Consider the following 53,028-nt stretch of genomic DNA (forward strand, 5'->3'; position numbering starts at 1 on the left):
GGGAAGCAGCCCTGCCCGCGCCGCCCCAGCAAAAAGGCCGCTGGCCTTTTCCCGTGACGGATGACCAGCCCGCCGGCGAAGCCACAAGCCGGGACGAGGATTCACCGCAAAAACCGGCGCGCCCGGGCAAGTCCAACGCCTGACAACCGGAGCGGCCCTTTTGGGCCGTGAACAGCGTCTAGGAAGGCCGCCGCAAGCGCTTGATCGCGCTGACAGCCAGCAGCACCAGCGCGCCCGCCGCCAGTCCCACCACCGCGTCCATCAGCAGCGGCGTGAGCCCGGCCAGAAAAGCACCCGCGCCATCCGCCACCCGCTGTGTGACCATTTCAATCAAGTGATGCAAGGGCGCGAAGCCGTGCGTGAGGATGCCGCCGCCCACCAGGAACATCGCGATGGTGCCCGCCACCGACAAGCCCTTCATGAGCCAGGGCGCGGCCCACAGGATGGCCAGCCCCAGGCTGCGCTGCAGGCGCGGCCACGCGTCCTCACCCGCGCGTTGGCTCAGGTACAAGCCGCCGTCATCCAGCTTCACGATGCCGGCCACCAGGCCGTACACGCCCACCGTCATCAGCAGCGCAATGCCGCACAGCACGGTGAGCTGCGTCACGAAAGGGCTGCCCTGCACCGTGCCCAGGGTGATCGCGATGATCTCGGCCGACAAAATAAAGTCCGTGCGCACCGCGCCCTTGATCTTGTCTTTTTCCACCGCGACCAGGTCCACCGCGGGGTTGGACAAGGCCGTCGTCAGCGCCTCGTGCTCGGCCGCCTGCTCGTGTGCGCTGTGCATGAATTTGTGCGCGAGTTTTTCAAAACCTTCGTAGCAGAGGAAAGCGCCGCCCACCATCAGCAGCGGCGTCACCGCCCAGGGCGCGAACGCGCTGATGGCCAGCGCCGCCGGCACCAGGATGGCCTTGTTGATGAAAGAACCACGCGCCACGGCCCAGACCACCGGCAGCTCGCGGTCTGCCTTGACGCCGGAGACCTGCTGGGCGTTCAGCGCCAGGTCGTCACCGAGCACGCCGGCGGTTTTTTTGGCCGCCACCTTGGAAAGCAGCGCCACGTCGTCCAGCACGGTGGCGATGTCGTCGATCAATGCAAGCAGGCTGCTGGCCATAGGGGTTCTTTTCGTGAATGCCGCGGCGAATGGGCCGTGGTGGTGTGGAACAGGCATCCGGCGCATGTTGTTGTATTTATGGCGCGCCGAGGAAGAGCCGCCTACTGTACCCAAATTCCATGGCGCCAAAAGCAAAGCCGCCCGCAGGCGGCTTTTTGCCGGATGAGGCGCAGGCTCAGCGCGCGGTCAGCCGCCCCAGGATAAATCCGATGGCCAGCGCCGCGCCCACGGCTTCCAGCGGCTTTTCCTGCACCCAGGATTTGGACGCTTCCAGCGCGTGCGCGGGTGCTTCAGTGATGCGGCGCGTCTGGTCGGCGAACCGGTCGGCCACACCGCTGGCGGTGCCGGCCAGCTTGTCGATACCCTGGTGCGCCGCGGAGGATGCGCGCTCCACCGCGCTGCGCGCCGGGTCCGCGACTTTGTCGATGCCGCTGTGGAGCGCGGCGCCGGCGGTTTCCACACCGCGCTGGATAGGGTTGTCGTTGGCAGGTGATGCTGTGGTTTTGTCCATGATGCTTCTTTCAAAAAAATTCCACAAAATAGCGGCAGGCGCTGCCGCTCAATGTGTCGGTGAATGAGGTGTACCTGTTGTACTGTAGGCAGCCATGCGGCGACGGTATGTGCGTCGCCGGGCAGGCCGGATGTAGGACAAGAGAGGGTTGCGAAAGCCCGGAGCTTGTCGGCCTGCACTGACAGTGAAACAGCCGCTTGGCTTGGCGGCCCCCATTGCCCGCTCGCGCATCATCAAGCCTTGTCCACAAGGAGAAGACCATGCCCAGGATAGCCAGCAGACCCGCCCTGCGAACCGGCGCAGCCGATAACGGCCAGCCGCGCAACGGCCCACCCGAAGAATCGCCGGATGACGACGATGCGCTGGAGTTGCCGGTGGAGCCGGATGAAGGAACGCCGCTGATTCCTGATGATGAGCGGGTGATTAATGTGCCGTCTTGAGGCGATGGCCCTGCGCGGCCTTACCCTGTCAGCGTCTTGAACATCACAAACGCGTCCACCAGCCCCAATCGCTGATGCCGGAAAGCCCCCGGCAAAGTCGCGACCACATCAAACCCCAGCCTGCGCCACAAGCTGACGGCACGTTCGTTGGTCGAGACGACGAGGTTGAACTGCATCGCCAGAAATCCCATGGCCAGCGCCTCGCGCTGCGAGTGTTCGCACATCGCCGACGCCAGGCCCCGGCCCTGCGCTTCAGGCGCCACCACGTAGCCGCAGTTGCAGACGTGTGAGCCCAGGCCAGGCTGGTTGGGTTTGATGAAATAAGTGCCCAGCACCGGCCCGTCCCCTTCCCGCACCACATAAGTAGCCCGAGGAACCTCCATCCAGGCGGCGTGGATTTCGGCTTCCGTGCTGTTGGGCGAAAAGGCGTAGGTATCGCCCGCCTCAAACGTGGTGCGCAGCAGCGGCCAGACGGCCGGCCAGTCGGCCTCCTCGCAGCGGTGTATCTGTGCCTGCGTCATGACTGGGGCGCGTCCACCACTTCGGCGGCGCTGCGGAACGCCTCCACCGCGGCGGGCAAGCCGCAGTAAATGCTCGCGTGCAGCAACACTTCCTGCAATTGTTCGGGCGTCACGCCGTTGTTAAGCGCGCCGCGCACATGGCCCTTGAGTTCATGCTGCTTGCCCATGGCCGCCAGCATGGCGACCGTGATCATGCTGCGCGTCTTCAGGTCCAGCCCCGGCCGCTGCCATACGTCACCCCAGGCATTGCGGGTGATGTACTGCTGGATGGGCATGGAAAAGTCGCTCGCCTTGCCGAAGGCGTTGGCCACAAAATCCTCGCCCATCACCTGCTTGCGGGTGGCGAGGCCTTTGTCGAAATCCTTGGGTGCTTGCGAGTCGGTGGGTGGGATCACGGTGTGCTCCGAAAAATCCCGAGGATAGTGCAAAAAGCAGCTGAGCCGGGCCTTGTCCCGCGCGTCCGGCTTGCGGTCGTGCAGCCGGCTAGCTCTGCGCCAGTTGCTGCCTTTGCTCCAACGGTGCCGCGAACTGCCACGCCTTCTCCAGCAACGCGTCCACCGCGGCCAGCGCGCTGCGGCAGCGCGCATCGGGACTTCCTTCGACTTCCAGCCAGGGCACGCCTTGTTCGCGCAGCACGGCCCGAAAGCGCTCGGTCATCCAGCCGCGCAGGTGTTCGCCGTCGCGCAAACCGTCGTCTTCGAAAGGAACGCCCGTGTCGCTCGTCAACAGGTACAAGGCACGTGGCGGCATGGCAGCGGCCAGGCGCGCGACCTGCGGGGAGGGCTGGCCCATGTAGCGCTCATGCCAGATGCAGGTGGCGAAGGCATCGGTATCGCAGACCAGAACCGGGCTGCCATGGCGCGCGGCTTCCTCTTCCTGCCGGCATTGCTCGGCCGCGATGACCGTGAAATCGGCGGACTGCCAGCTGATGTCGGCCGCCGTGGCGTCGGGCTTGAAGGCCCGCGCCAGGGCCAGCAGGTTGAGGCTGTGTTCGCGGCCGTACTCCGCGACCCAGGCGGTGCCGGCCCAGGTTCCGCCGCGCCGGCGCAAGGCATCGGCCAGGTCTCGCGCGAGCGTGGTGGTTCCCGTGGATTCGGCCCCCAGCACGACCACACGCAGGGCCAGCCCCGCCCGCACGGCCGGAGGCAACAGGTCCCACTGCGAGACCGGGTGGGCGCGGGCGGCGGTGCCCGATACCGGGTACAGCGTGCGCGCGTTGTCCAGGCACACGTGGGCGGCGCCAAAATGGCGCGCCAGTTCGCCGCCGTAGTGTTCCGACGTGAAGACCGCGTCAACTGCCGGAGCCTTGCCGTATTCGTGGTCCGCGGCCTGCACGGCTTTGCGCATGATCGCGACGTGGGAGGCCCAGGCGGCGGGGCTGTTGTAGTCAACCGGCACGTCGTCAAGCTCGCCGACGATGCGCACGTGGCGCTCGGTGGAAAAAATGTCGCGCAGCCATGCGACGCGGCGCGCGATGGAAATCGATTCGACGCTGGAACCCAGCACGCCCACCGTCACCGAGCGGCAATGCCGGGCCGCCGTGCGGATGAGGTACTCATGCCCGCGGTGCGGTGGGTAAAACTTGCCGATCACCAGCCCGTGCGCGTAGTCGACACGCTTCATGAAAGGGCTTTCGCCGCGGCGTAGTGTCCCGGGAGCACCGGCATCGGCAACTTGCCGAGTTGCCGCCAGTGCCACCAGCCCCTGATGCAGATCAGCAAAAACACGAAAGACAGGCCGGAGATAAGCGGCAAATCGCGGCTCCAGTACAGCGGAATGGACACCAGGTCGACCGCGATCCACCAGCCCCAGCTGGATATCTGCCGCCGGTTGAGCTGCCACTGCGCGCACAGGCTGAGCGCGGTGACCAGGGCGTCCACGGGCGGGGCGTTCCCCTTCAGCCTGAGCAGCACTTCCCACAACACCAGCGTCAGGACGCCGGCCACGACGAGCAGGACCAGCTGTTCACGCAGGCTGGTGCCGGACACCTGGCCGCCTCCCGCGGCGGGCTTGCGGCGCCGCCACATGATCCAGCCTTGGGCCGACAGCACGATAAAAACAATTTGCAGGGAGGCATCGGCAAAGAGCCGCTGCTGCAGGAACACCAGCCCCAGCACGGCACTGCTGAGGATGCCGGCGGGAAAATTCCAGATGCTGGCGCGCGCCGTCAACCAGACGCACAGCACGCCGGTGAGAAAGCCGAACATGTCGCCGAACGACATGGGCATGCCCCCCGCAAAAAACAGCGCTTGTGTCAGGGGGGCAAGAAAGTCCATGGGGATGAATGCGGGAGTTGGGGGGTCCTGCATGGTATGCCAGCCCGGGATACGCACTCCCGTCATACGGGCCCGGCAACATTGCCTATCGGTGCCGTGAAAAATTACTATCGCCGGATGCTTGCACTCGCAATAGTCTTTGGCCACAATCAATTCACTCTCAATAGCTTTGGCCTATTGATTAAGTGCAGTAACCGGGAATCCAGAACAACACGCCGGTCCAGATCATTCACTTCAGCCACTTTGACCCAAAGGAACCCCAGCCATGAGCAAACTCACCACCGCCGCCGGCGCACCGGTCGTCGACAACCAGAACACACAAACCGCGGGCCCGCGCGGCCCGGTGCTGCTGCAGGACGTCTGGCACCTGGAAAAGCTGGCGCACTTCGCGCGCGAAGTCATCCCCGAGCGGCGCATGCACGCCAAAGGCTCGGCCGCCTACGGCACCTTCACCGTCACGCACGACATCACGAAGTACACCAAAGCCAAAATCTTCTCGCAGGTCGGCAAGAAGACCGACCTGGTGCTGCGCTTTTCCACCGTGGCGGGTGAGCGCGGCGCGGCCGATGCCGAGCGCGACATCCGCGGCTTTGCGATCAAGTTCTACACCGAGGAAGGCAACTGGGACCTGGTGGGAAACAACACGCCGGTGTTCTTCCTGCGCGACCCGCTGAAGTTCCCCGACCTGAACCGCGCCGTCAAGCGCGACCCGCGCACCAACATGCGCAGCGCCGAAAACAACTGGGACTTCTGGACCCTGCTGCCCGAGGCCCTGCACCAGGTCACCATCGTGATGAGCGACCGCGGCCTTCCGAAGTCCTACCGCCACATGCACGGCTTCGGCAGCCACACCTTCAGTTTCCTCAATGCGCAGAACGAGCGCTTCTGGGTCAAGTTCCACTTCGTCACGCAACAAGGCATCCAGAATCTGACCGATGCGGAAGCCACCGAACTCGTGGGCCGGGACCGTGAAAGCGCCCAGGCCGATCTGTTGAACGCCATCGACAACAAGGACTTCCCGCGCTGGAACCTGAAGATCCAGGTCATGCCCGAAAAAGACGCCGCCACCTACCACCTGAACCCGTTCGACCTGACCAAGGTCTGGCCGCACAAAGACTACCCGCTGATCGACGTGGGCGTGATGGAACTCAACCGCAACCCCGAAAACTATTTCGCCGAAGTCGAGCAACTGGCGTTCTCCCCGGCCAACGTCGTACCCGGCATCAGCTTCTCGCCCGACAAGATGCTGCAGTCGCGCCTCTTCAGCTACGGCGACGCGCAGCGCTACCGCCTGGGCGTGAACCACCACCAGATCCCGGTGAACGCGCCCAGGTGCCCGGTGCACAGCTATCACCGCGACGGCAGCATGCGCGTGGACGACAACAAGGGCGCGGAAATCGGCTACGAGCCCAACAGCAAGGGCTCCTGGCAGGAACAACCCGATTTCGCCGAGCCGCCGCTGTCGATTGAAGGCGCGGCGGGCCACTGGAACCACCGCGTCGACGAGGACTATTACTCGCAACCCGGCGCCCTGTTCCGCCTGATGACGCCGGCGCAGCAACAGGTGCTGTTCGAGAACACCGCGCGCTCGGTGGGGGGTGCTTCCAGGGCCATTCAGGAACGGCACATTGCCAATTGCAGCAAAGCCGATCCGGCTTATGGCGCGGGGGTGGCGAAGGCTTTGGCGAAGGGGGTTAGTAGCCCTTCGCCCAATCCCGTGGTTTAGTTTTGTTTTGCTCCGGCGGCGCGCCTGCGCCCCTTGCTGAGGGTGGCTGGCCGGGAGTGGCCCGGCAGCCAGTAACTTTCTTTTGCTTCGCCAAAAGAAAGTCACCAAAGAAAAGGCGACCCTGGCTCCTGCGTCCCCTGCGCTGCGCTCCGGGGCAACCTGCGGTGCTCGGTTCAGGCGGGGTCTCGCTAAACTCGCTCCGCTGCGCTTCGCTCAAACAACGCGATCCCTGATCCGCCTGAACCTGCGCTCCTCGGCGCATCCACAAGGGGCAATCGGGAACGGGAACCGAATACCGAAATACCAAGAAAACAAATACCAACGAGGACTCGCCATGGCGAGTCCTCGTTTCTTCAGGTATTCGGGGTTTTGCCTTCGGCTGTTGGCTGTTCGATATTTCTTCTCTCCGCTCCCACCCCTTGTGGATGCACCGAGGAGCGGAGGGCCAGACGGATCAGGGCAAAAACTTGTTTGAGCCGCAGGCGAGTTGTTTTTGACCCCGTCTGGACCGAGCACCGCAGGTTTCCCCGGAGCGAAGCGCAGGGGACGCAGCAACTAGGGTCGCCTTTCTTTTGCTTACTTTTCTTTGGCGAAGCAAAGAAAAGTGAGTTGCCGCCGGGCAACCCCCGGCCAGCAAGCCTATGCAAAAAGCGCGATGGCCGGAGCAAGACCCGGCCTCAGTCCACCGCGCGTTTGAGCCGGATCTCTTCCAGCTTGACAGCACCAAACGAAACCGTCTTGAGCGAAGGCATCTCCCGCTTGAAGCCCGCGGCTTGTTCGTAAAAGCGCAGCGCACGCTCATTGCGCAAGAGAACCCACAGCGTGACCTGGGTGCAGCCCTCTTCCTTGAGGCCTTCGCGCGCGCCGTCCCAGAGGGCCAGGCCCGCGCCTTTGCCCCAGTGCTCGGGCGATACGTAGAGGGCCCAGATTTCGCCGACGGTGGATTTGGTGCCGGCGTCGCGTGAACGGTCGAAACCGACAAAGCCGACGATCTGGTCGCCGTCGGTCGCCACCAGCAGTTGCGGTTCGCTGAATTCGATGGCTTCGCGCCAGTAGGCCTGGCGTTTTTCCACGGTGATCTTGGCGAGGTAGTCCTCGGGCATGAAGTCTTTGTAGGCGGCTTGCCAGGTGGCGACATGGATTTCGGCGATGGCTTTGGCATCGCGGGACGTGGCGTGGCGGACGGAATAGCTGGACATGAAAAATCGCTTGTGAATCAGTACGGGAAATGTTCGGAGGGGAGCAGGATTGTCGCGCAAATCGCGGCCTGCGCCGCCGATCAACAGCCGCCGGCGGCTTCTGCGGTAAATTCAGCCTTCCTTTCGCCGTCTTTTCATATCCCAGACCCCCACCACCCATGCCCGCCAGCGGCCCAGCAGCAGCGTCCCCCCAGCCGCTTTCAGCAGAAGAAAAGGAAGAAAGCCCGGTGTTCCGCGCGCGCATGGCGCCGGACGGCCCTGCTTTTGACGCGCCGGCCGCTCTGCCCTTGCTCAAGGCGGCCGAACTGGCGGGGCTGAACCTGGCGAGTTCCTGCCGCAACGGCACCTGCCGCACCTGCATCCGCCGGCTCGCCAGCGGCGAAGTGCAATACCGCATCGAGTGGCCCGGCCTGAGCGCCGAGGAAAAACAGGCGGGCTACGTCCTGCCGTGTGTGGCGTACCCGTTGTCGGATGTGGTAATCGCGCCGGCGGACTGAGCGGTCGGCGGCAAGCCCCCGGGCGATGCCGCGCCGTCGCCGAGCGCGCGCTGCATGAGCACCGTGTCCACCCACTCGCCGAACTTGTAGCCGACACAGCCCAGCGTGCCGACACGCGCAAAACCCTGCGCCTCATGCACCCGCAGCGAGCCGGTGTTGGCGCTGTTGCCGACCACGGCCACCATTTGCCGGAAGCCGCGTTGTTCGCATTGCCGGATCAATTCGCGCAGCAAGGCACCGCCGACACCGGCCTGGCGCATGCCGGGCGCGACGTAAATCGAGTCTTCCACGGTATGCCGGTAGGCAGGCCGCGAGCGCCAGGCGCTGCCGTAAGCATAGCCCGCCACCTCCCCATCGCGCCGTGCCACCAGGTAGGGATAGCCGCCGCGCAGGATGTCGGCGCGGCGCGACAACATCTGCGGCACGCCGGGCGGCTCAAGCTCAAAGGTCGCCAGGTTGGTGGCGACATAGTGCGCGTAGATGGCCTGGATCGCCGCGACGTCGCTTTCGGCGCAGGGATGGATGGACAAGGCGCCCGCCGTTCGGGGAGCGTGGGAAGGAGGTGGAGTTTGTGAAAGAAGCTGCATGCCGCCATGGTTGCGCAAGGTAATGCATAAGTAAATATGTCAAATCTTATGATTCTGATTAGAATTTCTTTGCATGCTCAACCTGGACCACTTGCGCACCTACGCGCTCATCATCGAAACCGGCAGTTTTTCGGGCGCAGCCGAAAGGCTGGGCCTGTCGCAGCCGGCGGTGAGCCTGCAGATCCGGCAACTGGAGCAGCGCCTGGGCCTGCGCCTGGTCGAGCGCGTGGCGCGCCGCGCGACACCTACGCCCGCCGGGCTGGACCTGCTCGAAGGCATACAGCAGGTCAACACGGCGGTGGACGGCGTGATGGCCGCCATGGCTTCGCACTCGTCCAACGTCGAGGGCCGGGTGACGCTGGGCACCGGCGCCACCGCCTGCCTCTACCTGCTGCCGCAAATCCTGCGTTCGCTGCGCATCCGCTTTCCCAAGCTCAGCGTGGTGGTCAGCACCGGCAACACGGCCGATTTCGTGAAGGCGGTGGAGGGCAACACGCTGGACCTCGCGCTGGTGACCCTGCCGGTCAAGCGCCGCGCGCTGGTCGCGACGCCGCTGCTCAACGATGAATTCGTGGCGATCGCCTCCAAACGCGAGGCGCCGCTGCCGGCCAAAATCACGCCGGCCTTCCTCGCCAAACGCGAGCTCGTGCTGTTCGAGCCGGCGGCCAACACCCGCGTGATCATCGACCAGTGGTTTCGCGATGCGGGCCACGCCCCCAAGCCCGTCATGGAGCTGGGCAGCGTCGAAGCCATCAAGGAAATGGTGGCCGCGGGTCTGGGTTGCAGCATCCTGCCGGCGATGGCCGTCACCGGCCCGGGCCAGCATCCTGAACTCGTAGTGCACCCGCTGTACCCGAAATTGCAGAGAACGCTGGCGCTGGTGATGCGCGGCGACAAGCCGGTCAACAAGGCCATGCGCCAGGTGATCACGGCGATTGAGCAGCGAACTAAAAACTAAACGCCTTGCCCTGCCTTAAGCCGTTTTCGCTACCGAACCCACATTCGACACAAAAAACCTGCGCGCCATGTAGCAGGCCGTCAAACAACTGTGCCAGCATTGCGAGGATGGAAATTCCGCAACCGACGACCGCACAAAGCCCGCTCAACCTGCACAGCCCCTACAGCCTGACACCGGCGCGCGATGCGGCCGCGAGTTTCCCGGAGCTGGAGGAGCTCAAGGCGATCCTGCTGGCCGGCGGCGGGCATTTTGATGTGGACGTCGTGGCCGAGGCGCATACGGCCGGGCCCTCGTTTCCACTCTACACCGCCAGCATCGGCTCGCGCGACCCGCTGGCGCCGGCCGTCGGTTTTTTCGGCGGCATCCACGGGCTGGAGCGCATAGGCACGCAGCTGATCCTGCACTACCTGCGCGCGTTGCTGTTTCGCCTGGAATGGGACGAGCTGCTGCACCGCCAGCTTGAAAAAATCCGGCTGGTCTTCATGCCCATCGTGAACCCCGGCGGCATGTGGGCGCACAAGCGCGCCAACCCGCAGGGCGTGGACCTGATGCGCAACGCGCCGCAGCGCGCCGAGGGCCATGTGCCCTTCCTCGCGGGCGGGCAGACCATCAGCTCTTCGCTGCCCTGGTATTGCGGCCGGCCCGGCACGCCCATGCAGGCCGAAAGCGCCGCGTTGCTGCGCGTGGTGCACGAGCAGCTCGCCAGCCGCCCGTTCAGCCTGGCGCTGGACTGCCATTCGGGCTACGGCTTTGACGACAGCCTGTGGTTTCCCTATGCCAAGACGCGCCGGCTGATGCCGCACCTGCCCGAGATGTTCGCGCTGCGAACCATGCTGGCGCAGTCGCACCCGCACCATGCCTACAGCTTCGAGCCGCAGAGCAACCAGTACCTCTTGCATGGCGACCTCTGGGACCATGCCTATGACCATGCGCCGGCGCGCAATGTCTTCCTGCCGATGACGCTGGAGCTCGGATCGTGGCTGTGGATACGCAAGAACCCGCGCCAGCTGTTTTCGCGGCACGGCATCTTCAACCCCATGAAGGCGCACCGCACCAAGCGCGTGCTGCGCCGCCATGCGGACTTGCTGGACTTCCTCACGCGCGCCGCATTCGCCGCGCCGAACTGGTTGCCCCTGGGCGAGCGGCGCGCGCAACTCACGCGGCTGGCCACGGCGCACTGGCGGCCCAGGCGGGTGGTGGCCGGATGAGCTGGGTGCTGCTCAGGGGCCTCACGCGCGAGGCGCGGCATTGGGGCGACTTCGCCGAGCGGCTGGCGCGCAGCCTGCCGGGCCCGGCCGACGCGGCCACGGAGGTCCTGGCGCTGGACTTGCCGGGCAACGGCGTGTTCTGCCGCGAAGAATCGCCGGCCACGGTGCGCGCGATTGCGGACTTCGCGCGCGCGCAGCTGCAGGCGCGCGGCGTGCCCCCGCCCTACAAGCTGGTGGCGATGTCGCTGGGCGGCATGGTGGCCGCGGACTGGGCGCTGCGGCATCCGCAAGAGATAGAACGGCTGGTGCTCATCAACACCAGCATGCGCCCGCTGGGCCGTGCCATCGACCGGCTGCGGCCGGCCAACTGGCTGCCGCTGGCCTTGGTGGCCGCGCGCTGGGGGCGCGCCGGCCATGCAGAGCAGGCCGAACGCGTGATCCACCGCATCACCTGCAACCGCGCGGCCTCGCTGGAGCAGGACCTCGCCGCGTGGACACACATCCGCCAGGACGCGCCCGTGAGCGCCGCCAATGCCTGGCGCCAGCTCAAAGCCGCGGCGGCGTTCAGGGTGGCCGCACCGCCCGCCTGCCCGGTCCTGGTGCTGTCGTCCGCCGCCGACCAGCTGGTGCACCCGCGCTGCTCTGCCCGCCTGGCCCGGGCCTGGCAGGCGACTTACCACGAGCACCCGTGGGCCGGCCACGACCTGCCGCATGACGACGCGGGCTGGGTTTGCCGGCGCATAGGCCGCTGGGCAGGCGGCAGTTGAGGTTTTCTTTAAAGCGTTTTCCCTTGGCGGCAAGCCGGTTTTTGGCGCCCTGGCCGACGCGGCAGGCCGTCTGAGGCAAAATCGCTCTTGTCTATACAAGACACGCCCGCCATGAAGACACCCTCTCAACCCGAATCCCAGCCCGCCGGCCTGCCGCCGGCCGATGGCGAGCAGGCCGCGGCTGCGCCCATGCGCAACAAGCGCCTGTGGGTGCTGGCGCTGGGCACGGCGGCGCTGTGGAACCTGGACCCGGCCTTCGGCGAAATGGCCGAAATGATAGGCATGATCGCCTGCGCCGGAAACAAGACGCTGGCCAAGGACGCCATCGCCCAGATGCGCCACAAGGCCGACAGCCTGCGCACCCAGATCCCGCCCCTGCCCGCCAGCGCCCTGACCAAAGTCGTGCGGCGCGCCGAGGCGGCCTGCGGTGCCGTGCTGGACAAGGGCGTGCGCGTCAAGGAAGTGCAGGCCAGCTGGGACCACTTCGTCGCCTGCGTGCGGGCCCTGCCCGACAGGCACAAGTAGGCACGGCCGCCGCTCAGCGCGGTGCCTTGCCGTAAGGACTCTGCTGCCGCGCCAGCATGCCCAAAGCGTGCATCGCCGCTTCAAACCGCTCGCTCCAGGGGTGGCCGTAATTGAGCCGGATGCAGTGCCGGAAATGGCGGCGCGCCGAGAACACCGGCCCCGGCGCCACGCTGATGCCGTGCTCCAGCGCCGCCTGGTGCAGGGCCAGCGCGTCAAAGCCTTCGGCGAATTCGACCCACACAAAATAGCCGCCCGCGGGGCGCGAGACGCGCACGTCCGCCGGAAAGTGGCGGGCAATGGCGGCCAGCAGGCTGGACATCTGCGATTCCAGCGCATGCCGCAGCTTGCGCAGGTGCTTGTCGTAGCCGCCGTACTGCAGATAGTCGGCAATCGCCAGTTGCGCGGGCAGGCTGGCCGACAGCGTGGTCATGAGCCTGAGCCGTTCTATCTGCTGGCCGAAGCGCCCGGGCGAAACCCATCCCACGCGGTAGCCGGGGGCCAGTGTCTTGCTGAAGGAGCTGCAGTGCATCACCAGGCCCTTGCGGTCAAAAGCCTTGGCCGGCAAAAAACCGCGATGGCCGAAGTAGAGCTCGGCGTACACGTCGTCCTCAATCAACGGAATGTCGCGGGCGGCCAGCAGGGCGACCAGCGCCTTCTTTTTCTCCAGCGGCAGGCTGGCGCCGGTGGGGTTCTGGAAGGAGGTCATGAACCAGCAGGCCTTGACCGGGTGGCGCTGCAGCGCGTCGGCCAGCGCGGCCAGGTCCAGGCCGTCCTGCGGATGCACCGGGATTTCCAGCGCTTTCATCTTGAGCCGCTCCAGCGCCTGCAGGCCGGCGTAAAAACCGGGCGATTCCACCGCGACCAGGTCGCCGGGCTGGGCCACCGCCGTCAGGCACAGGTTGAGCGCTTCCAGCGCGCCGTGGGTGACGATGATGTCTTCGGCCGGCTGCGCCATGCCCATGGCCAGGTAGCGCAGCGCGATCTGGCGGCGCAGCCCTTCGTCGCCGCGCGGCAGGCTGGCCACGGTATCGGGCGCCTGGATGAAGCGCGAACTGCGGGCCAGCGACTTGCCAAGGCGCTGCAACGGGAACAGCCCAGGCGCCGCGAAGGCCGAGCCCAGCGGAACGATGGCCGGATCCTGCGCCGCGCCCAGCACGGCGAAGACCAGTTCGCTGACGTCGAGGCGGGGCGCCACCCGGGCTGCCTTGCCGGCTTTCCCGGCCTTGCCGTCGGCGGCGCCGCGCGCAGGCGCGGCCAGTTGCTGCATGGCCGAGGCCGTCACGTAGTAGCCCGAACGAGGCTGCGCGCGCACCAGGCCTTTTTCCTCAAGCCGGTAATAGGCCTTGAAGGCGGTGGAAGCGCTCAGCCCATGCTGCGCCGTGACCGTGCGTATCGACGGCAGCCGCGTGCCGGGCGCCAGGCGGCCGTTGCGGATGTCGGCGGCCAGCAGTTCGACCAGTTGTTCGTAGCGTTTCATGGGATATGCGTGGACTGCGGCATTGACCGGCGCGGTGCACCAATCTGATACCGTTATTTTCCGCTGTTTTTCATCTGATACGCTTTTTTTGTCGGCAACTGATGCTTACGCCGCCGGCCCAGGTGGGGCATGATGGGCCCATGGAACAGACCTTTTTGGGACGCTTATTGACGTGCCTGCCTCGCCTGCTGGCCCGCTTCGCATGGCTGGCCGCTTTTGCCTGGGCCGGCGCCGCAAGCGCCGCCACGCCGCCTTTTGAAGACACCATCGCCCAGCGTGCCATGGCCTGCACCGCCTGCCACGGACAGCAGGGCCGCGCCGCGCCCGACGGCTATTACCCGCGCCTGGCGGGCAAGCCGGCCGGCTACCTCTACAACCAGCTGCTCAACTTTCGCGACGGGCGCCGCCACTACGGCCTGATGACGCAGCTGATCGCGCCGCTCAGCGACGCCTACCTGATGGAGATCGCCACGTATTTCTCGCAGCTGGAAGTGCCCTACCCGGCCCCGCTGCCCGCCGCCGCCGCGCCCGAGGTGCTGCGCCACGGCCGGCAGCTTGTGCTCGAAGGCGATGCGGCGCGCCAGTTGCCGGCCTGCGTGCAATGCCACGGCCAGGCCATGACCGGCGTGGCGCCCGGCATCCCGGGCTTGCTGGGCCTGCCGCGCGATTACCTCAATGCGCAGCTGGGCGCCTGGAAGGCCGGCACGCGCCGCGCGCACGCGCCCGACTGCATGAAAGAGGTGGTGGCCCGCCTGACGCTGGAAGACATCAACGCCGTGGCCAGCTGGGCGGCCGCTCAACCCTTGCCCGCCAGCACCAAGCCGGCCACCAGCCTGCCGCCGCTGGCACCCGGCGCGACCGCCATCACCTGCGGCAGTGCGCCAGCGCCAGCGGCGCCCTCCCCAGCCCCCGTGAAGGCGCAGAAATGAGAACAAGTTTTAAATTCGCCATCGCCCTGGCGGTGCTCGCCGTGGGCGGCAGCGCGCTGGTCTGGGCGCTCAACGTGCGCGACGAGATCGACGTGAAAGCGCCGGTGGCCAACGCCGCTCCCAGCGAGGGCCTGATCGCGCGCGGCGCCTACCTGGCGCGCGCCGGCAACTGCCAGACCTGCCACACCGCGCAAGGCGGGCAAGCCTATGCGGGCGGGCGCGGCATTGCCACGCCCTTCGGCACGGTGTTCACCTCCAACCTCACGCCCGACGACAAGACCGGCCTGGGCACCTGGTCGTCGGCGCACTTCTGGCGCGCCATGCACAACGGCCGCTCCAAAAGCGGCCGGCTGCTCTACCCCGCCTTCCCCTACACCAGCTACACCCAGGTCACGCGCGAGGATTCGGACGCGCTGTTCGCCTACCTGGGCAGCCTGCCGCCCGTGGTCGCGCCCAACCTGCCGCACGCGCTGCGCTTTCCCTACCAGTCGCAAGCGGCGCTGGCCGTGTGGCGCGCGCTGTACTTCAGCCCCGGCGTCTACGAACCAGACGCCGCGCGCGGCGCCGAGTGGAACCGCGGCGCTTACCTGGCCAAGGGCCTGGGCCACTGCGCGGCCTGCCACACCGCGCGCAATGCACTGGGCGCCACCGACCAGGGCCTGGACCTGGCCGGCGGCCTGATCCCCATGCAGAACTGGTACGCGCCCTCGCTGACTTCGCCCTATGAAGCGGGCGTGAGCGACTGGGACCGCCAGCACATCGTGAGCCTGCTGAAAGACGGCGTCTCGCCGCGCGCCTCGGTCACCGGCCCGATGGCCGAAGTGGTCCAGCAGAGCACGCAATACTTGAGCGACCAGGACCTGGGCGCGATGGCGCAATTCCTCAAGGAACTGCCGGGCACGCGCGCCGAGCCGCCCGTACCGGCCGCCGTCATCACACAAGGCGATTCAGCGGTGCGCGGCGCCAAGCTCTACGAGCAGCATTGCGCGCAGTGCCACGGCGGCAAGGGCGAGGGCATCCCCAACGCCTACCCGGCGCTGGCCGGCAACCGCGCCGTGACCATGGGCCAGGCCGTCAACCTCGTGCAGATCGTCCTCAACGGCGGCTACGCGCCCGCCACCGCCGGCAACCCGCGACCGTTCGGCATGCCGCCCTTTGTGCTGGTGCTCAATGACGCGGACATGGGGCTGGTGCTGACGCACATCCGGCAGTCGTGGGGGAACCGCGCGAGCGAGATCACGCCGCTGGAAGTGAACAGGATTCGGGCGAGTTCGAAGCAGTAGGCATGGCCAAACGCGTGGCGGCTATTTGGTCACCATGCGGTCGCGGCGGGACAAGGAGGGGAACATCTTGAACCACGCTGCGGCCACCAGCAGCGTGCCCACGCCCCCGGCCACGACCGAGCCCACCGGCCCCAGCAGCGCCGCCGTGGCCCCCGACTCAAACTCGCCAAGCTGGTTGGAAGCACCAATGAACACCGAATTCACGGCGCTGACGCGGCCGCGCATCTCGTTGGGGGTCTCGATCTGCACCAGGGTCTGGCGCACCACCACGCTGACCATGTCGGCGCCGCCCGAAATGGCCAGCACGATGAGCGACAGCACAAAGCTGGTCGACAGGCCGAACACCACCATGCAGACACCGTAGAGCGCCACCGCCGCCAGCATGGTCGGCCCGACGCGGCGCTCCAGCGGCCAGCGCGTGAGCACCGCCGACATCAGCAAGGCGCCGGCCGCCGGCGCGCCGCGCAGCAGGCCCAGGCCCCAGGGCCCGACGTGCAGGATGTCTTTGGCGAACATGGGCAGCAGCGCCGTGGCGCCGCCCAGCAGCACGGCAAACAGGTCCAGCGACACGGCGCCCAGCAGGGCTTTGCGCTGCCAGACGAATTCCACGCCGGCCAGCAGCGTGCGCAAGGTCACGGGCTCGCGCGGCGGCGGCGCGTGGTCGTAGCGCAGCACCGCGATCAGCACGCAGCCGGTGGCGAACAGGAAAGCGCAGGTGGCATACACGGCGGTGGCGCCGGCCACAAAAATCACGCCGCCCAGCGCCGGCCCGCCTATCACGGCCGCCTGCATGCCGGCCGAGCTGAAGGCCATGGCGCGCGGCAGCATGGCCGGCGGCACCAGCACCGGGGTGAGCGCCTGCTGCGCGGGCATCTGGAAAGCGCGGGCCACGCCCAGCATGACCGACACCGCCAGCAGCAGCTCGCGCGAGGCCCAGCTGTGGGACGCGCCCCAGCCCTGCGTGGCCGCCACCAGGATCATCGCCACCGTGGCCTGGGTGACCAGGCAGGCGGCGATGATGCGGCCGCGGTGCACGCGGTCCGCCACATGCCCCGCCACCAGCGTGAGCAGCAGCGCCGGCATGAACTGGTACAGCCCCACCAGGCCCAGGTCCCAGGCGCTGCCCGTCAGGTCGTACATCTGCCAGCCCACCGCCACCATCAGCATCTGGTTGCCTGTGGTGCCGAAAATCCGGGCGAACCACATGCGCATGTAGGCGCGCTGGTGGGTAAGTTCTTTAAACGTGTGAGTCGACATGCGGGCGCCAAGCTTAACAGTGCCGTGTCAACGCGGTGCCCGCTGGGGTATTGGCGCGCGGACCCGCCGTTAACATGGAAGATTCAGGAGTTGCCCATGACACCGTTTTCATCGCTGGCTTGTTGCCTCAGCGCCGTCTTCGCCCTGCTCGGCCTGATGCATGTGTACTGGGCGCTGGGCGGGCGCCTTGGCCTGCAGGCCACGCTGCCGCAACTGCCTGTGCCGCCCGGGCAGCGCCAGCCCGGCGAGCCGGCGCAGCGCAATGCCTTCACCCCCTCCCCCGCGGCCACGCTGGCCGTCGCGGCGGCGCTGCTGGGTGTGGCCCTGCTTGTTGCCCTGCGCGGCGGCTTGTTCGGCGTGTCGGCGCAGCATGCCGCCTTGCGGCTGGCATTGGGCGCGGTGGCACTGGCCCTTTTTGCGCGCGCCGTGGGCGACTTCCGGCTGGTGGGATTTTTCAAGCGGGTCAAGGGCTCGACATTCGCGCGCATGGACAGCCGGCTGTATTCGCCGCTGTGCGTTCTGCTTGGCGCGGGGGTCGGCTGGCTGGCCCTGTCCTGAATCCGCCAGTTAACATGGCGGCATAACAACAGCAACACACCCAGGAGGTCGTTTATGCATCGTATCGTCATCGTTGGAGGAGGCGCCGGAGGGCTGGCGCTGGCTACGCAGCTGGGCAAGCGCCTGGGCAAAAAAGGCCTGGCCGAAATCACCCTGGTCGACGCCGCCCGCACCCATGTCTGGAAGCCGCTGCTGCACCAGTTGGCCGCCGGCAGCTTTGACACGCACGCCGAGGAAATCGAGTACCTGGCGCAGGCGCGCTGGAACCATTTCAAGTTCCGCCTGGGCAGCCTCACCGGCGTGGACCGGCAGAACAAGACGGTGCAGCTGGCCGCCAGCCACGACGAGGCCGGCCGCGAGATCACGCCGGCCCAGCAACTGGGCTACGACACGCTGGTGATCGCCGTGGGCAGCCAGACCAACGATTTCGGCACGCCCGGCGCGGCCGAGCACACCATCAAGCTGGACAGCCCGCAGGCGGCCAAGCGCTTTAACGACCGGCTGATCAACGCCTGCATACGCGCGCAGACCGTGCCGCGCATGGCCGGTAGCGGGCGCCTGACGGTGGCCATCGTGGGCGGCGGCGCCACCGGCGTCGAGCTGGCCGCCGAGCTGCACGCCGCGGCGCGCGTGCTGGCCAACTACGGCTTCGACCACATCCACCCCGAGAAAGACCTGCAGATCGTGCTGGTGGAAGCCTCGCCGCGCCTGCTGGCCCAGTTGCCCGAGCGCCTGAGCGAATCGGCCATGCGGGAGCTGCGCAAGCTGGCCATCGAGGTGCACACCAATGAAAAAGTGGTCGAAGTCACCGCCGACGGCCTGAAGATGGCCAGCGGCAAGGTGGTCTCGTCCAGCATCACGGTGTGGGCCGCCGGCGTGAAAGCGGCGGATTTTTTACGCACGCTGGGCGGCACGCCCGAAGGCGGCGAGGTGCTGGAGACCAGCAAGCTCAACCAGCTGCTGGTCAACGGCAACCTGCAGACGACGCGCGACGCGAGCATTTACGCCTTCGGCGACTGCGCCGCCTGCCAGCAGCCCGACGGCACCTGGGTGCCGCCGCGCGCGCAGGCCGCCTACCAGCAGGCCATGTACCTGGCGCGTTCGCTGCCCGAGCTGATCGCCGGCAAGCCGGTCGCGCCCTTTGTGTTCAAGGACCAGGGCTCGCTGGTCTCGCTGTCCGAGTATTCCTCGGTAGGCAGCCTGATGGGAAGCCTCACCAAGGGCAGTTTTTTCATTGAGGGCCAGCTGGCCAAGATGATGTACTGGGGCCTGCACAAGCAGCACCAGCTGGCGCTGGGCGGCTTCAAGAAAACCGCGCTGATCACCTTGTCTGAAATGCTGGACCGCACCTATCGCCCGCGCATCAAGTTGCACTGATAATCAGGCATCCCCCTTTATCAATCCACAGGAGAAAACCATGGCAAAAGGTCAGCAGAACAACAAGATGGTCAAGAAACCCAAGAAGGACACCTCGCCGCCCAAGACGGTGTCGCCCGACGCGGTGCGCCCGACCGTCGTGACCCAGGTGCCGCTGCGCGGCAAGCTGAAGAACAAATAAGCCTTGATGGCCGGCACGGGCGACCCGTCTGCGAACACCCCGGCTGCCGCTACGGCTCAGCCGGGTAATCCGCTGCACGGCGTCACCCTGGAAGCCATTGTCACGGCCCTGGCGGAGCACTACGGCTGGGAAGAACTGGGGCAGCGCATCAACATCCGCTGCTTCACCAGCGAACCCAGCGTGCCGTCCAGCCTGAAGTTTTTGCGCAAGACGCCCTGGGCGCGCGAGAAGGTCGAAAGCCTGTATCTCTTCATGCTGCGCGAAGTCAAACGCGGCAGCCCGCCGGTGCACAATTTCCCGCCGCCCAAGCCGCGTCCTTAATGCGCCCTATAACGGGTTGGCAAACAAGAGCATCATGGCGATGCCCACCCCGATCAGGAAGTTGGCATCGATCAGCCCGGCCAGCAAAAACATCTTGACCTGCAGCGGCTCCATCATTTCGGGCTGGCGCACGGCCCCTTCCAGGAAGCGCCCGCCCATCGCGCCTATGCCCAGGCAGGCGCCTATGGCGCCCAGGCCGATGATCAATCCACATGCAATGGCAATGGCACCTGCGTCAGTCATGGTTTTTTCTCCTTGGTTTAAAACTTTGTTGATGACTGAATCATGAAGGCCAGTGCGCCGCGGAACAATGACCTCCCAGGTAATGGCGCCGCGGCCCATGGTTTTGGCTTAGTGCATGCGGACCTCAGCCTGCTGGTGCTGGACAAGCCCGCGGGCCTGCTCGCGGTGCCCGGGCGCGGCGAAGACAAACAGGACTGCCTGAGCGCGCGCGTGCAGGCGGCCTGGCCCGACGCACTGGTGGTGCACCGGCTGGACCAGGCGACCTCGGGCCTGATGCTCATGGCGCGCGGCGCGGCCATGCAGCGGGCGCTGAGCCATTCCTTCGAAAGCCGCGAGGTCGGCAAACGTTATGTGGCCGTGGTGGAGGGGCGCCTGCCCTCGCCCGCCGACGTACAGGCCTGGAGCCTGATTGACCTGCCCATCATCGTGGACTGGCCGCGCCGGCCGCTGCGCATCATCGATGCCGAACGCGGCAAGCCCAGCCAGACCCGCTGGCGCGTGCTGGCCTTTGATGCGGCGGCGAACACCACGCGGGTGGAACTCGAACCCGTCACCGGCCGCTCGCACCAGCTGCGTGTGCACCTGCAAGCGCTGGGCCATCCCATCCTGGGCGATGCGCTGTACGCGCCCGCTGAGGTGCAGGCGAAGTCGCCGCGGCTGCTGCTGCATGCCGCGGCTTTGCAATTCAAGCACCCGGCGAGCGGCGAGCCACTGTCATTTGAAAGCAGCCCCGACTTTTAAGGCCGCAAGCGCCACGGTCGCGCCGGCGCTACCATGGGGCCATGAAACACCTCACACTCCTCACAGGCGCATCGCGCGGCATGGGCTTGTCCATGGCGCGCCAACTGCTCAGCGCCGGCCACACGGTGCTTTGCATCTCCCGCACTTCAGTGCCTGAACTGGACGCGCATGCCAGGCATGTGGGCGCCACGGTTCTGCAATGGGCGCACGACCTGGCGGACAGCGGCTCCTTGAACGGCAAGCTCGAAGGCTGGCTCAAGGATTCGCAGGCTGAGGCCCCCTGGGCCAGCGCCACGCTGATCAACAACGCGGGCGTGATCCCGCAGATCGCCCCGCTGAGCGAGATTGCGGCGGACGACCTGGCCCGCGCGCTGCGCGTCGGCCTGGAGGCGCCCATGCAGGTCACCGCCGCCTTCCTGCGCGCCACGGAGGGCTGGAAAGCGCCGCGCAAGGTGCTCAATATTTCCTCGGGACTGGGCCGCAAGGCCATGGCCTCACAGGCCGCCTATTGCGCCGCCAAAGCCGGCATGGACCACTTCACGCGCAGCCTGGCGCTGGACGAGGCTTTGAAGCCCCAGGGCGCCAAGGTCTGCTCGCTCGCACCCGGCGTGATCGACACCGGCATGCAGGAGCAACTGCGTGCGGCGCCGGCCGAGGCCTTTCCCGACAAGGCCTCGTTTGTGGGCCTGAAGACGGGCGGCTCGTTAACCTCGCCGGACGATGCGGCGGCACGCATCATCGCTTTCCTGGCACGGCCAGATTTTGGAGCCAACCCGGTCGCAGACGTGCGGGATTAACAACGACCAGCAGGGGCCGAGGGTCCGGCTTCGCCGGCCCCAGGCGCCGCCCCCTGCAAGGGGGGAACAGGCTACACGAAGTGAGCCTGGACGGGGGTGTTAGTAAACCTCAGGAACGACGATGTCCTGCGGAACAGGATTGCGCACGTAATCCTCGTGGCGCACCCGTTCCGGCAGCACGATGGCCGGGTGTTCGGTTTCCTGGTAGGGCATTTGCTGCAGCAGGTGGTGTATGCAGTTCAGGCGCGCTTTCTTCTTGTCGACCGCCTGCACCACCCACCACGGCGCTTCGGGGATGTGCGTGCGCTCCAGCATGATTTCCTTGGCCTTGGTGTATTCCTCCCAGCGCCGGCGGGACTCCAGGTCCATGGGGCTGAGCTTCCACTGCTTGAGCGGGTCGTGGATGCGGCCCAGGAAGCGCAAGTGCTGCTCTTCGTCGGAGATGGAGAACCAGTATTTGATGAGCTGTATGCCCGAGCGGCCCAGCATCTTTTCAAACTCGGGAACGGTACGGAAAAATTCCTCGTACTGCTCGTCGGTGCAAAAGCCCATGACGCGCTCCACGCCGGCGCGGTTGTACCAGCTGCGGTCGAACAGCACGATCTCGCCGGCCGCCGGCAGGTGCGAGATGTAACGCTGGAAGTACCACTGGGTGCGTTCACGGTCGTTGGGCGCCGGCAGCGCCGCCACACGGCACACGCGCGGGTTCAGGCGCTGGGTGATGCGCTTGATGACGCCGCCCTTGCCGGCGGCATCGCGCCCTTCAAACAAAATAACGACCTTGTGGCCGGTGGCGACCACCCAGTCCTGCAGCTTCACCAGTTCGGCCTGCAGGCGGAACAGCTCGCGGAAATACTGGCGGCGGTATTCCTTGTCCTTGAGCACGTCCTGCGGGTTGCGGCCATCGTCTTCGCCGGTCAGTTCGGCGACGCTGCGGTCTTCGAGTTCCATCTCCAGCTCTTCGTCGTAGCTGTCGATCAGGTCATTGCGGATACGCCGCATCAATTCTTCGTCGCTTGAATCCAAGGGTTTCTCCCGCAAAAACCGAAAACCGGTCACCCTCCAGCGTACCGGACTCACATGGCAGTTTGATGAAAAACCTCCCGCGGAACTCCGGCGGATGGGATGGATCAGGATTTCTTGAGGATCTGGTAGATCTCGTCCTTGACCTTGAGCCGCCGTTTCTTCAGGTCTTCCAGCGCCTCGTCGGTGATGGCGCCCACGCCCTGTTCGTAGCGGGCGATGGCGTGGTTGTCGGCGTCGTACTGGGCAAAGAGGCTGGCGAAGTGCGGGTCGGAGCCCTTCAGGCTGCGCATCTTGGGCAGGTACTCCGGAAACTCATGCGCCAGGTCGTGATTCAGCAAGTCCATGGAAAGCTCCTTGTGTGGCCGGTCCGCCGCGAGAATTCCGCGGGGAAAACCGGCAGATTAGTCCCTGACCACCAGCACCGGCAAGTGGGCATGCGACAGCACCTGGGCCGTGACGCTGCCCAGCACCAGCTTTTCCAGCCCGCGCCGGCCGTGCGATCCCATGACGATGAGGTCGGCGTTGATGGACTCGGCGGTGTCCAGGATGCCGCGGTAAATCGCGTGGCCTTCGACGACCGAGCCGGTCGCGGTGATGCCTATGCCTTCGAAAGCCTGCTTGGCGGCCTTGATGGCCAGGTTGGCCTCGGCGGTGGCGGCGCTCAGGTATTCGGCCTGGCCGTAGGCGAAGTCGGTGCCCACCCCGGTAAAAGCATAAGGGTCTATGACGTAGATGACCGTCACTTCCGTCTTGAAGGCCTGTGCAACGGCCAGCGCATTGCCTATGGCCTTTTGCGAGGTCTCCGAGCCGTCCACGGGAACCAGAATGTGCTTGTACATGACGGAATCTCCTTGAAGCGCTGGACAGATTCTCAGGCAACCGACCCTCAAGGGTCAATGCCGGCGGGTGCCGGCGCGTGCCTGCCATGGCCGGCTCGATGAGAGCCTGCCTTGCATCATTTATAAATCATGGTGGTTCCCGCAGCCGTCAGACAAGGCGCCGAAACCGGCCGGCACGCGCGGCGAGGCACGCGTGCGGCTTGGAAAGGCTTTATTCAGCCTTGATGTTGGCCGATTTGGCCAGCTGCGCGTAGCGCACGAGGTCGGTCTTGATCAGCTTGGTCAGTGCCGCGCCATTGCCGGACAGCGGCTCGACACCGGCGCCCGAAAGGTTTTCTTTCACGGCAGGTTCGGCCAGTACCTTTTGCACGTCGGCGTAAATCTTGGCGACCACTTCAGGCTTCATCTTGGCCGGGCCCATGAGCGCGTACCAGATGGAAAAATCCAGCGGCTTGAGGCCCTGCTCTTCAAACGTCGGCACCTGCGGCATCAGCTGGTAGCGCGTGGCGGTCGACACGCCGATGGCGTTGAGCTTGCCGGTCTTCAGGTGGGGCGCGGCAAGGTTGGCGCTCAGGATCGCCAGTTGCACCTGGCCGCCGACCACGTCGGTCAGCGCCGGGGCGCAGCCCTTGTAGCCCACGTTTGTAGCGGCGACGCCGGACTTCTGCTTGACCAGTTCCATCACGAAATGCTGGGGCGTGCCCACGCCGCAGGAACCGTAGTTCAGCGCGTTCGGGTTGGCCTTGGAATAGGCGACCAGTTCCTTGAGCGTCTTGATGTTGGTGCTCTGGTGCGAGACCAGCGCGATCGGCGTGAGGCCCAGCAGCATGATGGGCGTCAGGTCTTTTTCGGGGTCGTAGTTGAGCTTGCCGTTGACGGCCGGGTTGACCACCATAGTGCTGTTCTGCAGCAGCAGCGTGTAGCCGTCAGGCTGCGCGTGCACCACGGCCTCGGTGCCGATGTTGCCGGAGGCGCCCGCGCGATTGTCCACCGCAACGCCCTGGCCCCACATGGCCTGCAGGCGCGCGCCGATCTGGCGCGCCAGGATGTCCGATCCGCCGCCCGTGCCGTAGGGCACGATGAGGCGCACGGCGCGCGAGGGGTAGTCTTGCGCCAGCGCCTGGGTAGCGCCCAGGCAGCTCAGGGACATCACGGCGGCGAGCGCCAGCAGTCTGGGGAATTTCATGGTTTGCCTTTTCGTGTTGACAAGAGGTGAGAGGATTATTCGACAGTCCCGATGGCCCGGCTCCACAACTCCCAGGGCCGCATGACCTGGCCTTCGTTGGTGTTCATGGCCTTGTCGGCTTCTTCGGGCGTCAGGAATTCGATGGGGCCCAGCGCGTTGGCGGTGAGCTGCAGCTTGGCGTTTTCCTCGGCGTAGACGGCACGGTAGACCGCGCGCTCCAGGGACGGCGCCACCACGGTCGAGCCGTGGCCGCGCATCAGCACGCAGGTGTGCTGGCCCAGCGCCTTGGCCAGGTCCTTGCCCAGGCCCATGTCGCGGATCAGCAGGTCGGTGTTGCCGTTGCCTTCGCGGATTTCATACAGCGACGAGCCGCTGCCCAGGAAACCGCTCATGTGGAAGATGGGGCGCAGGCGCTGGCCCGTCACGCCGAAAGGAATCACGCTGGGCGAATGGCTGTGCACCACGGCCATGACGTCGGGGCGCGCGCGGTAGATTTCGCCGTGGATGAAACGCTCGAGGTAGGAGCGCAGGGTCGACGGCTCCACCAGGTCGCCGTTCAGGTCGTAGGTGAGGATGTCGGCTTTTTTGACCAGGCCGGGCGCGCGGTTGCACGACAGCAGGAAATGGTCGGGCGACTTGTCATGGCGCACGCTCACATGGCCGAAACCGTCCACCACACCCTGGGCGTAGAGGATGCGGTTGGCAATCACGAGTTTTTCGACGAGTGCGGAATCGGGTGCGGGAAGCGTCATGGAGTCTCCTTATTGGCAATGACCGGAAGGGTTATTTTTAATAAGTATACATATTACATTGGCCATTTTCCAGGCAAATGACGGAAAACAAAGGGTAAACCCGGCCTCTTCAAGCGACCATCCGGCCTGAGGCCGTGCCTGGCTTTCACGACCGGCCTCAGGGCTCGATCTTGACGCCCTTCCAGAAAGCGATGTGGCCCTTGATGTTGTCGGCTTCAGGCTTGGGATCGGGGTAGTACCAGGCGGCGTCGGTGTTCATCTCGCCGTTGACCAGCAGCGAGTAATAGCTGGCCTGCCCTTTCCAGGAGCACATGGTGTGGTGGTTGCTGAAGGTGACGTAGTCGCGGTTGAGCGCGCTTTCGGGGAAGTAGTGGTTGCCCTCCACCACCACGGTGTCGTCGCTTTGCGCAATCACTGCGCCGTTCCAGATGGCTTTCATGGGAATGTCTTTCTGCGGATGCGGGTTCGGAGTCGGATCAGGCTGGCAAGGGGCCCATGCTACGCGCAAGGGCGGGAGCCCTGCCTGCTTGGGGGTTATTTTCACCGCCGGCGCGCGATGCGGCGGCAGGTGGTCAAAAAAATACCGATGACGGGCATCGGTATTTTGGTGAGGTGGCGTTGGCCCCTTCTTCACCAGCAGGGGCCGCGGAACCGGCTTTGCCGGGCCGCAGGCGCAGCACCCCCTCGGGGGGCAGCGAACCACACGCAAGTGGGGAGCGTGGGGGCTCTATTTAAGCAAGCCGGAGGTTCTTGCCTTCGACAATCACCTTGGCGCCCACGGCCACGGCGCTGGACACTTCCATGTTGCGCACCGAGCCGTCGTCCATGCGCACGCGCACTTCATAGACGGTGACCTTCTTCATGTTCTTTTCGATCTGGTTGCCGGCAAAGGCGCCACCGGCCGCACCCAGCACGGTCATGGCCGTCTTGCCGTTGCCGCCGCCCACCTGGTTGCCCAGCAGGCCGCCGACCACACCGCCGGCCACGGTGCCCAGGCCTATGGTGGTGTTGCCGACGGCAACGCCGTTGACCTGGCCTTGGCGCTGCACCGGTGTCACGGCTTCCACCGTGCCGCAGGCGGCGCAGACATTGGCGCGCGGCGTCGCTTGCGCCACCACCACAGGGGCGGGGCGCGGCTTGGCGGCTACGGGTTTGGTGGTGGTGTCCGCTGCAAGCTTGGAAACCTGTGCGGGTTCATTGAGGTTGGCCGACGCACCCGGTTGCGCGTCGGAGCGGTTGACGACCAGCGCGGCGGCCAGCGCCATGACGGTGACGCCGAGCACGGCAACAATGGCGACGAGCGCCTTGCTGTGCTGCATGCGTTGGGAAAATCCCGGTTGCCCCGGCTGGGAAACTGGGGCGTTGGTGACCTGGTTGTTGGTATCCATGATGGACTCCTTCTGTGTGAGTCCCAGTTGTAACCACGCCGCTTGATACATGCTGTAGGACGAGGTGACATTCGTAAGGAAAACTTTCCGCGTCCCCTTGAAAGCGTGCGTTTATACGCACATCTGGCCGCCTTTATCCGGCCCTGACAAGGCCTTCACCGAGGGTTTACACGCCTCCGTGGGGGTGGGTCGGGTCTACCCAGAGCACCGTGTCGGGTTTTTCGACAGGATCGATGTCCAGGTTGACGGCCACCGCCTCGCCGTCGCTGCGGCACAACACGCACTCCAGCACCTCGGTCGGGCTGGCGTTGATTTCCTGGTGCGGCACATAGGGCGGCACATAGATGAAATCGCCCGGCCCGGCTTCGGCGGTGAACTCAAGGTGGTCGCCCCAGCGCATGCGGGCCCTGCCGCGTATCACGTAGATCACGCTTTCCAGGTGGCCGTGGTGATGCGCGCCGGTCTTGGCGTCGGCATGGATGGTGACGGTGCCGGCCCACAGCTTCTGCGCGCCGACGCGCGCGAAGTTGATGGCGGCGCGCCTGTCCATGCCGGGTGTCTGCGCGGTGTTGCTGTCGAGCTGGTTGCCCGCGATCACGCGCACGCCGTCGTGCTTCCAGGGCGGATCGGCCTGGCCCTGACCATGGGAATGATCGTGGTCGTGGGGATGGTGAGGAAGCGTGGGGTCGTGGCTCATGCCGCCAGCGTACACCAGCGCCCTGTATTCAGTCCAGCACCACCACATGCCCCTGTAGCGGGTCGATGCGCCCGCCGTGCATGTCGTCGATCAGCGCCTGAGCCGCTTCAAACCCGCGGTGCTCGCGCAGCTGCATCCAGGGCCGGCCGGCATCGCTGACGCGGCGGATAAAAGCCAGCTGCGCTTCGTTGAAGCGCTGGTTGACCACCGCATGGCCCCAGTCGGCGTTGCGCTTTTTAATCTGTACCGGCGCGAAGTAAAACTCAGGTTTCGGGCCTGGCATGTCCAGCGGCCGCAGGAACTGCGTGTTCTGCGCCGAACCCGCATAGCAGTCATAGACCAGCGAGTCGCCGAAGTGCGTGTGCACCGCGATGCGCAGCCCTTCGTCACCCGAAAAATCAACGTACAACGTAGGCTTGCTACGGTCCAGCTTCGGCAATTCCTCATAAGCGACAACTTCGCCGTAGCAGCCCAGCGCGTCGACAAACGCCTTGTTGCGCGCCGAGGTCAACGCGACGCGTTTGACCTGGGGAAACGCTTCCAGGCAAAACGCCGTGCCGTAGGCGGTCTTGCTCGATGCGCTGGAGAACACCAGCTGCTGCGCGCCGAAGAAAGCGTTGTCCTGCAAAAAATCCGCCAGCATGAAAGACGTGATGAACAGCGGGCGCACCAGCATCTGGTAGTTCTCGTCTTCGGGACGGTAGGCCGCGTCGGCGCTGCAGCGCATGTACTGGTTGTAGGCCGAGGTCAGGGCCTTGCGGTGCGCGGCGCCGTCGTAAAAACCGCGCTCCGTCACGCGCTCGGGCCGCACGCGCAAATGGCTGGCGAGCGGGAAATAACCGTAAAAGCGTTCGCCCACTTCCACGCCCGGCACGCTGGAGCTTTCCACGTCGGCAAAGCCCCACACCGGCATGTGGCCCCAGCCGGCCTCGCCGGTCGGGAAGAAATCCCAGTACTGCATGGCGTCGCCAAAGGCCGCGTAGGTGATGTTGTTGGTGGTGACCGCTACGCGCCGGATTTTCAGCACGGCCTCGCCCGGCGTGTCGCCTGCGGGATGCTGCTGGTCCACCCGCGTGTGATTCAATGCATTTTTGCGCGTGAGCAGCCGCGTCAGCAGTACCGGGTTGTTCATGGTGTCTCTTTCCTTCTTTGGCAAATTGATTGGCGAGTGATGACCAATGTATAGCCGCTCCCCTCCTCCCGGGTTCGGAAAACTGCCGGCCGCCAAACCCCTGAAACGCCCGACGCAGGCGCGCGCGGCGTTCACCGTGCAGGCGATTTACGACGCCTTTGTTCGGATTTGGCGGCGGGACGGCTGGGACGGCGTGAGCACGCGCGCGGTGGCGCTGGAGACCGGCGTGGCGGTCGGCACGCTGTACGACTACTTCCCCAACAAGGCCGCGCTGCTGTCCGGCTATGTGCGGCACTGCATGGAGCAACTGCTGCGGGCGATCGAAGAACAGGCGATCACGCCGCCCGGGCTCAGCGCGGAGCAGAGGCTACGCACGCTGGTCCGCCTGGCCTGCGGCGCCGACACGCCCGAGCTGCCCTGGTTTGACGCCGGCATGCTGGCGCTGGAAGCCGGCATTGCCGAGGGCAAACACCACAGGCGTGTGCACGAGGAATTGCTGGTCGCCTGGACGCGGGTGTTTGACGCCTGCAGCGACCTGCCACGGCGGCCCTCAGCGGACGCGATCCAGGCCATGCACCTGGCCGTCTGGGGCGGGCGCCGCTACGGCCTGCTGATAGGCCTTGGCGACGCCGAGCGCATCGAATGGGCACGCCAGATGGAGCGGCTGTGCCTGGCGCTGCTCAACGCCGGGTAGGCCTTATTTGTAGCGTTCGCGCGCCAGCGCCGCACCCTGGGCCAGCGCCTGCAATTTCTTGAGCGCCACTTCGCGGTCCATGGGGGCCAGGCCGCAATTGGTGCAGGGCAGCAGGCGGTTCTTGGGCACGTATTGCAGCGCCTTGCCTATGGTGTCGGCCACTTGCTCGGGCGTTTCAATCTCGTCGCTGGCCACGTCGATCACGCCGACCATCACGTCCTTGCCTTCGAGCAGCGCCATCAGGTGCGGCGGCACGTGCGAGTGGTAGCACTCCAGGCTGACCTGGCGTATGGTGCTTTTGGCCAGCGCCGGAAACACGGTTTCATACTGCCGCCATTCCTCGCCCAGCGAGGCCTTCCAGTCGGTGTTGGCCTTGATGCCGTAGCCGTAGCAGATGTGAACCGCCGTCGTGCAGGTCAGGTCCTGCGCCGCGCGCTCCAGCGCCCTCACGCCCCAGTCGGCGGCTTCCTTCATGTAGACGTTGAAAGCCGGCTCGTCGAACTGGATGATGTCCACGCCGTCTGCCTGCAGGGCCAGCGCTTCCTCGTTCAGCAGTTCGGCAAAGGCCATGGCCATCTTCACCTTGTCGCCGTAGAACTGGTCGGCCACGGTGTCGACAATCGTCATCGGCCCGGGCAGGGTGAACTTGATTTTTCTGTCGGTGTGCGCGCGCAGCAGCCGCGCCTCGGCCGCATGCACGCGGCCCTTGAGCTTGAGCGCCGACACCACCTGCGGCACCATGGCGTCGTAGCGGTTGTTGCGTATGCCCATCTTGACCTTGTGCTCGAAGTCAATGCCCTCGACCTGCTCCAGGAAGCCGTGCACAAAATGCTGGCGCGACTGCTCGCCGTCGCCGATCACGTCCAGGCCCGCATCTTCCTGCGCCTTGATCCACAGCAGCGTGGCGTCGGCCTTGGCCTGCTTGAGTTCCTCGCCTTCGGCCTTCCACTGGGGCCAGAGCTTGTTGGTTTCGGAGAGCCAGGCGGGTTTGGGCAGGCTGCCGGCGATGGTGGCGCTGAAAAGCGGCCGTGCGGAGGGCGTGGTCATGGATTGTTTCCTTGTCTCAAAGTGTGTTGTTCATCGCGCGCTGTTTCTGAAATTCAGAAAAACTCGCGGGCCAGCAGTTCGTAAGAGCGCCGGCGGGCCACCGGGTCGTGCGCCCAGGTGATCACCACCAGCTCTTCAACCTCGAGTGTATTCGCCAGCATCCGCAATTTGGCGGCCACCTGCGGGCCGCTGCCGACCAGCGCATTGGCCCGGAGCTTGGCGACCTCCACCTGCTCGGCCGGCGTGTAGGGGCGCTGCGCCACCTCTTCGGGCGAGGGCAAGGCCGCCAGCGCGCCGCGGTTGCGGTCCATCTTCCAGCGTTCGCGGCCCGAGAAATGGTGCCAGGCCTCGCCCTCGGTATCGGCCGCCAGCGCCCAGGCGCAGAGCACGGCTTGGGGCTCAGGGTGGCGCGGGCTGGGGCGGTAATTGGCGCGGTACAGCTCCAGCGCCTGCTCGGCGCCCTGCCCGTCGGTGATGAAGTAAGCGAATGCATACGGCAGGCCGTAGTGCGCAGCCAGCTGCGCGCCGTAGTCGGAGCTGCCCAGCATCCACATTTCGGGCGTGGTGGGGCCCGTGGGGTTGGCCGTCACGCCGCGGCCCGGGTGGCCTTCTGGCAGGTCTATGCCGGCCAGCCAGGCCTGCAGCTCGCGCACCTGGATCGGAAAGTTTTCGGCCGATTGGCGCGGGTCGCTGCTGAGCAGCCGCGCCGTGCGCATGTCCGATCCTGGGGCCCGCCCCACGCCCAGGTCTATGCGGCCCGGCGCGATGGCTTCGAGCACGCGGAACTGCTCGGCGACCTTGAGCGCCGCATAGTGCGGCAGCATCACGCCGGCGCTGCCCACGCGGATGCGGCTGGTGGTCGCGGCGATCGCGGCCATCAGCACCTCGGGCGCCGAGCCGACGATGCTGGGATGGCTGTGGTGTTCGCTGACCCAGAAACGGCGGTAGCCCAGCGCTTCGCAGTGGCGGGCCAGTTGCAGGGTTTCACGGATGGAGGCGTCTTCCGTGCGGCCGGTGACGGCGACGGATTGGTCGAGGACGGAGAGGGAGATCATGGTCGGCTGACTATAGCCAGAGAGCCCAAATCCCGCTCGGCCGGGGTTACCTTGGCCCGCTCTGTTCCAATACAGCCTTTACAACGACATTAGGTCCCGGACACCCTATGGCACTTAAAGCCACTATCTACAAAGCGCAATTGGCCCTGTCCGACATGGACCGCAACATCTACGCCGACCACAGCGTGACGATTGCGCGTCACCCGTCGGAAGCCGATGAACGCATGATGATCCGCCTGCTGGCCTTCGCGCTCAACGTGCCGGCCGACGACAAAAAAGGCAACCTGGAATTCGCCAAGGATTTGTGGGATGTGGACGAGGCCGCGCTCTGGCACAAGGACTACACCGAGCAGATCCTGCACTGGATAGACGTGGGCCAGCCCGACGACAAGCGCCTGATGAAAGCCGCGGGCCGGGCCGAACGCGTCAGCGTCTACAGCTTCGCCAGCAGCACGCCGGTGTGGTGGAAGAACATCGAAACAAAGCTTACGCGCGCCGCCAACCTCGTGGTCTGGCAGATAGACGCGGCCGAAAGCCAGGCGCTGGCCAAACTCGCCGAGCGCAGCATGCAGCTGCAAGTCACGGTGCAGGACGGCACGGTGTGGATGAGCACCGCGCTGGGTTCGGTGGAAATCACGCCGCGGCGGCTGACGGCCGGCGAGTAAAACTACCCCGCCCCAGTCTTCGCTTCCTGGTGCTGGTAAGGCGGCAGCTTCACGCCGCAATGAAAACAGAAGTCCGCCTCGGGCAGGTGGCCTTCGGTCAGGCATTCATGGCAGGTGCGGGTGGTCGGCAGGGCCAGGTGCTGCAGACGCCGCTCCGCCGCCATTTCGGCGGTCACGATGCCGGTCGGCACGGCCAGGATGCCCCAGCCCAGCAGCATCATGAAGGATGAGATCAGGCGGCCCAGGTCGGTCTTGGGCGTGATGTCGCCAAAGCCCACGGTGGTGACGGTGCTGATGGCCCAATAGACCGAGGTCGGGATGCTGGTAAAGCCGTTGGACGGCCCTTCGACCACATACATCACCGTGCCCATCACCAGCACCATCATCACCACGGCCGACAAAAACACCAGGATCTTGCGCCCGCTGGCGGCCAGCGCCCGGCCCAGCGACTGGTATTCGGCCACATAGGCCGCGAGCTTGAAGATGCGGAACACGCGCAGCAGGCGCAGCACGCGCACGTCGATCAGCGCGTGCAGTTCCGGGAAGAACAGGGCCAGGTAGGTCGGCAGCACGGCGATCAAATCGATGATGCCGAAAAAACTGGTAGCGTACTGCAGCGGCCTGCGCACGCAGAGCAGGCGCGCGAGGTATTCGGCGGTGAACAGCAGCGTGAAGATCCATTCGACCACCGCGAACGCCCGCCCGTGCGAGGCATGGATGGACTGCACGCTGTCGGCCATCACCACGGCGATGCTCACCAGGATGATGGCGATCAGCGCCTTGTCGAACAGCCTTCCGGCGCGGGTGTCGGCCTCGAAGATGATGGTGTACAGGCGCAGGCGCCAGCCGGCCAGCGGCTTGCCGCCGAAGTCTTCGAGCGTGGGAGGCGCGGGTTTTTTAGCCATGTGTGCCGGCACCGGCGCTCAGGCCGTAGCCTGGCGGAACTTCGCCCAGGCCGATTCGGTCGGCGTGGTGCTGGCGCCCGGCTGCTGGGGCAGGCTGAAGTGGCCGTCCACCACCTGCGCGGGCTCCAGGAAGCAGTCCTTGATCCAGGGAATGTATTCCAGCACCGTGCAGGCCGGGTGCGCGTGGTTCAGGTGCACGTGCACCTGGCTCATGTCGCCCGCATGCGGCGCCACCGGCAGGCGGTAGGAATGCGCGGTGTCGCAGACACGCAGCACCTCGGTGATGCCGCCCATGCGCGTCACGTCGGGCTGCACCCAGTGAATCGCTTCCTGGTGGAAAAACTCTGCGAACGCATCGTGGGTATAGAGCTGCTCGCCCAGCGCCAGCGGGATGCTGGTGCCGCGCGCCAGCTGGGCGTGGCCCTTTACGTCGTCGTACCAGAGCGGCTCTTCAATCCAGTAAATATCCAGGGCCTCGGCCGCGCGGCAAAAGCGCTGGCAGGTGGGCAGGTCCCACTTGCCGTTGCCGTCGGTCGCCATGGTGATGGACGGGCCTATGGCGCGGCGCACGGCTTCCAGGCGTTTGAGGTCGCGGTCCACGCTGGAGCCGATCTTGACCTTGATGCCGGTAAAGCCCTCGTCCACCGCGCGCTTCGCGCCGGCCACCAGCTGGTCGTCGGGAATGCTGAGCCATCCGATATCGGTGTTGTAGGCGCGGACTTTCTCGCGCACCTGCCCGCCCAGCAGCTTCCACAGCGGCACGCGCGCGGCCTTGGCTTTGAGGTCCCACAAGGCGATGTCGATGGCGGCCTGCGACAGCGTGGTGATGCCGGCGCGCCCCACCCACTGCAGGGCCGGGTTACGCGCGAGCTTGAGCCAGAGACGGTGGGTGTCCAGCGCGTCTTCACCGATCAGCAGCGGTGCGTGGCAGGTTTCTATGCAGCGTGTGATCAGCTGGTCGCTGGGCAGGTGCGCATGGGTGCCCGTGAAGCCGTACCCCGTAAGGCCGTTGTCGGTGTCTATCTGCGCGCCCACCACACCCCAGTGCGAGATGGTGTGTGTGCTGTCGGCGATTTGCGAGCCCGTGACCGGGACGTGCAGGATGAAGGGCTTGACCGAGATGATTTTCAAAGGGCTCTCCAGAAACTGGGCACGGCGGCCGGGACGGGGCTCTCAAGATTCGCGCTGCTCGGCTTCCTGCAGCGTGCGCCACATCACCTTGCCCGAGCCGCTCTTGGGCAGCGCATCGACAAACTGCACCACGCGCGGGTATTTGTAAGCCGCCATGTTATCGCGGCACCAGCTGATGATGTCTTCCTCGCTGGTTTGCCCTTTTGCGGCGGGGCGCAGCACCACCACGGCCTTGACGGTTTCGCCGCGGTAGGCGTCGCGCGTGGAGATGATGCAGGCCTCCTGGATGGCCGGGTGCTTGAACATCAGCGCCTCCACCTCGGCCGGCCAGACCTTGAAGCCCGAGGCGTTGATCATGCGCTTGAGCCGGTCGGTGATGAAGAAGTAGCCCTGCTCGTCCATGCGCCCCAGGTCGCCGGAGCGGAAAAATCGCTTGCCGTCCAGCTCGATGAAGGCGGCGGCCGTGGCGTCGGGCCGCTTCCAGTAGCCCTGGAAGTTTTGCGGCCCGCACATGACGATCTCGCCCTGCTCACCCTGCGGCATCTCCTTGAGCGTCAGCGGGTCTATCACCCGCGCGTCGGTGCTCAGAAAGGGCACGCCCAGGCATTGCTGCTTGGTGGCGTCGGGCGGGTTGCTGTGCGAAGGCGCGGCGGTTTCCGTGAGGCCGTAGCCTTCGGCAAAACGCAGGCCGTATTGCTCCCACAGGCGCTGGGCCACGGCCTGCGGCATGGCCGCGCCGCCACCGCCTATGTAGACCAGGCTGCTCAAATTGAATTCAGTGAAGTTGGGACTGCCCAGCAGGTCTATCACCATGGTCGGGATGTTGGTCCAGTGCGTCACGCGCCAGCGCGAGATCAGCCGCCCGGCCAGCTCGCGCTCCCAGCGCGGCATGATGACCAGCGTGGAGCCGCCGTAGATGGACGCATGCATCACCGACACCATGCCGGTGATGTGGAACATGGGCACCACCGAAAGCACCACGTTCTCGAAGGTGCTGTTGCCCCACAGGCAACTGCCGACGGCGTTGTGCATCAGGCTGGCATGGGTGTGCATGCAGCCCTTGGGCAGGCCGGTGGTGCCGCTGGTGTAGGGCAGCACGGCCAGGTCTTGCGGCGTGGCGGTATGCGGCGGCAATTCGCCGGCATCCAGCGCAGCGTCCGATATCGCGTCAGCCCAGTCCATCACCGTGCCATCCTCCAGCGCAGGCGGCGCATGGTGCGTGCCCAGCCACTCACGCCAGGCCGGCGGCATCGCCGCGTCGCCCTCGCCGGCGCCTTCCAGATTCATGTCGAAGGCATCGCTGTAATGCGTGACCACCATGTGCGCCAGCCGCTCGCCCGGCGCCAGTTGCGCGTTGGCCCTGGCCAGTTCGCCCGCCAGGTCGGCCGCCGTGATGGCGACCTTGACGTCGGGGTCGGTGATGTAGTGCTTGAGCTCTTCCGCCCGGTTCATGGGGTTGACGGGCACCACCACCGCATTGGCGCGCAGGATGGCAAAGTGCGCGATCACCCACTGCGGGCAGTTCTGCATGTTGAGCAGCACGCGGTCGCCGCTGCGCACGCCCAGGCGGTGCAAGGTGGCGGCCAGGCGCTCGGTCTGGCGCAGCACCTCGGCGTAACTGAGCACGCGGTTGAAGAACACCAGCGCGGGCTTGCCGGGAAAACGCAGCGCGCTGACCGCGAGGTTGTGCCACAACGAGGTGGCCGGCGGCGTGATGCTGCACGGCAGGCGTTTGGGCCAGACCTGGTGGTGCAGGTTGTGCGGCGTCGCTGCAGGAGCGGCGGGGGCGGCCTGGCCGCTGTCGGAATCAAGGGTCAAGAAAAGGCTCCAGGCAAGTGCTGACTTGGGGCCCCAGCCTAACCCGAGTCGGCGCCCCCCACATCCGGGAAGCTCCCGATAAAACACTGTCGCCTGGGCGACCCGCGCTCACTATGATGAACCAGCGCCGCTTACACGCGGAAACAAACACAACAGGAGACTTCATGACCCGCTTCTTCGCCCTGCCCCGCAAAGCCCTGGCCTTGCTGGCCGTTACCGCGCTGGCCTGCTCCACGGCGATGGCGGCCTTCCCCGACAAGCCCATCCGCATCGTCATCGGCTTTCCGGCCGGCGGCCCGCTGGACCAGCATGCCCGGCTGCTGACCGAACGCCTGCAGGCGGTGCTCGGCCAGCCCATCGTGATCGACTACAAATCGGGCGCCGGCGGCACCGTGGGCGCGCAGGACGTGATGAAGGCCGCGCCCGACGGCTACACCCTGATGCTGGCCAACACCGGCGTGATGGTGATCAACCCCGCGCTGTACAGCAAGCTGCCCTACGCCACGCTGAAAGACTTCACGCCGATCGCGCGCACCGCCATGCAGCCGCTGGCCCTGCTGGTCAACCCCAAGCTGCCGGTGAACAACCTCCAGGAGTTCGTCGCCTACGCCAAGGCCCGCCCCGGCCAGGTCAACTACGGCTCGGCCGGCAACGGCGGCATCAGCCATCTCGTCCCAGAGATGTTCAAAAATGCCACCGGTTTGTTCATGGTGCACATCCCCTATCGCGGCAGCGCGCCGGCCTTCACCGACCTGATGGCCGGCCAGGTGCAGTTCATGGGTGAATCGATTCCGCAGGCGGCCAATTACCACAAGCAGGGCAAGGTACGCGCGCTGGCGGTAACCAGCAAGGAGCGCAACCCGGCCCTGCCCGACATCCCGACCGTCATTGAATCGGGCATCAAAGGTTTTGAGGTGGTCGGTTTTTACGGCTTCCTGGCGCCGGCCGGCCTGCCCAAGGACGTGGCCGCCAAACTCAGCGACGCTTTTAAACAGGTGATGAGCAACCCGGACATCCGCAACCGCATGGTCACGCAGGGCGCCGACCCGGCCTTTATGGGCAGCGAGGAGTTCACGCAATTCCTGGCCGCCGAGATGCCGCGCTGGGCCCAGGCCGTCAAAGCCTCGGGCGCCAAGCTCGACTAAGGAAGTCTTCTCCGCACATTCCCTGTCCTGGTGCGGCCGACCGCCAAAAAGCCGCTGCCCGGTGCACGACGCACGCCAGACAGGTGCGCAAAGCTTGTATACCAGTTGATTAAACCAGCCTGTGGGGCTGGCACGGGATATGCACTGCTTGTGCATGGCCACCGCCCCCGACATCAGCAAACGCATCATCGAAGCCGTGATGGCGCAAAAGCTCGCGCCGGGCTCGCGCCTGGGCGAGCAGCAGCTGGCCTTGCTGTTCGACTGCAGCCGCACCATCGTCCGTGAAGCCCTGACCCGCCTTGCGGTGCGCGGCATCGTCACCGTCAGCAGCCGGCGCGGCTGGTATGTGATCGAACCCTCGCAGGAAGAAGCGCGCGAGGCCTTCGAAGCGCGCCGCGTGATCGAGATGGGCCTGATCCGCTGCACCACCGACGTCAGCAAGGGCGCCATCAAACAGCTGAAGAACCACCTCACGCGCGAGAAAGCCGCCGTCAAGGGCGACGACGTGGGCCTGCGCAGCTTTTTGCTGGGCGACTTCCATGTGTGCCTGGCCGAATGCCTGGGCAACAACCTGCTGGCCGACACGCTGCGCGATTTCACCGCGCGCACCACGCTGATCGCCATGCTGTACCAGTCCTCGCATGACGCGGCGCAGTCCTGCGAAGAGCATGTGCTCATCGTGCAGGCGCTGGAAAAAGGCGACCTGGCCAAGGCTGAAAAACTCATGCAGTCCCACATCGGCAGCGTGCAGGCCGCGCTCAAGCTGCAGGCCTCGGGCGGCGACCCGCTGGCCCAGTTGCGCAGTGCCTTGAGCCCGCTCGACGCGCAAGCCGTGGACGGAAAGCCCGCATCTTCCCCGCCTCCCCGTGTTCGCAAAGCCGGCCGCACTGCGGCCAAACCCTCTGAAGATTCCTCAACCTACCTTGGAGCCCTGCTATGAAGTCCAGCAAACGTGTTTTCTCTTTCGCCCTTGCCGCAGCCGCCGTGCTGGCCGTCTCCGGCGCCCATGCGCAGACCGCGCTGGACGACATCATGAAGGCCAAGGAAATCAAGATCGCCATCCCGACCGACTTCCCGCCTTACGGCATGGTCGGCACCGACCTCAAGCCCCAGGGCCTGGACGTTGAGATGGCCGGCTACATCGCCCAGAAACTCGGCGTGAAAATCGAGCTCGTTCCCGTCACCAGCGCCAACCGCATCGCCTACCTGCAAACCAAGAAGGCCGACCTGGTGATCTCCACGCTGGGCAAAAACCCGGACCGCGAAAAAGTCATCGACTTCACCATCGCCTACTCGCCCTTCTTCCAGGCGGTGTTCGGCCCCAAGAGCATGAGCGTGAAGTCCTTTGCCGACCTGTCCGGCAAGACCATCAGCGTGACGCGCGCCGCCCTGGAAGACCAGGAGCTGACCAAGGTCGCGCCCGCCGGCGCCGACATCAAGCGCTTTGAAGACAACAACACCACCGTGTCGGCCTACACCGCCGGCCAGGTGCAGCTGATCGCCACGGGCGCCTCGGTGGCCGGCAACATGATGGCCAAGAACCCGCAGCTGAACACCGAGTACAAGCTGCTGCTCAGCGACAGCCCCAACTTCATCGGCGTTGCCAAGGGTGAAGACAAGCTGCGCCTGAAGGTCAACGAAGTCATCGCAGAAGCCAAGAAGAACGGCGACCTCGACAAGATCGCGATGAAGTGGCTGGGCCGCCCGGCAGGAAATCTGCCGCAGTAATTGCACACCCCCGTTGCGGTTCGCTACGCGTAACCGCCTCCCCCCTTGCAGGGGGCGCCGCTTGCGGCCCGGCAAAGCCGGTTCCGCTGCGGCTGCTGGCAGGGGAGAACAAACGTCGGTGATCTTTCAACAGGATGTGACCCATGCGTATTGAGCTTGATTTCATGGCGGTGTTGAGCCAATGGCCGCTGCTGGCCATAGGCGTCGCGTGGACGCTGGGCCTGACGGCGATTTCGTCGGTGCTGGGCGTGTTCATGGGCATGGGCTTTGCCTGGGCGCGCGCCAGCGGGCCCAGCTGGCTGCGCTGGGTGGTGGGTACTTACGTCGAATTGATCCGCAACACGCCTTTTATCGTGCAGCTGTTCTTCATCTTTTTCGGCCTGCCGGCCGCGGGCTTCAAGCTCTCGCCGGAAACGGCCTCGGTGCTGGCCATGGTGATCAACCTGTCGGCCTACGCCACCGAGATCATCCGCGCCGGCGTCGAGGCCACGCCGCGCGGGCAGGTCGAGGCGGCCGAAAGCCTGGCGCTCAACCGCGTGCAGATCTACACCCGCGTGGTGCTGCCGCCGGCGCTCAAAAAAGTCTGGCCCGCCATGGTGAGCCAGATCATCATCGTGATGCTGGGCTCGGCCGTCTGCGGGCAGATTTCGACGCAGGAACTGTCGTATGCCGCCAACCTGATCCAGGGCCGCAACTTTCGCGCGTTTGAGGCCTTCATCATCGCCACGCTGATTTACCTGGCGCTGTCGGTGGCCGTGCGCAAGCTGCTCAATTGGGCAGGCCCTAAATTTCTCTTTGGTCGATAACGGGAAAGGTCAGGCACACACCATGATTGAATTTTCCCTCTGGGACATCTTCCGCAACCTGCTGCTCGCGGCGCGCTGGACTGTCGTGCTCTCGGTGGTCGCCTTTGTGGGCGGCGGCATCGTCGGCGCGCTGTTGCTGGTGGGTCGCCTCTCGGCCACACGCGCGGCGCCGGGCGCGCAGAAGGCCGGGCGCATCATGCGCCGCGCGATGGACGGCTATGTGCTGCTGTTCCAGGGCACGCCTTTGCTGATGCAGCTCTTCCTCGCTTATTTCGGGCTGGCGCTGTTCGGCATCAACGTGCCGGCCTGGGTGGCGGCCGCGGTGGCGCTCACGCTGTACACCAGCGCCTACCTGGCCGAAATCTGGCGCGGCTGCGTCGACGCGATTCCCAAGGGACAGTGGGAGGCCGCGCAAAGCCTGGCGCTCAACTTCGGCGAGCAGCTGCGCTACATCGTGCTGCCGCAGGCCGTGCGCATCGGCGTGCCGCCCACCGTGGGCTTCCTGGTGCAGGTCATCAAGGGCACGGCGCTGGCCTCGGTGATCGGTTTCATCGAACTGACCAAGGCCGGCACCATGATCACCAACGCCACCTTCAAACCCTTTGTGGTGTACAGCTGCGTCGCGCTGATGTACTTCGCGCTGTGTTTCCCCGTATCCCTGTATGCCCGCAAGCTTGAGAGGAAAGCCAGAAATGGACGCTAACGCCACCGCCACCGCCACCGTCACCCCATCGCCCGCCGTGTCCGAACGGACACTGGTCGAGATCAACCAGCTACGCAAGAGCTTCGGCACCAACGAGGTCTTGAAGGGCATAGACCTTGAAGTCAAGGCCGGCGAGGTGATCGCCATCATCGGCAAAAGCGGCTCGGGCAAAAGCACGCTGCTGCGCTGTATCAACGGGCTGGAAGTTTTTCAAAGCGGCACGCTGCGCGTGGACGGCAAACACCTGCTGCACGACAACCCGCAGGTCATGCGCGAGCTGCGCCAGCGCGTGGGCATGATCTTCCAGAGCTTCAACCTGTTCCCGCACCTGACCGTCGGCAAGAACATCATGCTGGCGCCCACGCTGGTCAAGAAGACGGCCGGCGCGCCCGCCGCCGAGCATGCGCGCGCGCTGCTGGAGCGCGTGGGCCTGGCCGAAAAATTCGAGTCCTGGCCCGACCAGCTCTCGGGCGGGCAGCAGCAGCGCGTGGCCATCGCGCGCGCGCTGGCCATGCAGCCTTCGGTGCTGCTGTGCGACGAAATCACTTCCGCGCTGGACCCCGAGCTTGTGGGCGAGGTGCTGCAGGTGGTGGAAAGCCTGGCCGCCGAAGGCATGACGTTGCTGATGGTGACGCACGAGATGAACTTCGCGCGCAAGGTCTGCGACCGCGTGGTCTTCATGCACCAGGGCCGCGTGCACGAGATCGGGCCGCCCGACGAGGTGTTCTCCAACCCGCAAACCGCCGAGCTCAAACAGTTCCTCGGCATGATCCAGTAAACCCGTCCTTCCATGACCGCATCCACATCGCCCCGCACGCTCAACATTCCCGCCGGCCACGGCAAGGCCGTGCGCCTGCAGGCCGGGCAGGCCGTGAAAGTCATCAACACCCACGGCACGCAGGTGGTCGATTGCTGGGCCTTCAATGCCTACGACCTGAACGAATTCATGTGCATGGAAACCACCCGCGTGTGGAACCAGCGCCTGAACCCGGTGGTCGGCGACTCCTTCGTCACCAACCAGCGCCACCCCATACTCACCGTGGTCGAAGACACCTCGCCCGGCGTGCACGACACCTTCATGGCCGCCTGCGACCGGCGACGCTATGAGTTGCTGGGCGTGCAGGGCTACCACCGCAACTGCTGCGACAACATGTTCGAGGGCATGTTCGCGCTGGGCCTGACGCCGCCGCGCGCCATCCTGGCCTCCTTCAACATCTTCATGAACATCCAGGTGCAGCCCGACGGCATCACGCTCAAGACCCTGCCCACCGTCACCAAGGCCGGCGATTCGATCACGCTGCGCGCCGAGATGGACTGCTTCGTGGCGTTTTCCGCCTGCCCGCAGGACATCGTGAAAATCCAGGGCGCGGGCGACAACACGCCCAAACCGGCCGACCTGGAAATCCTGCACGGCGCGCCCGGGCTGCCCGTCAAAGGTCCCTGGGTTCCATCGGCTTAAAGCCCGGCCCTGCGCCGGCTTTACCCCGGCCCGGCACAATCGGGCAGCTTCCCGCACAATGGCGGGAACAGACTTTCCCTGCTCTTCATTTGATAGCTGCTCGCGCGCGCCATCCCTGGCGGCTCGCACGGCCCCTGTCGCCCCGACGCCGCCTTCATGACCACCATGCCGCCCATCCTGTATTTCTTCGCCTTGTGCAACCTGGTGATAGGCAGCGGCGCTTTTGTGCTGGGCGGCATCCTGCAGCCCATGAGCGCATCGCTGGGCATCAGCGTGGCGGCCGCCGGCCAGGCCATGACGGCCTATGCCATCGCCACGGCCGTGCTGGCGCCGCTGCTGATCATCCTGACGGCCCGCTGGCCGCGCAAGCGCGCCGTGCAGCTGGCGCTGGCGCTGTTCACCGCGGGCTGCCTGGTCTGCGCAGTGGCGCCCACCCTGCCCCTGCTGCTGCTGGGCCGCGTGCTGATGGGCGCGGGCGCCATGTTCACCGCGGCGGCCTCGGCGCTGGCCGTCAGCATGGTCGTGCCCGCGCTGCGCGGCCGCGCGCTGTCCATCACCTTCCTGGGCATGAGCATCAGCTATGCCGTGGGCCTGCCGATAGGCGCCTGGCTGGGTTTCGAGTTCGGCTGGCGCGTGCCGGTATGGCTGTCGGCGGCGGCCAGCTTTGCGGCGCTGGTCGCGGCGAGCTGGCTGATCCCGGCCAACATGGCCAGCGCGGGCACCAGCTTCGCGGGCTTTCGGGCGGCCGCGCGGCAGGGCGCGGTGCTGCGCGTGTGGGGCCGCACGCTGCTCTACTTCATCGCCATCTTCAGCGTCTTCGCCTATGTCGGGCCGGTGCTGCAGGCGCTCAACCCCATGAGTTCGACACAGCTTTCGGCCACGCTGGCCGTCTTCGGCCTGGCGGGCGTGGGCGGCACGCTGATGGGCGGCTGGGCCACCGACCGCTTCGGCGCGCTGCGCACCCTGCGCACGCAGCTGGCCGTGCTGGTCGCGATGATGTGCCTGTTGCCGCTCACGCGCGGCAACGTGCCCGCCACCATGGCCGTGCTGGTGCTGTGGGGCATCGCCGGCTTCGGCCTGATGGCGCCGCAGCAAAGCCGGCTGGCCAGCCTGTCGCCGGCGCAGGCGCCGCTGCTGCTGAGCCTCAACGGCTCCATGCTCTACGTGGGCACGGCGCTGGGTTCGGTGATCAGCGGCACGCTGCTGGAGCAGGTGGGCTTTGCGCACCTGGGCTGGGTGGGCGTGCCTTTCGGGCTGCTCGCCATGCTGACCCTGGTGTTTGACCGCATGCCGGCGCGCGTGCAGGCTTCGGCGGCCGCCTAGAAGCGCTTCTTACAATGAGGCCATGACCGCTCAAGACCAGCTCGACGCCTTGCAAACCGCCCTGCAGCAACTGCGCGACGACACACTCGGCGTAGCCGCCTTTTCGCAATTGGCGATGCAGCAGCAAAGCCTGGCGGCGGCCCTGCCCGAGCGTTTCAACGAAGTGCTGTCGCAGTTGCTGAACCGGCTTGAATCCAGCGCGCTGTTCACCGAAGAAAGCTGCTCCTTCAGCCAGAAGGACTTGCTGGACAGTGTGCAGCTGTGGCTGGACAAGGCCGACTTGCAACTACAGAAAAACTGAGCGCGCAGGAACTTATCCGGCCGGCCCCCGTCATTCATCCATGCGCCATTTGTTGTTCGCCCTTTTGATCGCCCTGCTGCCCCTGCGCGGCTGGATGGGCGACGCGATGGCCACGCAGATGGCGGCGGGACAGCTGCAGCACCACCAAGCGCAAGCAGCGGATCCGGCCCATGCCGGCCACCCTGCGCAAACAGCCCCGGCCCCGCACGACTGCGCGGACCCCGCAGATAACGGCAGCACACATGCGGCCGGCGGCCACTGCGAAAGCTGCGCGGCCTGCCAGGCCTGCCACACCGTTGCGCTGTCTCTCGCAGCGACCGGCTTGATGCCTGTGTTCAGCGCGCTGAGACTGGCCAGCCCGGCGGCAGACCTGTTCGCCAGCGCCGACGCCGCGTTGCGCAAAAAACCACCCATTTCCTGAGGTCCATGCCCGTAATGGGTCTGCGGGCGGGACACCATCCTCTGTGACTCGCAGCGCAGACACGCGCGGCTATCGCACACGCCCGTATTCCAGCGCATTGCCGCTGAACATCCACATGACACAAGGAAGACCATGACATTTCAATCCACACTCAAACTGGCGGGCGCCTGCGCACTCCTGGCTGCGGCCGCGGCAGCAGCAGCAGCCGGCCCTCATGAAGGCCATTCAGCCAAACCGCCGGCCGCCGCGAAGAATGAACAGAGGCCATGGGGTATCGCCGGCGATGCCGGATCAGCCACGCGCACCGTCACGGTGTCCATGGACGACTCCATGCGCTTCACGCCGGACAAGCTGAGCTTCAAACAAGGCGAGACCGTGCGCTTTGTGATCCGCAACCAGGGAAAACTTCTGCACGAGCTGGTGATAGGCACCAAGGCGGAACTCGAGGCGCATGCCGCGATGATGGCCAAATCCCCCGGCATGGCACATGACCTGCCTGGTATGACGCATGTGCCCGCAGGCAAGTCGGGCGAGCTGGTCTGGACCTTTAACCGCCCCGGCGAGTTCGACTTCGCCTGTCTGGTCGCGGGCCACTACCAGGCCGGCATGGCCGGCAAGATCAGCGTGGCGGCAGCGCGCTGATCCACGGAACCACGACAAGGAACACACCATGCAAAGACGACAACTGATACGAACCGTGGCCGCCATCGCCGGCGCTGCGGCCGTTGCGCCCGCACTGATGGCACAAACCCGGCCCCAGGTCGAAGTCTGGAAAGACCCCAACTGCGGCTGCTGCAAGGACTGGGTAGACCACCTGCAGGCCAACGGCTTCGCCGTGCGGGTGCACGACAGCGGCAACACGGCCGCGCGCAAGCGCCTGGGCATTCCGGACAAGCTCGGTTCCTGCCACACGGGGGAGGTCGGCGCGCAAGGCAAGCGCTACGCGCTGGAAGGCCATGTGCCGGCCCGCGAGCTTCGCCGCATGCTCAAGGAATTGCCGCAGGCCGCCGGCCTGGCCGTGCCCGGCATGCCGGTGGGCTCGCCCGGCATGGACGGACCGGTGTACGGCGGGCGCAAGGACGCCTATGACGTGCTGCTGGTGCTTCAGGACGGCAGCAGCCGTGTTTACCAAAGTTATCACCGCGGTTGAAAGGCTGGGCGGCAGCGCCGCGTGATAAGGTTGCCGCATGCCCAAAACCATACGCTACACCCTGCTGTCGCTGCGCGATCTGGCCGTCTCCGCCGGCCCTTTCATCCTGCTGGCCGTCGCATTGCTGGTGCTGGCCTACTGGTGGCTGGACCCGAACCCGCCCAAGCGCGTGACGCTGGCCACCGGCCCGGCGCAAAGCGCGTATGAGGAATTCGGCAAACGCTACGCCAAAATCCTGGCCGAGGACGGCATCCAGGTCACGCTGCTGCCCTCGCAGGGCTCTGCCCACAACCTGCAGCTGCTGCGCGACGGCAAGGCCGACCTCGGCTTTGTGCAGGGCGGCACCAGCGAAGCCAGGCCCGAGGACGAGGAAAACCTGGAGTCTCTGGGCAGCCTCTTCGTCGAGCCCGTGTGGCTGTTTTACCGCGAGGACGCCGTCAAGAAAATCCCGGCCGCCCTGGTGCAGGCACCCACCGGCCGCGAGCCGCTGCGCAAGGAACCCACGCTCAACGCGCTGAGCCAGCTGCAGGGCTGGCGCGTCAACCTGGGCACGGCCGGCAGCGGCATTCCCAACCTGATGAACAAGCTGCTGGCCAGCAACAAGGTGGACCTGGCCAGCCTCAAGATCTCGGAGCTGGAACAGACCCCGGCCACGGTGGCCTTCCTCGCCGGCGACCTCGACGCCATCGTGTTCGCCTCGGCGCCCGAGTCGCTGATGGTGCAGATGCTGCTGCAGACGCCGGGCATAGGCCTGATGGACTTCCCGCAAAGCGAGGCCTATTCGCGCCGGTTTTCTTTCCTGAGCCCCGTGGTTCTGCCGCGCGGTGTGGTCGACCTGGCGGCCAACATCCCGCCGCGCGACGTGCGCCTGGTGGCGCCCACAACGGCGCTGGTCACCCGCAAGGGCACGCACCCGGCGCTGCTGCAGCTCTTCGTGCAGGCCGGCAACCAGATCCACGGCGGCGCCGGCTGGTTCAGGCGGGCCCGCGAATACCCCAACCTGGCCAACAACGAATTGCCGATCTCGGCCGAGGCCGAGCGCGGCATCAAGAACGACAAGCCCTTCCTCCAGCGCTACCTGCCCTTCTGGGTGGCCAACCTGGTCGAGCGCATGTGGCTGGTGATGGGCATCATCCTGGCCATCATGCTGCCGCTGTCGCGCATCATCCCGCCGCTGTATGCGTTTCGCGTGCGCTCGCGCATCTTCCGCTGGTACCGCCAGTTGCGCGACATTGAAACCCGCATGGACGAAAAAGGCGCCGGCGACGGCAACGAGGCTTTGCTCAAGGAACTCAACGAGCTGGAAAGCCGGGCCGAGAAAATCTCGGTACCCCTGTCCTATACCGATGAGCTGTACGCGCTGCGCAGCAATATCCAGCTGGTGCGCAAGAAACTGCAGCGGCTTTAGTCCGGCCCCGGGCACAGCACCTTAAAAGGGCGCCAAAAAGCCTCATTTGGGGCAATTTGCCGGACTGTGGTGTTTCTTTAACCCTAAAGTAAACCCCGTGTCGGCACAGCAATTGCTCTGCTAGTATCGCCCGATACTTTTTCCTTTGGCCGATGCTTGCATTTATTCTGCGCCGCCTGATCCAGGCCGTGATCGTGATGATCGTGGTCGCACTGCTTGCCTTCATGCTGTTCCAGTATGTAGGCGATCCGGTGGTGTTCCTGCTGGGGCAGGACGCCTCGCCCGCGCAGATCACCCAGCTTCGCGCCGACCTGGGCCTGGACCGGCCCTTCGTCGTGCAGTTCTGGCATTTCCTGGTCAATGCCGCGCAGGGCGAATTCGGCCTGAGCCTGCGCCAGGGCGCCAAAGTCTCGCGCCTGATCTCCGAACGCTTTCCGGCCACGTTTGAGCTGGCGCTGGTGGCGGCCGTCATGGCGCTGGTGGTCGGCATCCCGATGGGCGTGTATTCGGCGCTGCGCCGCGGCAGCTTCATGAGCCAGGTGTTCATGACCATCTCGCTGCTGGGCGTGTCGCTGCCGACCTTCCTGATCGGCATCCTGCTGATCCTGGTCTTCGCCGTGGGCCTGGGCTGGTTCCCGAGCTTCGGCCGCGGCGAGACGGTGCAGGTCGGCTGGTGGAGCAGCGGCCTCTTGAAGGCCGACGGCTGGCACCACATCGTGCTGCCGGCGGTGACGCTGGCGGTCTTCCAGCTCACGCTGATCATGCGGCTGGTGCGCGCGGAAATGCTGGAAGTGCTGCGCACCGACTACATCAAGTTCGCGCGCGCCCGCGGCCTGCCCGACCGCGTGATCCATTTCGGCCACGCGCTCAAGAACACGCTGGTGCCGGTGATGACCATCACCGGCCTGCAGCTGGGCGGGCTGATCGCCTTTGCCATCATCACCGAGACCGTATTCCAGTGGCCGGGCATGGGCCTGCTGTTCATCCAGGCCGTGACCTTCGCCGACATCCCCGTCATGGCAGCCTACCTCTGCCTGATCGCGCTGATTTTTGTGATCATCAACCTGGTCGTCGACCTGCTCTACTTCGCGGTGGACCCCAGGCTGCGCGTGGGCAACGCCGCGGGCCACTAGCGCCGCGCCCAGACCCTATCGTTTTTTTACCCCGGCAAGCAATCATCCCTTCCACAAGGAGTTCCTGATGAAATTCAAGTCAACCCTGCTCGCGGCCACCGTGCTGTGCGCCTTCGCAGCCACCGGTTTTGTCGCATCCGCGCAGACCCTGAGGGTCGCCAACCAGGGCGATTCGCTGTCCATGGACCCGCACTCGCTCAACGAGTCGCTGCAGCTGAGCGTGACCGGCAACGCCTATGAGGGGCTGGTCATCCGCAACAAAGACTTGAGCCTGGCGCCCGGCCTGGCGACTTCGTGGAAGCAGACTTCGCCGACCGTGTGGCGCTTCGAACTGCGCAAGGGCGTGCAGTTCCATGACGGCACGCCGTTCACCGCCGACGACGTGGTCTTCAGCTTCAACCGCACGCAGGCCGACGGCTCGGACATGAAGAGCTACACCAACGACTTCAAGGAAGTGCGCAAGATCAACGACTTCGTGGTCGAGATCGAAACCAAGACGCCCTTCCCCATCCTGCCCGACGTGATTTCGCTGGTCTACATGATGAGCAAGAAGTGGTGCGAAACCAACCAGGCGACCAAGCCGGTGGACCGCCGCAAGGGCATTGAAAACGCGGCATCCTTCCGCGCCAACGGCACCGGCCCCTACCGCGTGCGCGAGCGCCAGCCCAATGTGCGCACCACCTTTGTCCGCAACGGCACCTACTGGGGCAAGATCGAAGGCAACGTCCAGGAAGTGATCTACACCCCCATCGGCAACGACGCGACCCGCGTGGCGGCACTGCTGTCGGGCGAGGTCGACGTGATGGAACCCGTGCCGGTTCAGGACATCGACCGCGTCAACGGCAATGCCGGCACCAAGGTGCTGGTCGGCCCCGAACTGCGCACCATTTTCCTGGGCATGGACCAGAAACGCGACGAGCTGCTGTACTCCAACATCAAGGGCAAGAACCCCTTTAAGGACAAGCGCGTGCGCCAGGCCTTCTACCAGGCCATCGACATCGACGGCATCAAGAAAACCGTGATGCGCGGCGCCTCGGGACCCACTGCGCTGCTGATAGGCCCCGGCATCAACGGTTTCCAGCAGGAACAGAACAAACGCCTGCCCTACGACCCGGAAGCGGCGAAGAAGCTGATGGTCGAGGCCGGCTACCCCAACGGTTTTGAGGTGTCCATGAACTGCCCGAACGACCGTTACGTGAACGACAGCCGCATTTGCCAGGCCGTGGCCGCCAACCTGTCGCGCATCAACGTGAAGATCAACCTGCAGGCCGAAACCAAAGGCACCTACTTCCCCAAGGTGCTGCGCCGCGACACCAGCTTTTACATGCTGGGCTGGACGCCGGCCACCTATGACGCCCACAACGCGCTCAATGCGCTGGTCGCCTGCGTGGACGACAAGGGCGCCGGCCAGTTCAACCTGGGTGCCTATTGCAACCCCAAGGTTGACGAGCTGACCAAGAAGATCCAGTCCGAAACCGACAAGACCAAGCGCAACGCGATGATCAAGGAAGCCTTCGACATCCACAACGCCGACATCGGCCACCTGCCGCTGCACCAGCAGTCGCTGGCCTGGGGCACGAGCAAGAAGGTCGAGCTGGTCCAACTGGCCGACAACTTCATGTTCTTCAAGTGGATGACAATAAAAAAGTGACCCCCCTGTTGCCTTCTCGCTTCGCGTAGCGGCCTCTCCCCCCAGGGGGACAACAGCTGCGGCCCGGCAAAGCCGGTTCCGCGCTGTTGCTGGCACAAGCTTTGCTGCGCTCGCTCTAGATAACACGGACTCCACTTTTTCCCGATGAAAAAAACCCTTGCGCGCTGGTTTGACAGTGATGTGGGCCACAGCTTTCGCACCTCGCCGGTTGCGATGGTGGCGGCCGCCATTGCGCTGGTCTGCATTTTTTGCTCGGTGTTCGCCGGCTGGGTGGCGCCGCATGACCCCTTCAACCTGAGCACGCTGGAACTCAGCGACGCGCGCCTGCCGCCGGCCTGGTATGCGCAGGGCAGTTCCAAATACCTGCTGGGCACAGACGACCAGGGCCGCGACATCCTGTCGGCGCTGATGTACGGCGCGCGCATTTCACTAGTGGTGGGTTTTGCCTCCGTCATCCTTTCCATGCTGGCCGGCGTTTCGCTGGGTTTGCTCGCGGGCTTTCGCGGCGGCTGGATCGATTCCGCGCTGATGCGGGTCTGCGACGTCATGTCCTCATTTCCGCCCATCCTGGTCGCGCTGCTGATCGCCGGCGTGGGCCGCGCGGTGTTTCCCAACGCCAGCCAGCTGCTGGCCATGGGCGTGCTGATTCTGTCGATTTCGATGGGGCAGTCGGGCTGGGTGCAATACGCGCGCACCGTGCGCGGCTCCACCATGGTGGAGCGCGGCAAGGAGTATGTGCAGGCCGCCCGCGTCACCGGCGTGGCGCCGCTGCGTATCATGCGCCGCCACGTGCTGCCCAATGTGATGGGGCCGGTGCTGGTGCTGGCGACCATCCAGGTGGCGACCGCCATCATCACCGAAGCCACGCTGTCCTTCCTGGGCGTGGGCGCGCCGCCCACCTCGCCTTCGCTGGGCACGCTGATCCGTGTGGGCAATGACTATCTGTTTTCGGGCGAGTGGTGGATCACCGTGTTCCCGGGCCTGATGCTGGTGTTGATCGCCTTGAGCGTGAACCTGCTGGGCGACTGGCTGCGCGACGCCTTGAATCCGCGCCTCAGGTAAGGACGGGTTCAAAAAATGAGTCTTCTGCAAATCAAGAATCTGGTGGTCGAATTCCCCGGCCGGCGCGGCACGCTGCGCGCGCTGGACGACATCTCCTTCGACATCGCGCCCGGCGAAATCCTCGGCGTAGTCGGCGAGTCAGGGGCCGGCAAGTCGCTGACCGGCGCCGCCATCATCGGCCTGCTGGAGCCGCCCGGGCGGGTGGGCGGCGGCCAGATTTTGCTGGAAGGCGAGCGCATCGACAACCTGCCCCACGAGCGCATGCGCCACATACGCGGGCGCAAGATAGGCGCGATCTTCCAGGACCCGCTGACCTCGCTGAACCCGCTTTACACCATAGGCCGGCAACTGGTGGAAACCATCCAGGCCCACCTGCCGGTGACGGCGCGGGAAGCCAGGGCGCGCGCCATCGAACTGCTCAACGACACCGGCATACCGGCGGCCGCGCAGCGCATTGACCACTATCCGCACCAGTTCTCGGGCGGCATGCGCCAGCGCGTGGTGATCGCGCTGGCCTTGGCGGCCGAGCCCAAACTCATCGTGGCCGACGAGCCGACCACCGCGCTCGACGTGTCCATCCAGGCGCAGATCATCACGCTGCTCAAGAACATCTGCAAACAACGCGGCGCCGCCGTCATGCTGATCACCCACGACATGGGCGTGATCGCCGAGACCTGCGACCGCGTGGCCGTGATGTATGCCGGGCGCATCGCCGAAATCGGCCCGGTGCACCAGGTGATCAACCACCCCTCGCACCCCTATACCGCGGGCCTGATGGCGGCGATTCCCGACATCGCGGTGGAGCGCGAGCGCCTCTACCAGATCGACGGCGCCATGCCGCGCCTGAACGCCATCCCGCAGGGCTGCGCCTTCAACCCGCGCTGCCCCAAAGCCTTTGACCGCTGCCGCCAGGACAGGCCGGACCTGATGCCGGCCGGCGCCACGCGCGCCGCCTGCTGGTTGCACGATGTACACGCGGGGGTGGCGGCATGAGCGAACAACCACGTACATCTCAAGCGAGGGCAGAAGAATTTTCCGCCGGGCCGCCCCAAGGAAAATCAGCCCCCTCGGGGGGCAGCCAAGTACACGAAGTGACGAGCGTGGGGGCTCCGTCAGCTCCCCTGGTCCAGGCCCACGACCTGGCCAAGACCTTCGACGTGTCGCCGCCCTGGCTCAACCGGGTGCTGGAACGCAAGCCCCGCCTCCTGCTCAAAGCCGTCGACGGCGTGAGCTTCGAAATTGAGAAAGGCAAGACGCTGGCGCTGGTCGGCGAATCGGGCTGCGGCAAAAGCACCGTGGCGCGCCTGCTGGTGGGCCTGTATGAACCCACGCGCGGCGGCCTGACCTTTGACGGCCAGGATGCCCATGCGGTGTTCAAGACACCGGCCGGGCAGCAACTGCGCAGCCGCATCCAGATGATCTTCCAGGATCCGTACGCGAGCCTGAACCCGCGCTGGACGGTTGAAAACATCATCGCCGAGCCGCTGCGCGAGCACGGCATCCTCAGCGATGGCGCCGCGCTGAAGGAACGCGTGGGCGAGTTGCTCAAATCGGTCGGCCTGTCGCCGCTGGACATGCCCAAGTACCCGCACCAGTTCTCGGGCGGGCAGCGCCAGCGCATTTCCATCGCGCGCGCCCTGGCCACCGAACCCGAATTCCTGGTCTGCGACGAGCCGACGTCGGCGCTCGACGTGAGCGTGCAGGCGCAGGTGCTCAACATCATGAAAGACCTGCAGCGCAAGCAGGGCCTGACTTACCTCTTCATCTCGCACAACCTCGCGGTGGTGCGCCATGTGAGCGACCAGGTCGGCGTGATGTACCTGGGGCGCCTCGTCGAGCTGGCCGACAAGCACAACCTGTTCGACAGGCCGCGCCACCCCTACACGCGCATGCTGCTGGACGCGATCCCCAAGATGCACGACACCGGCCGCGCCCGCACCCCGGTTTCGGGCGAGGTGCCCAATCCGCTGAACCCGCCCGGCGGCTGCACCTTCCACCCGCGCTGCCCGCACGCCAACGCGCGCTGCCGGAGCGAAAGGCCGGAGTTCCTGCAGCTTGAAGGCGTTCGCGTGGCCTGCCATGCGGTCGAAGAGGGCCGGATTTAGGGAATAAATTCCAGGAAGCCAGCACTGTCATGCAAAGCGCAACCGGCTTGGTTACCATGTACTTTTAGGGGACATTGCCATGAAAATCATTGAATCCATACTGGCCGGTGCGGCCGACATCGCCGCCGTGCGCCGCGACATCCATGCGCATCCCGAACTCTGCTTCAAGGAAGTGCGCACCGCCGACGTGGTCGCGCAAAAACTCGAATCCTGGGGTATCCCCATCCACCGCGGCATGGGCACCACCGGCGTGGTCGGCATCGTGCACGGCCGCGACGGCGGCGCCTGCGGCCGCGCCGTGGGCCTGCGTGCCGACATGGACGCGCTGCCCATGCAGGAATTCAACACCTTCGCCCACGCCAGCACGCAGCCGGGCAAGATGCACGCCTGCGGCCATGACGGCCACACCGCCATGCTGCTGGCCGCGGCACGCCACTTCTCGCAGAACCGCGACTTCGACGGCACGGTCTACCTGATCTTCCAGCCGGCAGAAGAAGGCGGCGGCGGCGCGCGCGAGATGATCAAGGACGGCCTGTTCGAAAAATTCCCCGTGGAAGCGGTCTTCGGTATGCACAACTGGCCCGGCGCGCCGGTGGGCACCTTCGCCGTGAGCGCCGGGCCGGTGATGGCCTCCAGCAACGAGTTCAAGATCACCATACGCGGCAAGGGCGGCCACGCCGCGATGCCGCACACCGGCATAGACCCGGTGCCGGTGGCCTGCCAGATGGTGCAGGGCTTCCAGACCATCATCAGCCGCAACAAAAAACCCGTGGATGCGGGCGTCATCTCGGTGACCATGATCCAC

62 protein-coding genes (2 of these 62 only partly in view) are annotated in these 53,028 nt (G+C 65.7%); 37 read left to right on the forward strand and 25 right to left on the reverse strand.

Going from position 1 to position 53,028, the window contains the following annotated elements:
• Positions 1-143 carry the 3' portion of a hypothetical protein gene (locus tag ACLV74_RS07445; RefSeq protein WP_411878740.1) on the forward strand. It extends 64 nt beyond the left edge of the window, so 143 of the gene's 207 nt are visible here — the last part of the coding sequence; the start codon falls outside the window, past its left edge; it ends in the stop codon at positions 141-143.
• 35 nt (positions 144-178) lie between these two features.
• On the opposite strand, the gene ACLV74_RS07450 is transcribed toward ACLV74_RS07445, so the two are convergent.
• Positions 179-1,114 (reverse strand): DUF808 domain-containing protein, encoded by a 936-nt coding sequence (locus ACLV74_RS07450; RefSeq protein WP_411878741.1) that lies wholly within the window; start codon positions 1,112-1,114, stop codon positions 179-181.
• A gap of 175 nt (positions 1,115-1,289) precedes the next feature.
• Complete coding sequence (locus tag ACLV74_RS07455) at positions 1,290-1,625, reverse strand: YqjD family protein (RefSeq protein WP_411878742.1); 336 nt, start codon at positions 1,623-1,625, stop codon at positions 1,290-1,292.
• A gap of 260 nt (positions 1,626-1,885) precedes the next feature.
• Between ACLV74_RS07455 and ACLV74_RS07460 the strand changes: the two genes are divergently transcribed.
• A complete protein-coding gene (locus ACLV74_RS07460) occupies positions 1,886-2,065 on the forward strand; it encodes a hypothetical protein (RefSeq protein WP_411878743.1) in 180 nt (59 codons plus the stop codon).
• Between the two features lie 20 nt (positions 2,066-2,085).
• Here ACLV74_RS07460 and ACLV74_RS07465 read toward each other — a convergent pair whose 3' ends face one another.
• From ACLV74_RS07465 to pnuC, 4 genes are all read right to left on the reverse strand, one after another.
• Entirely contained in the window at positions 2,086-2,586 is a 501-nt protein-coding gene (locus tag ACLV74_RS07465) for an N-acetyltransferase family protein (RefSeq protein ID WP_411878744.1), read from the reverse strand.
• Entirely contained in the window at positions 2,583-2,912 is a 330-nt protein-coding gene (locus ACLV74_RS07470) for a carboxymuconolactone decarboxylase family protein (protein ID WP_411878818.1), read from the reverse strand. Before ACLV74_RS07470 ends, ACLV74_RS07465 begins: the two co-directional genes overlap by 4 nt.
• A gap of 157 nt (positions 2,913-3,069) precedes the next feature.
• The gene (locus ACLV74_RS07475; RefSeq protein ID WP_411878745.1) at positions 3,070-4,209 is read right to left on the reverse strand and encodes an AAA family ATPase; all 1,140 of its coding nucleotides are present in this window, start codon (positions 4,207-4,209) and stop codon (positions 3,070-3,072) included.
• Positions 4,206-4,862, reverse strand: a complete 657-nt coding sequence (gene pnuC / locus ACLV74_RS07480) for a nicotinamide riboside transporter PnuC (protein ID WP_411878746.1) — start codon at positions 4,860-4,862, stop codon at positions 4,206-4,208. Before pnuC ends, ACLV74_RS07475 begins: the two co-directional genes overlap by 4 nt.
• Positions 4,863-5,127: 265 nt before the next feature.
• Between pnuC and ACLV74_RS07485 the strand changes: the two genes are divergently transcribed.
• A complete protein-coding gene (locus tag ACLV74_RS07485) occupies positions 5,128-6,588 on the forward strand; it encodes a catalase (protein WP_411878747.1) in 1,461 nt (486 codons plus the stop codon).
• 677 nt (positions 6,589-7,265) lie between these two features.
• On the opposite strand, the gene ACLV74_RS07490 is transcribed toward ACLV74_RS07485, so the two are convergent.
• On the reverse strand, positions 7,266-7,787 hold the full coding sequence (locus ACLV74_RS07490) for an N-acetyltransferase family protein (protein ID WP_411878748.1): 522 nt from the start codon (positions 7,785-7,787) through the stop codon (positions 7,266-7,268).
• Between the two features lie 242 nt (positions 7,788-8,029).
• Here ACLV74_RS07490 and ACLV74_RS07495 point away from each other — a divergent pair, with 242 nt between their 5' ends.
• The gene (locus ACLV74_RS07495) at positions 8,030-8,284 is read left to right on the forward strand and encodes a 2Fe-2S iron-sulfur cluster-binding protein (RefSeq protein ID WP_411878819.1); all 255 of its coding nucleotides are present in this window, start codon (positions 8,030-8,032) and stop codon (positions 8,282-8,284) included.
• On the opposite strand, the gene ACLV74_RS07500 is transcribed toward ACLV74_RS07495, so the two are convergent.
• Positions 8,224-8,871, reverse strand: coding sequence for an N-acetyltransferase family protein (locus ACLV74_RS07500; RefSeq protein ID WP_411878749.1), 648 nt, complete (start codon positions 8,869-8,871; stop codon positions 8,224-8,226). The genes ACLV74_RS07495 and ACLV74_RS07500 overlap by 61 nt on opposite strands.
• 73 nt (positions 8,872-8,944) lie before the next feature.
• On the opposite strand from ACLV74_RS07500, the gene ACLV74_RS07505 reads away from it, so the two are divergent.
• From ACLV74_RS07505 to ACLV74_RS07520, 4 genes are all read left to right on the forward strand, one after another.
• Positions 8,945-9,829: a LysR family transcriptional regulator gene (locus ACLV74_RS07505; protein WP_411878750.1), complete on the forward strand. Its 885-nt coding sequence runs from the start codon at positions 8,945-8,947 to the stop codon at positions 9,827-9,829.
• Positions 9,830-9,936: 107 nt separating this feature from the next.
• A complete protein-coding gene (locus ACLV74_RS07510; protein ID WP_411878751.1) occupies positions 9,937-11,037 on the forward strand; it encodes a M14 family zinc carboxypeptidase in 1,101 nt (366 codons plus the stop codon).
• Positions 11,034-11,804: an alpha/beta fold hydrolase gene (locus tag ACLV74_RS07515; protein WP_411878752.1), complete on the forward strand. Its 771-nt coding sequence runs from the start codon at positions 11,034-11,036 to the stop codon at positions 11,802-11,804. Before ACLV74_RS07510 ends, ACLV74_RS07515 begins: the two co-directional genes overlap by 4 nt.
• A gap of 111 nt (positions 11,805-11,915) precedes the next feature.
• Positions 11,916-12,329, forward strand: coding sequence for a hypothetical protein (locus ACLV74_RS07520; RefSeq protein ID WP_411878753.1), 414 nt, complete (start codon positions 11,916-11,918; stop codon positions 12,327-12,329).
• Between the two features lie 13 nt (positions 12,330-12,342).
• On the opposite strand, the gene ACLV74_RS07525 is transcribed toward ACLV74_RS07520, so the two are convergent.
• Positions 12,343-13,806 (reverse strand): PLP-dependent aminotransferase family protein, encoded by a 1,464-nt coding sequence (locus tag ACLV74_RS07525; RefSeq protein ID WP_411878754.1) that lies wholly within the window; start codon positions 13,804-13,806, stop codon positions 12,343-12,345.
• Between the two features lie 101 nt (positions 13,807-13,907).
• On the opposite strand from ACLV74_RS07525, the gene ACLV74_RS07530 reads away from it, so the two are divergent.
• Both ACLV74_RS07530 and ACLV74_RS07535 read left to right on the forward strand, forming a co-directional pair.
• Positions 13,908-14,735: a c-type cytochrome gene (locus ACLV74_RS07530; protein ID WP_411878755.1), complete on the forward strand. Its 828-nt coding sequence runs from the start codon at positions 13,908-13,910 to the stop codon at positions 14,733-14,735.
• The gene (locus ACLV74_RS07535; protein ID WP_411878756.1) at positions 14,732-16,018 is read left to right on the forward strand and encodes a c-type cytochrome; all 1,287 of its coding nucleotides are present in this window, start codon (positions 14,732-14,734) and stop codon (positions 16,016-16,018) included. The genes ACLV74_RS07530 and ACLV74_RS07535 overlap by 4 nt, the downstream gene beginning before the upstream one ends.
• Before the next feature lie 21 nt (positions 16,019-16,039).
• On the opposite strand, the gene ACLV74_RS07540 is transcribed toward ACLV74_RS07535, so the two are convergent.
• Positions 16,040-17,275: an MFS transporter gene (locus tag ACLV74_RS07540; protein ID WP_411878757.1), complete on the reverse strand. Its 1,236-nt coding sequence runs from the start codon at positions 17,273-17,275 to the stop codon at positions 16,040-16,042.
• Between the two features lie 96 nt (positions 17,276-17,371).
• Between ACLV74_RS07540 and ACLV74_RS07545 the strand changes: the two genes are divergently transcribed.
• From ACLV74_RS07545 to ACLV74_RS07560, 4 genes are read left to right on the forward strand one after another with little or no spacing between them, the layout of a single operon-like run.
• Positions 17,372-17,833: a DUF3995 domain-containing protein gene (locus ACLV74_RS07545; protein ID WP_411878758.1), complete on the forward strand. Its 462-nt coding sequence runs from the start codon at positions 17,372-17,374 to the stop codon at positions 17,831-17,833.
• Positions 17,834-17,887: 54 nt separating this feature from the next.
• Complete coding sequence (locus ACLV74_RS07550) at positions 17,888-19,210, forward strand: NAD(P)/FAD-dependent oxidoreductase (RefSeq protein WP_411878759.1); 1,323 nt, start codon at positions 17,888-17,890, stop codon at positions 19,208-19,210.
• A gap of 40 nt (positions 19,211-19,250) precedes the next feature.
• Positions 19,251-19,391, forward strand: coding sequence for a hypothetical protein (locus ACLV74_RS07555; RefSeq protein ID WP_411878760.1), 141 nt, complete (start codon positions 19,251-19,253; stop codon positions 19,389-19,391).
• A 6-nt stretch (positions 19,392-19,397) separates the two neighbouring features.
• Positions 19,398-19,712, forward strand: a complete 315-nt coding sequence (locus tag ACLV74_RS07560) for a VF530 family DNA-binding protein (RefSeq protein WP_411878820.1) — start codon at positions 19,398-19,400, stop codon at positions 19,710-19,712.
• A 6-nt stretch (positions 19,713-19,718) separates the two neighbouring features.
• On the opposite strand, the gene atpE is transcribed toward ACLV74_RS07560, so the two are convergent.
• Positions 19,719-19,955, reverse strand: coding sequence for a F0F1 ATP synthase subunit C (atpE, locus tag ACLV74_RS07565; RefSeq protein ID WP_007868318.1), 237 nt, complete (start codon positions 19,953-19,955; stop codon positions 19,719-19,721).
• Between the two features lie 42 nt (positions 19,956-19,997).
• Here atpE and ACLV74_RS07570 point away from each other — a divergent pair, with 42 nt between their 5' ends.
• Positions 19,998-20,696, forward strand: coding sequence for an RluA family pseudouridine synthase (locus ACLV74_RS07570; protein WP_411878761.1), 699 nt, complete (start codon positions 19,998-20,000; stop codon positions 20,694-20,696).
• 41 nt (positions 20,697-20,737) lie between these two features.
• Positions 20,738-21,493 carry an SDR family NAD(P)-dependent oxidoreductase gene (locus ACLV74_RS07575; protein ID WP_411878762.1) on the forward strand — a complete coding sequence of 252 codons (756 nt, stop codon included), beginning with the start codon at positions 20,738-20,740 and terminating at the stop codon, positions 21,491-21,493.
• Between the two features lie 99 nt (positions 21,494-21,592).
• Here the strand turns inward: ACLV74_RS07575 and ppk2 are convergent, their stop codons facing one another.
• From ppk2 to ACLV74_RS07620, 9 genes are all read right to left on the reverse strand, one after another.
• On the reverse strand, positions 21,593-22,495 hold the full coding sequence (gene ppk2 / locus ACLV74_RS07580; protein WP_411878821.1) for a polyphosphate kinase 2: 903 nt from the start codon (positions 22,493-22,495) through the stop codon (positions 21,593-21,595).
• A 128-nt stretch (positions 22,496-22,623) separates the two neighbouring features.
• The gene (locus tag ACLV74_RS07585; RefSeq protein ID WP_411878763.1) at positions 22,624-22,863 is read right to left on the reverse strand and encodes a YdcH family protein; all 240 of its coding nucleotides are present in this window, start codon (positions 22,861-22,863) and stop codon (positions 22,624-22,626) included.
• 57 nt (positions 22,864-22,920) lie between these two features.
• Positions 22,921-23,358, reverse strand: a complete 438-nt coding sequence (locus tag ACLV74_RS07590) for a universal stress protein (protein WP_411878764.1) — start codon at positions 23,356-23,358, stop codon at positions 22,921-22,923.
• 211 nt (positions 23,359-23,569) lie between these two features.
• Positions 23,570-24,544 (reverse strand): Bug family tripartite tricarboxylate transporter substrate binding protein, encoded by a 975-nt coding sequence (locus ACLV74_RS07595; RefSeq protein ID WP_411878765.1) that lies wholly within the window; start codon positions 24,542-24,544, stop codon positions 23,570-23,572.
• Between the two features lie 35 nt (positions 24,545-24,579).
• On the reverse strand, positions 24,580-25,296 hold the full coding sequence (locus tag ACLV74_RS07600) for a class II aldolase/adducin family protein (protein ID WP_411878766.1): 717 nt from the start codon (positions 25,294-25,296) through the stop codon (positions 24,580-24,582).
• A 157-nt stretch (positions 25,297-25,453) separates the two neighbouring features.
• Entirely contained in the window at positions 25,454-25,735 is a 282-nt protein-coding gene (locus ACLV74_RS07605) for a DUF427 domain-containing protein (protein ID WP_348047097.1), read from the reverse strand.
• Between the two features lie 292 nt (positions 25,736-26,027).
• Complete coding sequence (locus ACLV74_RS07610) at positions 26,028-26,684, reverse strand: glycine zipper 2TM domain-containing protein (protein ID WP_411878767.1); 657 nt, start codon at positions 26,682-26,684, stop codon at positions 26,028-26,030.
• Positions 26,685-26,850: 166 nt separating this feature from the next.
• Positions 26,851-27,381, reverse strand: a complete 531-nt coding sequence (locus ACLV74_RS07615; protein WP_411878768.1) for a cupin domain-containing protein — start codon at positions 27,379-27,381, stop codon at positions 26,851-26,853.
• A gap of 28 nt (positions 27,382-27,409) precedes the next feature.
• Positions 27,410-28,513, reverse strand: a complete 1,104-nt coding sequence (locus ACLV74_RS07620) for a DUF2855 family protein (RefSeq protein WP_411878769.1) — start codon at positions 28,511-28,513, stop codon at positions 27,410-27,412.
• A gap of 46 nt (positions 28,514-28,559) precedes the next feature.
• Between ACLV74_RS07620 and ACLV74_RS07625 the strand changes: the two genes are divergently transcribed.
• Entirely contained in the window at positions 28,560-29,207 is a 648-nt protein-coding gene (locus ACLV74_RS07625; protein WP_411878770.1) for a TetR/AcrR family transcriptional regulator, read from the forward strand.
• Between the two features lie 3 nt (positions 29,208-29,210).
• On the opposite strand, the gene ACLV74_RS07630 is transcribed toward ACLV74_RS07625, so the two are convergent.
• A complete protein-coding gene (locus ACLV74_RS07630; protein ID WP_411878771.1) occupies positions 29,211-30,254 on the reverse strand; it encodes a methionine synthase in 1,044 nt (347 codons plus the stop codon).
• Positions 30,255-30,307: 53 nt separating this feature from the next.
• Positions 30,308-31,309, reverse strand: coding sequence for an LLM class flavin-dependent oxidoreductase (locus ACLV74_RS07635; protein ID WP_411878772.1), 1,002 nt, complete (start codon positions 31,307-31,309; stop codon positions 30,308-30,310).
• Between the two features lie 107 nt (positions 31,310-31,416).
• Here ACLV74_RS07635 and ACLV74_RS07640 point away from each other — a divergent pair, with 107 nt between their 5' ends.
• The gene (locus tag ACLV74_RS07640) at positions 31,417-31,974 is read left to right on the forward strand and encodes a YaeQ family protein (RefSeq protein ID WP_411878773.1); all 558 of its coding nucleotides are present in this window, start codon (positions 31,417-31,419) and stop codon (positions 31,972-31,974) included.
• Positions 31,975-31,976: 2 nt separating this feature from the next.
• Here the strand turns inward: ACLV74_RS07640 and ACLV74_RS07645 are convergent, their stop codons facing one another.
• From ACLV74_RS07645 to ACLV74_RS07655, 3 genes are read right to left on the reverse strand one after another with little or no spacing between them, the layout of a single operon-like run.
• Positions 31,977-32,879, reverse strand: coding sequence for an ion transporter (locus tag ACLV74_RS07645; RefSeq protein ID WP_411878774.1), 903 nt, complete (start codon positions 32,877-32,879; stop codon positions 31,977-31,979).
• Between the two features lie 18 nt (positions 32,880-32,897).
• On the reverse strand, positions 32,898-34,010 hold the full coding sequence (locus ACLV74_RS07650) for a mandelate racemase/muconate lactonizing enzyme family protein (protein ID WP_411878775.1): 1,113 nt from the start codon (positions 34,008-34,010) through the stop codon (positions 32,898-32,900).
• 42 nt (positions 34,011-34,052) lie between these two features.
• Positions 34,053-35,738 (reverse strand): long-chain fatty acid--CoA ligase, encoded by a 1,686-nt coding sequence (locus ACLV74_RS07655; protein WP_411878822.1) that lies wholly within the window; start codon positions 35,736-35,738, stop codon positions 34,053-34,055.
• A 254-nt stretch (positions 35,739-35,992) separates the two neighbouring features.
• On the opposite strand from ACLV74_RS07655, the gene ACLV74_RS07660 reads away from it, so the two are divergent.
• The 19 genes from ACLV74_RS07660 to ACLV74_RS07750 all read left to right on the forward strand — a co-directional run.
• Positions 35,993-36,973: a Bug family tripartite tricarboxylate transporter substrate binding protein gene (locus ACLV74_RS07660; RefSeq protein ID WP_411878776.1), complete on the forward strand. Its 981-nt coding sequence runs from the start codon at positions 35,993-35,995 to the stop codon at positions 36,971-36,973.
• 154 nt (positions 36,974-37,127) lie between these two features.
• Positions 37,128-37,913, forward strand: a complete 786-nt coding sequence (locus tag ACLV74_RS07665) for a GntR family transcriptional regulator (protein WP_411878777.1) — start codon at positions 37,128-37,130, stop codon at positions 37,911-37,913.
• A complete protein-coding gene (locus tag ACLV74_RS07670; protein ID WP_411878778.1) occupies positions 37,910-38,701 on the forward strand; it encodes a transporter substrate-binding domain-containing protein in 792 nt (263 codons plus the stop codon). The genes ACLV74_RS07665 and ACLV74_RS07670 overlap by 4 nt, the downstream gene beginning before the upstream one ends.
• 143 nt (positions 38,702-38,844) lie before the next feature.
• The gene (locus tag ACLV74_RS07675; protein ID WP_411878779.1) at positions 38,845-39,507 is read left to right on the forward strand and encodes an amino acid ABC transporter permease; all 663 of its coding nucleotides are present in this window, start codon (positions 38,845-38,847) and stop codon (positions 39,505-39,507) included.
• A 22-nt stretch (positions 39,508-39,529) separates the two neighbouring features.
• On the forward strand, positions 39,530-40,210 hold the full coding sequence (locus ACLV74_RS07680) for an amino acid ABC transporter permease (protein ID WP_411878780.1): 681 nt from the start codon (positions 39,530-39,532) through the stop codon (positions 40,208-40,210).
• A complete protein-coding gene (locus tag ACLV74_RS07685) occupies positions 40,200-40,988 on the forward strand; it encodes an amino acid ABC transporter ATP-binding protein (RefSeq protein ID WP_411878781.1) in 789 nt (262 codons plus the stop codon). Before ACLV74_RS07680 ends, ACLV74_RS07685 begins: the two co-directional genes overlap by 11 nt.
• 12 nt (positions 40,989-41,000) lie before the next feature.
• A complete protein-coding gene (locus ACLV74_RS07690) occupies positions 41,001-41,669 on the forward strand; it encodes a DUF1989 domain-containing protein (protein ID WP_411878782.1) in 669 nt (222 codons plus the stop codon).
• Between the two features lie 156 nt (positions 41,670-41,825).
• Positions 41,826-42,992, forward strand: coding sequence for an MFS transporter (locus ACLV74_RS07695; RefSeq protein ID WP_411878783.1), 1,167 nt, complete (start codon positions 41,826-41,828; stop codon positions 42,990-42,992).
• 22 nt (positions 42,993-43,014) lie between these two features.
• On the forward strand, positions 43,015-43,293 hold the full coding sequence (locus ACLV74_RS07700) for a hypothetical protein (RefSeq protein WP_411878784.1): 279 nt from the start codon (positions 43,015-43,017) through the stop codon (positions 43,291-43,293).
• 52 nt (positions 43,294-43,345) lie between these two features.
• Positions 43,346-43,714: a hypothetical protein gene (locus ACLV74_RS07705; RefSeq protein WP_411878785.1), complete on the forward strand. Its 369-nt coding sequence runs from the start codon at positions 43,346-43,348 to the stop codon at positions 43,712-43,714.
• A gap of 132 nt (positions 43,715-43,846) precedes the next feature.
• Positions 43,847-44,356, forward strand: coding sequence for a plastocyanin/azurin family copper-binding protein (locus ACLV74_RS07710; protein ID WP_411878786.1), 510 nt, complete (start codon positions 43,847-43,849; stop codon positions 44,354-44,356).
• 28 nt (positions 44,357-44,384) lie between these two features.
• A complete protein-coding gene (locus ACLV74_RS07715; RefSeq protein WP_411878787.1) occupies positions 44,385-44,864 on the forward strand; it encodes a DUF411 domain-containing protein in 480 nt (159 codons plus the stop codon).
• A gap of 37 nt (positions 44,865-44,901) precedes the next feature.
• Positions 44,902-46,272 carry a TAXI family TRAP transporter solute-binding subunit gene (locus ACLV74_RS07720; protein ID WP_411878788.1) on the forward strand — a complete coding sequence of 457 codons (1,371 nt, stop codon included), beginning with the start codon at positions 44,902-44,904 and terminating at the stop codon, positions 46,270-46,272.
• Between the two features lie 152 nt (positions 46,273-46,424).
• Positions 46,425-47,405: an ABC transporter permease gene (locus tag ACLV74_RS07725; RefSeq protein ID WP_411878789.1), complete on the forward strand. Its 981-nt coding sequence runs from the start codon at positions 46,425-46,427 to the stop codon at positions 47,403-47,405.
• Positions 47,406-47,472: 67 nt separating this feature from the next.
• Positions 47,473-49,056, forward strand: coding sequence for an ABC transporter substrate-binding protein (locus ACLV74_RS07730; RefSeq protein WP_411878790.1), 1,584 nt, complete (start codon positions 47,473-47,475; stop codon positions 49,054-49,056).
• A gap of 144 nt (positions 49,057-49,200) precedes the next feature.
• On the forward strand, positions 49,201-50,118 hold the full coding sequence (locus ACLV74_RS07735; RefSeq protein WP_411878791.1) for an ABC transporter permease: 918 nt from the start codon (positions 49,201-49,203) through the stop codon (positions 50,116-50,118).
• Between the two features lie 15 nt (positions 50,119-50,133).
• Positions 50,134-51,111: an ABC transporter ATP-binding protein gene (locus ACLV74_RS07740; RefSeq protein ID WP_411878792.1), complete on the forward strand. Its 978-nt coding sequence runs from the start codon at positions 50,134-50,136 to the stop codon at positions 51,109-51,111.
• Between the two features lie 107 nt (positions 51,112-51,218).
• Positions 51,219-52,223 (forward strand): ABC transporter ATP-binding protein, encoded by a 1,005-nt coding sequence (locus tag ACLV74_RS07745; RefSeq protein WP_411878793.1) that lies wholly within the window; start codon positions 51,219-51,221, stop codon positions 52,221-52,223.
• Positions 52,224-52,302: 79 nt separating this feature from the next.
• On the forward strand, positions 52,303-53,028 hold the 5' portion of the coding sequence (locus ACLV74_RS07750) for a M20 aminoacylase family protein (protein ID WP_411878794.1). The gene runs 483 nt beyond the window's last position; only the first 726 of its 1,209 coding nucleotides appear in the window; its start codon is at positions 52,303-52,305; its stop codon lies off the right edge, out of view.

Origin of the sequence: Polaromonas sp. YR568, from assembly GCF_943369415.1 — a bacterium.
GTDB lineage: Bacteria > Pseudomonadota > Gammaproteobacteria > Burkholderiales > Burkholderiaceae_C > Polaromonas.

Excerpts from the sequence above, each read along its gene's own strand:
- ACLV74_RS07450 (WP_411878741.1), bottom strand. The coding sequence starts at position 1,114 with ATGGCCAGCAGCCTGCTTGCATTGATCGACGACATCGCCACCGTGCTG.
- ACLV74_RS07455 (WP_411878742.1), bottom strand. The coding sequence starts at position 1,625 with ATGGACAAAACCACAGCATCACCTGCCAACGACAACCCTATCCAGCGC.
- ACLV74_RS07460 (WP_411878743.1), top strand. The coding sequence starts at position 1,886 with ATGCCCAGGATAGCCAGCAGACCCGCCCTGCGAACCGGCGCAGCCGAT.
- ACLV74_RS07465 (WP_411878744.1), bottom strand. The coding sequence starts at position 2,586 with ATGACGCAGGCACAGATACACCGCTGCGAGGAGGCCGACTGGCCGGCC.
- ACLV74_RS07470 (WP_411878818.1), bottom strand. The coding sequence starts at position 2,912 with ATGGGCGAGGATTTTGTGGCCAACGCCTTCGGCAAGGCGAGCGACTTT.
- ACLV74_RS07475 (WP_411878745.1), bottom strand. The coding sequence starts at position 4,209 with ATGAAGCGTGTCGACTACGCGCACGGGCTGGTGATCGGCAAGTTTTAC.
- pnuC (WP_411878746.1), bottom strand. The coding sequence starts at position 4,862 with ATGGACTTTCTTGCCCCCCTGACACAAGCGCTGTTTTTTGCGGGGGGC.
- ACLV74_RS07485 (WP_411878747.1), top strand. The coding sequence starts at position 5,128 with ATGAGCAAACTCACCACCGCCGCCGGCGCACCGGTCGTCGACAACCAG.
- ACLV74_RS07490 (WP_411878748.1), bottom strand. The coding sequence starts at position 7,787 with ATGTCCAGCTATTCCGTCCGCCACGCCACGTCCCGCGATGCCAAAGCC.
- ACLV74_RS07495 (WP_411878819.1), top strand. The coding sequence starts at position 8,030 with ATGGCGCCGGACGGCCCTGCTTTTGACGCGCCGGCCGCTCTGCCCTTG.
- ACLV74_RS07500 (WP_411878749.1), bottom strand. The coding sequence starts at position 8,871 with ATGCAGCTTCTTTCACAAACTCCACCTCCTTCCCACGCTCCCCGAACG.
- ACLV74_RS07505 (WP_411878750.1), top strand. The coding sequence starts at position 8,945 with ATGCTCAACCTGGACCACTTGCGCACCTACGCGCTCATCATCGAAACC.
- ACLV74_RS07510 (WP_411878751.1), top strand. The coding sequence starts at position 9,937 with ATGGAAATTCCGCAACCGACGACCGCACAAAGCCCGCTCAACCTGCAC.
- ACLV74_RS07515 (WP_411878752.1), top strand. The coding sequence starts at position 11,034 with ATGAGCTGGGTGCTGCTCAGGGGCCTCACGCGCGAGGCGCGGCATTGG.
- ACLV74_RS07520 (WP_411878753.1), top strand. The coding sequence starts at position 11,916 with ATGAAGACACCCTCTCAACCCGAATCCCAGCCCGCCGGCCTGCCGCCG.
- ACLV74_RS07525 (WP_411878754.1), bottom strand. The coding sequence starts at position 13,806 with ATGAAACGCTACGAACAACTGGTCGAACTGCTGGCCGCCGACATCCGC.
- ACLV74_RS07530 (WP_411878755.1), top strand. The coding sequence starts at position 13,908 with ATGCTTACGCCGCCGGCCCAGGTGGGGCATGATGGGCCCATGGAACAG.
- ACLV74_RS07535 (WP_411878756.1), top strand. The coding sequence starts at position 14,732 with ATGAGAACAAGTTTTAAATTCGCCATCGCCCTGGCGGTGCTCGCCGTG.
- ACLV74_RS07540 (WP_411878757.1), bottom strand. The coding sequence starts at position 17,275 with ATGTCGACTCACACGTTTAAAGAACTTACCCACCAGCGCGCCTACATG.
- ACLV74_RS07545 (WP_411878758.1), top strand. The coding sequence starts at position 17,372 with ATGACACCGTTTTCATCGCTGGCTTGTTGCCTCAGCGCCGTCTTCGCC.
- ACLV74_RS07550 (WP_411878759.1), top strand. The coding sequence starts at position 17,888 with ATGCATCGTATCGTCATCGTTGGAGGAGGCGCCGGAGGGCTGGCGCTG.
- ACLV74_RS07555 (WP_411878760.1), top strand. The coding sequence starts at position 19,251 with ATGGCAAAAGGTCAGCAGAACAACAAGATGGTCAAGAAACCCAAGAAG.
- ACLV74_RS07560 (WP_411878820.1), top strand. The coding sequence starts at position 19,398 with ATGGCCGGCACGGGCGACCCGTCTGCGAACACCCCGGCTGCCGCTACG.
- atpE (WP_007868318.1), bottom strand. The coding sequence starts at position 19,955 with ATGACTGACGCAGGTGCCATTGCCATTGCATGTGGATTGATCATCGGC.
- ACLV74_RS07570 (WP_411878761.1), top strand. The coding sequence starts at position 19,998 with ATGAAGGCCAGTGCGCCGCGGAACAATGACCTCCCAGGTAATGGCGCC.
- ACLV74_RS07575 (WP_411878762.1), top strand. The coding sequence starts at position 20,738 with ATGAAACACCTCACACTCCTCACAGGCGCATCGCGCGGCATGGGCTTG.
- ppk2 (WP_411878821.1), bottom strand. The coding sequence starts at position 22,495 with ATGCGGCGTATCCGCAATGACCTGATCGACAGCTACGACGAAGAGCTG.
- ACLV74_RS07585 (WP_411878763.1), bottom strand. The coding sequence starts at position 22,863 with ATGGACTTGCTGAATCACGACCTGGCGCATGAGTTTCCGGAGTACCTG.
- ACLV74_RS07590 (WP_411878764.1), bottom strand. The coding sequence starts at position 23,358 with ATGTACAAGCACATTCTGGTTCCCGTGGACGGCTCGGAGACCTCGCAA.
- ACLV74_RS07595 (WP_411878765.1), bottom strand. The coding sequence starts at position 24,544 with ATGAAATTCCCCAGACTGCTGGCGCTCGCCGCCGTGATGTCCCTGAGC.
- ACLV74_RS07600 (WP_411878766.1), bottom strand. The coding sequence starts at position 25,296 with ATGACGCTTCCCGCACCCGATTCCGCACTCGTCGAAAAACTCGTGATT.
- ACLV74_RS07605 (WP_348047097.1), bottom strand. The coding sequence starts at position 25,735 with ATGAAAGCCATCTGGAACGGCGCAGTGATTGCGCAAAGCGACGACACC.
- ACLV74_RS07610 (WP_411878767.1), bottom strand. The coding sequence starts at position 26,684 with ATGGATACCAACAACCAGGTCACCAACGCCCCAGTTTCCCAGCCGGGG.
- ACLV74_RS07615 (WP_411878768.1), bottom strand. The coding sequence starts at position 27,381 with ATGAGCCACGACCCCACGCTTCCTCACCATCCCCACGACCACGATCAT.
- ACLV74_RS07620 (WP_411878769.1), bottom strand. The coding sequence starts at position 28,513 with ATGAACAACCCGGTACTGCTGACGCGGCTGCTCACGCGCAAAAATGCA.
- ACLV74_RS07625 (WP_411878770.1), top strand. The coding sequence starts at position 28,560 with ATGTATAGCCGCTCCCCTCCTCCCGGGTTCGGAAAACTGCCGGCCGCC.
- ACLV74_RS07630 (WP_411878771.1), bottom strand. The coding sequence starts at position 30,254 with ATGACCACGCCCTCCGCACGGCCGCTTTTCAGCGCCACCATCGCCGGC.
- ACLV74_RS07635 (WP_411878772.1), bottom strand. The coding sequence starts at position 31,309 with ATGATCTCCCTCTCCGTCCTCGACCAATCCGTCGCCGTCACCGGCCGC.
- ACLV74_RS07640 (WP_411878773.1), top strand. The coding sequence starts at position 31,417 with ATGGCACTTAAAGCCACTATCTACAAAGCGCAATTGGCCCTGTCCGAC.
- ACLV74_RS07645 (WP_411878774.1), bottom strand. The coding sequence starts at position 32,879 with ATGGCTAAAAAACCCGCGCCTCCCACGCTCGAAGACTTCGGCGGCAAG.
- ACLV74_RS07660 (WP_411878776.1), top strand. The coding sequence starts at position 35,993 with ATGACCCGCTTCTTCGCCCTGCCCCGCAAAGCCCTGGCCTTGCTGGCC.
- ACLV74_RS07665 (WP_411878777.1), top strand. The coding sequence starts at position 37,128 with ATGGCCACCGCCCCCGACATCAGCAAACGCATCATCGAAGCCGTGATG.
- ACLV74_RS07670 (WP_411878778.1), top strand. The coding sequence starts at position 37,910 with ATGAAGTCCAGCAAACGTGTTTTCTCTTTCGCCCTTGCCGCAGCCGCC.
- ACLV74_RS07675 (WP_411878779.1), top strand. The coding sequence starts at position 38,845 with ATGCGTATTGAGCTTGATTTCATGGCGGTGTTGAGCCAATGGCCGCTG.
- ACLV74_RS07680 (WP_411878780.1), top strand. The coding sequence starts at position 39,530 with ATGATTGAATTTTCCCTCTGGGACATCTTCCGCAACCTGCTGCTCGCG.
- ACLV74_RS07685 (WP_411878781.1), top strand. The coding sequence starts at position 40,200 with ATGGACGCTAACGCCACCGCCACCGCCACCGTCACCCCATCGCCCGCC.
- ACLV74_RS07690 (WP_411878782.1), top strand. The coding sequence starts at position 41,001 with ATGACCGCATCCACATCGCCCCGCACGCTCAACATTCCCGCCGGCCAC.
- ACLV74_RS07695 (WP_411878783.1), top strand. The coding sequence starts at position 41,826 with ATGACCACCATGCCGCCCATCCTGTATTTCTTCGCCTTGTGCAACCTG.
- ACLV74_RS07700 (WP_411878784.1), top strand. The coding sequence starts at position 43,015 with ATGACCGCTCAAGACCAGCTCGACGCCTTGCAAACCGCCCTGCAGCAA.
- ACLV74_RS07710 (WP_411878786.1), top strand. The coding sequence starts at position 43,847 with ATGACATTTCAATCCACACTCAAACTGGCGGGCGCCTGCGCACTCCTG.
- ACLV74_RS07715 (WP_411878787.1), top strand. The coding sequence starts at position 44,385 with ATGCAAAGACGACAACTGATACGAACCGTGGCCGCCATCGCCGGCGCT.
- ACLV74_RS07720 (WP_411878788.1), top strand. The coding sequence starts at position 44,902 with ATGCCCAAAACCATACGCTACACCCTGCTGTCGCTGCGCGATCTGGCC.
- ACLV74_RS07725 (WP_411878789.1), top strand. The coding sequence starts at position 46,425 with ATGCTTGCATTTATTCTGCGCCGCCTGATCCAGGCCGTGATCGTGATG.
- ACLV74_RS07730 (WP_411878790.1), top strand. The coding sequence starts at position 47,473 with ATGAAATTCAAGTCAACCCTGCTCGCGGCCACCGTGCTGTGCGCCTTC.
- ACLV74_RS07735 (WP_411878791.1), top strand. The coding sequence starts at position 49,201 with ATGAAAAAAACCCTTGCGCGCTGGTTTGACAGTGATGTGGGCCACAGC.
- ACLV74_RS07740 (WP_411878792.1), top strand. The coding sequence starts at position 50,134 with ATGAGTCTTCTGCAAATCAAGAATCTGGTGGTCGAATTCCCCGGCCGG.